Annotated in this window: 58 protein-coding genes (2 of these 58 cut by a window edge); 41 read left to right on the forward strand and 17 right to left on the reverse strand. The window is 36.0% G+C overall.

The features are described from left to right. Positions 1-650: the final stretch of a M1 family metallopeptidase gene (locus F5ESL0259_RS01005; protein ID WP_122037189.1), read on the forward strand. It extends 1,882 nt beyond the left edge of the window; 650 of the gene's 2,532 nt are visible here — the last part of the coding sequence; the start codon falls outside the window, past its left edge; it ends in the stop codon at positions 648-650. A gap of 139 nt (positions 651-789) precedes the next feature. Here the strand turns inward: F5ESL0259_RS01005 and F5ESL0259_RS01010 are convergent, their stop codons facing one another. Further along, positions 790-2,001 carry a L,D-transpeptidase family protein gene (locus tag F5ESL0259_RS01010; RefSeq protein WP_046324183.1) on the reverse strand — a complete coding sequence of 404 codons (1,212 nt, stop codon included), beginning with the start codon at positions 1,999-2,001 and terminating at the stop codon, positions 790-792. A gap of 110 nt (positions 2,002-2,111) precedes the next feature. Here F5ESL0259_RS01010 and F5ESL0259_RS01015 point away from each other — a divergent pair, with 110 nt between their 5' ends. The 5 genes from F5ESL0259_RS01015 to F5ESL0259_RS01035 all read left to right on the forward strand — a co-directional run bounded on the left by F5ESL0259_RS01015 (position 2,112) and on the right by F5ESL0259_RS01035 (position 8,257). Further along, on the forward strand, positions 2,112-2,921 hold the full coding sequence (locus tag F5ESL0259_RS01015) for a DUF4931 domain-containing protein (protein WP_046324184.1): 810 nt from the start codon (positions 2,112-2,114) through the stop codon (positions 2,919-2,921). A 109-nt stretch (positions 2,922-3,030) separates the two neighbouring features. Further along, a complete protein-coding gene (locus tag F5ESL0259_RS01020) occupies positions 3,031-3,645 on the forward strand; it encodes an ECF transporter S component (RefSeq protein WP_122037190.1) in 615 nt (204 codons plus the stop codon). A 176-nt stretch (positions 3,646-3,821) separates the two neighbouring features. Next, positions 3,822-4,571 carry an ABC transporter ATP-binding protein gene (locus tag F5ESL0259_RS01025; RefSeq protein ID WP_122037191.1) on the forward strand — a complete coding sequence of 250 codons (750 nt, stop codon included), beginning with the start codon at positions 3,822-3,824 and terminating at the stop codon, positions 4,569-4,571. A gap of 11 nt (positions 4,572-4,582) precedes the next feature. Then, positions 4,583-6,388: an FtsX-like permease family protein gene (locus F5ESL0259_RS01030; RefSeq protein ID WP_122037192.1), complete on the forward strand. Its 1,806-nt coding sequence runs from the start codon at positions 4,583-4,585 to the stop codon at positions 6,386-6,388. Between the two features lie 54 nt (positions 6,389-6,442). Further along, positions 6,443-8,257, forward strand: coding sequence for an FtsX-like permease family protein (locus F5ESL0259_RS01035; protein WP_122037193.1), 1,815 nt, complete (start codon positions 6,443-6,445; stop codon positions 8,255-8,257). A 322-nt stretch (positions 8,258-8,579) separates the two neighbouring features. Here the strand turns inward: F5ESL0259_RS01035 and F5ESL0259_RS01040 are convergent, their stop codons facing one another. Beyond that, complete coding sequence (locus F5ESL0259_RS01040; RefSeq protein WP_122037194.1) at positions 8,580-9,830, reverse strand: MFS transporter; 1,251 nt, start codon at positions 9,828-9,830, stop codon at positions 8,580-8,582. A 100-nt stretch (positions 9,831-9,930) separates the two neighbouring features. Between F5ESL0259_RS01040 and F5ESL0259_RS01045 the strand changes: the two genes are divergently transcribed. The 4 genes from F5ESL0259_RS01045 (at position 9,931) to F5ESL0259_RS01060 (ending at position 16,375) form a co-directional block, all read left to right on the forward strand. After that, positions 9,931-10,779, forward strand: a complete 849-nt coding sequence (locus F5ESL0259_RS01045) for a helix-turn-helix domain-containing protein (protein ID WP_158595982.1) — start codon at positions 9,931-9,933, stop codon at positions 10,777-10,779. A 1,035-nt stretch (positions 10,780-11,814) separates the two neighbouring features. Further along, positions 11,815-13,407 carry an ABC transporter ATP-binding protein gene (locus tag F5ESL0259_RS01050; RefSeq protein ID WP_122037196.1) on the forward strand — a complete coding sequence of 531 codons (1,593 nt, stop codon included), beginning with the start codon at positions 11,815-11,817 and terminating at the stop codon, positions 13,405-13,407. 139 nt (positions 13,408-13,546) lie between these two features. After that, on the forward strand, positions 13,547-14,395 hold the full coding sequence (locus F5ESL0259_RS01055; RefSeq protein WP_122037197.1) for a helix-turn-helix domain-containing protein: 849 nt from the start codon (positions 13,547-13,549) through the stop codon (positions 14,393-14,395). A gap of 507 nt (positions 14,396-14,902) precedes the next feature. After that, complete coding sequence (locus F5ESL0259_RS01060) at positions 14,903-16,375, forward strand: hypothetical protein (protein ID WP_147446413.1); 1,473 nt, start codon at positions 14,903-14,905, stop codon at positions 16,373-16,375. Positions 16,376-16,456: 81 nt separating this feature from the next. Here F5ESL0259_RS01060 and F5ESL0259_RS01065 read toward each other — a convergent pair whose 3' ends face one another. The 3 genes from F5ESL0259_RS01065 to pplA form a co-directional block, all read right to left on the reverse strand. Further along, a complete protein-coding gene (locus F5ESL0259_RS01065; protein WP_122037199.1) occupies positions 16,457-17,470 on the reverse strand; it encodes a UbiA family prenyltransferase in 1,014 nt (337 codons plus the stop codon). Between the two features lie 37 nt (positions 17,471-17,507). Beyond that, positions 17,508-18,599, reverse strand: a complete 1,092-nt coding sequence (locus F5ESL0259_RS01070; protein ID WP_122037200.1) for an FAD:protein FMN transferase — start codon at positions 18,597-18,599, stop codon at positions 17,508-17,510. Positions 18,600-18,668: 69 nt separating this feature from the next. Next, the gene (pplA, locus tag F5ESL0259_RS01075) at positions 18,669-19,586 is read right to left on the reverse strand and encodes an extracellular electron transfer flavoprotein PplA (RefSeq protein WP_122037201.1); all 918 of its coding nucleotides are present in this window, start codon (positions 19,584-19,586) and stop codon (positions 18,669-18,671) included. 243 nt (positions 19,587-19,829) lie between these two features. On the opposite strand from pplA, the gene F5ESL0259_RS01080 reads away from it, so the two are divergent. The 4 genes from F5ESL0259_RS01080 (at position 19,830) to F5ESL0259_RS01095 (ending at position 23,694) form a co-directional block, all read left to right on the forward strand. Continuing rightward, entirely contained in the window at positions 19,830-21,725 is a 1,896-nt protein-coding gene (locus tag F5ESL0259_RS01080) for an FAD-dependent oxidoreductase (RefSeq protein WP_110445502.1), read from the forward strand. 73 nt (positions 21,726-21,798) lie between these two features. Further along, positions 21,799-22,176 (forward strand): NusG domain II-containing protein, encoded by a 378-nt coding sequence (locus tag F5ESL0259_RS01085; protein ID WP_046324196.1) that lies wholly within the window; start codon positions 21,799-21,801, stop codon positions 22,174-22,176. 11 nt (positions 22,177-22,187) lie between these two features. Beyond that, positions 22,188-22,733: a Gx transporter family protein gene (locus tag F5ESL0259_RS01090; protein WP_046324197.1), complete on the forward strand. Its 546-nt coding sequence runs from the start codon at positions 22,188-22,190 to the stop codon at positions 22,731-22,733. Position 22,734: 1 nt separating this feature from the next. After that, entirely contained in the window at positions 22,735-23,694 is a 960-nt protein-coding gene (locus F5ESL0259_RS01095) for a polyprenyl synthetase family protein (protein ID WP_122037202.1), read from the forward strand. A 124-nt stretch (positions 23,695-23,818) separates the two neighbouring features. Here F5ESL0259_RS01095 and F5ESL0259_RS01100 read toward each other — a convergent pair whose 3' ends face one another. After that, positions 23,819-24,133 (reverse strand): hypothetical protein, encoded by a 315-nt coding sequence (locus F5ESL0259_RS01100; RefSeq protein ID WP_046324199.1) that lies wholly within the window; start codon positions 24,131-24,133, stop codon positions 23,819-23,821. A 452-nt stretch (positions 24,134-24,585) separates the two neighbouring features. Here F5ESL0259_RS01100 and F5ESL0259_RS01105 point away from each other — a divergent pair, with 452 nt between their 5' ends. From F5ESL0259_RS01105 to F5ESL0259_RS01130, 6 genes are all read left to right on the forward strand, one after another. Next, a complete protein-coding gene (locus tag F5ESL0259_RS01105; protein WP_370448791.1) occupies positions 24,586-25,791 on the forward strand; it encodes an ABC transporter substrate-binding protein in 1,206 nt (401 codons plus the stop codon). Between the two features lie 25 nt (positions 25,792-25,816). After that, positions 25,817-26,695, forward strand: coding sequence for a branched-chain amino acid ABC transporter permease (locus tag F5ESL0259_RS01110; protein ID WP_122037204.1), 879 nt, complete (start codon positions 25,817-25,819; stop codon positions 26,693-26,695). 8 nt (positions 26,696-26,703) lie between these two features. Then, entirely contained in the window at positions 26,704-27,660 is a 957-nt protein-coding gene (locus F5ESL0259_RS01115) for a branched-chain amino acid ABC transporter permease (protein WP_122037205.1), read from the forward strand. A 2-nt stretch (positions 27,661-27,662) separates the two neighbouring features. Continuing rightward, entirely contained in the window at positions 27,663-28,445 is a 783-nt protein-coding gene (locus F5ESL0259_RS01120) for an ABC transporter ATP-binding protein (RefSeq protein ID WP_110445508.1), read from the forward strand. After that, on the forward strand, positions 28,446-29,156 hold the full coding sequence (locus F5ESL0259_RS01125) for an ABC transporter ATP-binding protein (protein WP_110445509.1): 711 nt from the start codon (positions 28,446-28,448) through the stop codon (positions 29,154-29,156). Positions 29,157-29,507: 351 nt separating this feature from the next. Beyond that, on the forward strand, positions 29,508-30,710 hold the full coding sequence (locus F5ESL0259_RS01130) for an ABC transporter substrate-binding protein (protein WP_370448792.1): 1,203 nt from the start codon (positions 29,508-29,510) through the stop codon (positions 30,708-30,710). A 90-nt stretch (positions 30,711-30,800) separates the two neighbouring features. Here F5ESL0259_RS01130 and F5ESL0259_RS01135 read toward each other — a convergent pair whose 3' ends face one another. The 6 genes from F5ESL0259_RS01135 to F5ESL0259_RS01160 form a co-directional block, all read right to left on the reverse strand. Beyond that, the gene (locus F5ESL0259_RS01135; RefSeq protein ID WP_122037206.1) at positions 30,801-31,523 is read right to left on the reverse strand and encodes a GntR family transcriptional regulator; all 723 of its coding nucleotides are present in this window, start codon (positions 31,521-31,523) and stop codon (positions 30,801-30,803) included. Positions 31,524-31,615: 92 nt separating this feature from the next. After that, the gene (locus F5ESL0259_RS01140; RefSeq protein ID WP_046324205.1) at positions 31,616-33,043 is read right to left on the reverse strand and encodes a PTS sugar transporter subunit IIC; all 1,428 of its coding nucleotides are present in this window, start codon (positions 33,041-33,043) and stop codon (positions 31,616-31,618) included. Then, positions 33,043-34,425: a glycoside hydrolase family 1 protein gene (locus tag F5ESL0259_RS01145; RefSeq protein WP_122037207.1), complete on the reverse strand. Its 1,383-nt coding sequence runs from the start codon at positions 34,423-34,425 to the stop codon at positions 33,043-33,045. The genes F5ESL0259_RS01140 and F5ESL0259_RS01145 overlap by 1 nt, the downstream gene beginning before the upstream one ends. Positions 34,426-34,578: 153 nt before the next feature. Beyond that, entirely contained in the window at positions 34,579-35,433 is an 855-nt protein-coding gene (locus F5ESL0259_RS01150; protein WP_122037208.1) for a bifunctional 2-polyprenyl-6-hydroxyphenol methylase/3-demethylubiquinol 3-O-methyltransferase UbiG, read from the reverse strand. Between the two features lie 28 nt (positions 35,434-35,461). Further along, positions 35,462-36,106, reverse strand: coding sequence for a histidine phosphatase family protein (locus F5ESL0259_RS01155; protein WP_122025572.1), 645 nt, complete (start codon positions 36,104-36,106; stop codon positions 35,462-35,464). Positions 36,107-36,129: 23 nt separating this feature from the next. Then, entirely contained in the window at positions 36,130-36,768 is a 639-nt protein-coding gene (locus F5ESL0259_RS01160; RefSeq protein WP_122037209.1) for a M57 family metalloprotease, read from the reverse strand. Positions 36,769-36,977: 209 nt separating this feature from the next. Here F5ESL0259_RS01160 and helD point away from each other — a divergent pair, with 209 nt between their 5' ends. Then, the gene (gene helD, locus F5ESL0259_RS01165) at positions 36,978-39,272 is read left to right on the forward strand and encodes an RNA polymerase recycling motor HelD (RefSeq protein WP_122037210.1); all 2,295 of its coding nucleotides are present in this window, start codon (positions 36,978-36,980) and stop codon (positions 39,270-39,272) included. 8 nt (positions 39,273-39,280) lie between these two features. Beyond that, positions 39,281-39,730, forward strand: a complete 450-nt coding sequence (locus tag F5ESL0259_RS01170) for a GNAT family N-acetyltransferase (RefSeq protein WP_122037211.1) — start codon at positions 39,281-39,283, stop codon at positions 39,728-39,730. Between the two features lie 14 nt (positions 39,731-39,744). Here F5ESL0259_RS01170 and F5ESL0259_RS01175 read toward each other — a convergent pair whose 3' ends face one another. After that, entirely contained in the window at positions 39,745-40,317 is a 573-nt protein-coding gene (locus F5ESL0259_RS01175; RefSeq protein ID WP_122037212.1) for an SGNH/GDSL hydrolase family protein, read from the reverse strand. 95 nt (positions 40,318-40,412) lie between these two features. Between F5ESL0259_RS01175 and coaA the strand changes: the two genes are divergently transcribed. From coaA to efp, 3 genes are all read left to right on the forward strand, one after another. After that, the gene (gene coaA / locus F5ESL0259_RS01180; protein WP_110445519.1) at positions 40,413-41,327 is read left to right on the forward strand and encodes a type I pantothenate kinase; all 915 of its coding nucleotides are present in this window, start codon (positions 40,413-40,415) and stop codon (positions 41,325-41,327) included. Positions 41,328-41,399: 72 nt separating this feature from the next. Next, complete coding sequence (locus F5ESL0259_RS01185) at positions 41,400-42,389, forward strand: ornithine cyclodeaminase family protein (RefSeq protein WP_122037213.1); 990 nt, start codon at positions 41,400-41,402, stop codon at positions 42,387-42,389. A gap of 181 nt (positions 42,390-42,570) precedes the next feature. After that, on the forward strand, positions 42,571-43,143 hold the full coding sequence (efp, locus tag F5ESL0259_RS01190) for an elongation factor P (RefSeq protein ID WP_122037214.1): 573 nt from the start codon (positions 42,571-42,573) through the stop codon (positions 43,141-43,143). A gap of 88 nt (positions 43,144-43,231) precedes the next feature. Here the strand turns inward: efp and F5ESL0259_RS01195 are convergent, their stop codons facing one another. Then, positions 43,232-44,032 carry a MurR/RpiR family transcriptional regulator gene (locus tag F5ESL0259_RS01195; protein ID WP_122037215.1) on the reverse strand — a complete coding sequence of 267 codons (801 nt, stop codon included), beginning with the start codon at positions 44,030-44,032 and terminating at the stop codon, positions 43,232-43,234. Positions 44,033-44,198: 166 nt separating this feature from the next. Here F5ESL0259_RS01195 and F5ESL0259_RS01200 point away from each other — a divergent pair, with 166 nt between their 5' ends. From F5ESL0259_RS01200 to F5ESL0259_RS01220, 5 genes are read left to right on the forward strand one after another with little or no spacing between them, the layout of a single operon-like run. Beyond that, on the forward strand, positions 44,199-45,290 hold the full coding sequence (locus F5ESL0259_RS01200) for a tyrosine-protein phosphatase (protein WP_122037216.1): 1,092 nt from the start codon (positions 44,199-44,201) through the stop codon (positions 45,288-45,290). Beyond that, positions 45,280-45,729 (forward strand): PTS sugar transporter subunit IIA, encoded by a 450-nt coding sequence (locus tag F5ESL0259_RS01205; RefSeq protein ID WP_122037217.1) that lies wholly within the window; start codon positions 45,280-45,282, stop codon positions 45,727-45,729. The genes F5ESL0259_RS01200 and F5ESL0259_RS01205 overlap by 11 nt, the downstream gene beginning before the upstream one ends. Then, entirely contained in the window at positions 45,710-46,186 is a 477-nt protein-coding gene (locus F5ESL0259_RS01210) for a PTS sugar transporter subunit IIB (RefSeq protein WP_122037218.1), read from the forward strand. The genes F5ESL0259_RS01205 and F5ESL0259_RS01210 overlap by 20 nt, the downstream gene beginning before the upstream one ends. Beyond that, the gene (locus tag F5ESL0259_RS01215; protein WP_122037219.1) at positions 46,183-47,004 is read left to right on the forward strand and encodes a PTS sugar transporter subunit IIC; all 822 of its coding nucleotides are present in this window, start codon (positions 46,183-46,185) and stop codon (positions 47,002-47,004) included. Before F5ESL0259_RS01210 ends, F5ESL0259_RS01215 begins: the two co-directional genes overlap by 4 nt. Continuing rightward, positions 47,001-47,849 carry a PTS system mannose/fructose/sorbose family transporter subunit IID gene (locus F5ESL0259_RS01220; RefSeq protein WP_110445528.1) on the forward strand — a complete coding sequence of 283 codons (849 nt, stop codon included), beginning with the start codon at positions 47,001-47,003 and terminating at the stop codon, positions 47,847-47,849. Before F5ESL0259_RS01215 ends, F5ESL0259_RS01220 begins: the two co-directional genes overlap by 4 nt. Positions 47,850-47,972: 123 nt before the next feature. Here F5ESL0259_RS01220 and F5ESL0259_RS01225 read toward each other — a convergent pair whose 3' ends face one another. Next, positions 47,973-48,551, reverse strand: a complete 579-nt coding sequence (locus tag F5ESL0259_RS01225; protein WP_122037220.1) for a hypothetical protein — start codon at positions 48,549-48,551, stop codon at positions 47,973-47,975. Between the two features lie 15 nt (positions 48,552-48,566). Further along, positions 48,567-49,148, reverse strand: a complete 582-nt coding sequence (locus F5ESL0259_RS01230) for a hypothetical protein (RefSeq protein WP_122037221.1) — start codon at positions 49,146-49,148, stop codon at positions 48,567-48,569. A gap of 213 nt (positions 49,149-49,361) precedes the next feature. On the opposite strand from F5ESL0259_RS01230, the gene F5ESL0259_RS01235 reads away from it, so the two are divergent. After that, on the forward strand, positions 49,362-49,553 hold the full coding sequence (locus F5ESL0259_RS01235) for a hypothetical protein (protein WP_046324220.1): 192 nt from the start codon (positions 49,362-49,364) through the stop codon (positions 49,551-49,553). A 170-nt stretch (positions 49,554-49,723) separates the two neighbouring features. Here the strand turns inward: F5ESL0259_RS01235 and F5ESL0259_RS01240 are convergent, their stop codons facing one another. Then, on the reverse strand, positions 49,724-50,404 hold the full coding sequence (locus tag F5ESL0259_RS01240) for a hypothetical protein (protein ID WP_122037222.1): 681 nt from the start codon (positions 50,402-50,404) through the stop codon (positions 49,724-49,726). Between the two features lie 56 nt (positions 50,405-50,460). Between F5ESL0259_RS01240 and yaaA the strand changes: the two genes are divergently transcribed. The 10 genes from yaaA to F5ESL0259_RS01290 all read left to right on the forward strand — a co-directional run. Beyond that, positions 50,461-51,228, forward strand: coding sequence for a peroxide stress protein YaaA (gene yaaA / locus F5ESL0259_RS01245; protein ID WP_122037223.1), 768 nt, complete (start codon positions 50,461-50,463; stop codon positions 51,226-51,228). A 50-nt stretch (positions 51,229-51,278) separates the two neighbouring features. Then, the gene (locus F5ESL0259_RS01250; RefSeq protein WP_122037224.1) at positions 51,279-51,884 is read left to right on the forward strand and encodes a histidine phosphatase family protein; all 606 of its coding nucleotides are present in this window, start codon (positions 51,279-51,281) and stop codon (positions 51,882-51,884) included. Between the two features lie 138 nt (positions 51,885-52,022). Beyond that, positions 52,023-52,544, forward strand: a complete 522-nt coding sequence (locus F5ESL0259_RS01255) for a TetR/AcrR family transcriptional regulator (protein WP_122025602.1) — start codon at positions 52,023-52,025, stop codon at positions 52,542-52,544. Then, positions 52,544-53,605 carry an ABC transporter permease gene (locus tag F5ESL0259_RS01260; protein ID WP_122037225.1) on the forward strand — a complete coding sequence of 354 codons (1,062 nt, stop codon included), beginning with the start codon at positions 52,544-52,546 and terminating at the stop codon, positions 53,603-53,605. Before F5ESL0259_RS01255 ends, F5ESL0259_RS01260 begins: the two co-directional genes overlap by 1 nt. A gap of 1 nt (position 53,606) precedes the next feature. After that, positions 53,607-54,281 carry an ABC transporter ATP-binding protein gene (locus tag F5ESL0259_RS01265; protein WP_122037226.1) on the forward strand — a complete coding sequence of 225 codons (675 nt, stop codon included), beginning with the start codon at positions 53,607-53,609 and terminating at the stop codon, positions 54,279-54,281. Positions 54,282-54,735: 454 nt separating this feature from the next. After that, complete coding sequence (locus F5ESL0259_RS01270; RefSeq protein ID WP_046324227.1) at positions 54,736-54,957, forward strand: hypothetical protein; 222 nt, start codon at positions 54,736-54,738, stop codon at positions 54,955-54,957. A gap of 106 nt (positions 54,958-55,063) precedes the next feature. After that, positions 55,064-55,669 (forward strand): TetR/AcrR family transcriptional regulator, encoded by a 606-nt coding sequence (locus tag F5ESL0259_RS01275; protein ID WP_046324228.1) that lies wholly within the window; start codon positions 55,064-55,066, stop codon positions 55,667-55,669. A gap of 155 nt (positions 55,670-55,824) precedes the next feature. Next, entirely contained in the window at positions 55,825-56,364 is a 540-nt protein-coding gene (locus tag F5ESL0259_RS01280; RefSeq protein WP_046324229.1) for an NADPH-dependent FMN reductase, read from the forward strand. A gap of 11 nt (positions 56,365-56,375) precedes the next feature. Next, the gene (locus F5ESL0259_RS01285; RefSeq protein WP_046324230.1) at positions 56,376-56,924 is read left to right on the forward strand and encodes an NADPH-dependent FMN reductase; all 549 of its coding nucleotides are present in this window, start codon (positions 56,376-56,378) and stop codon (positions 56,922-56,924) included. Positions 56,925-57,007: 83 nt separating this feature from the next. Beyond that, positions 57,008-57,671: the 5' portion of a tyrosine-protein phosphatase gene (locus F5ESL0259_RS01290; protein WP_046324231.1), read on the forward strand. 128 nt of this gene lie beyond the right edge of the window; the window shows 664 of its 792 coding nt (coding positions 1-664); its start codon is at positions 57,008-57,010; the stop codon falls past the right edge of the window.

Genomic DNA, 57,671 nt, shown 5'->3' on the forward strand with positions numbered 1-57,671 from the left:
ATGATGACAAGAGAATTCGTCCATTAGAAATAGCTTTGTCATTGTATGCCGATAACTCTGCTGTGATAAAAGATGGTCACCAAATTTTTACTGAACACAAGCAAAACTTAAACGAAATTGATGCTTCAGTTCGACCATATGTTTTAATGAATGAAGTTAAGAATTATAACGAGTCAGGTTTAGTTGACCGTTTAATTAAAGAATATCAAGCTGCCATCGATCCTAACTATAAGGACGATCTTACTGATGCTATTACCAACACCAAGAATCCCGCTGAAATCAAGAAACTTATTGAGAATTTTGAGAATGCTGCAGTTGTTAAGCCTCAAGATTTGCGCTCTTGGTTTGCTAATGTCTTGGCTAATCCAAAAGGCGAACAATTTGCTTGGGACTGGTTACGGGACCAATGGTCATGGCTCGAGAAAACAGTCGGTGGTGATATGGAATTTACCACTTATATTACTGTGGCTTCAAACATTTTCCATACTGAAAAGAGATTGGAAGAATTCAAAGAATTCTTTGAACCAAAGGTTGATCAACCTGGTCTAGGTCGTGAAATCAGAATGGATATTAATAATATTGAGTCCAAGGTTGACTTGATTAATGCTGAAATGGATGCTGTCAATCAAGCTGTTAAGGAAACTTTGTAACTAAAATTGTTTAATTTTTAAATTTGCAAAATCTGTTAACTAAAGCGAGTGTGGGCTTGGCATTAAGTTAACAGATTTTTTGTATAACAAAAAAGACAAGCTTTTAAAATCTTGTCCTTTAATTTGCTTATTAAATTATTTAGTCATATACAATAACCGGCTCGTGTTTACTTACATTGTGCCAGACCTGCTTAATTTCTCTGGGCTTAATATTAACACAGCCGTGTGAGCCACCTCTTAAATAAGCTTTTTTACTCCAGTCACCGCGCCAGCCAGCATCGTGAAAACCGCAACCAGTCAAGGTAAACGGCATCCAGTAACTAACAGGTGAAGCGTATTTGGAGCCATCGTTGTTGCGTCCACGCAGTACCGCATGGCGTTGCTTATAGTGAATATACCAGACTCCTTGAGGCGTACGGTTATTCTTATTACCATCCTTTGTTCCAGTAACAACATCGTTAAGGTGAACAACCATCTTGCCTTTGCGCACAATCCACATTTCCTGCTTTTGCAGAGAAACTACAATATAGTCATCACCTATGCCATGATTATTTAAGCCGTAGCCTAAACCATAAGTGCTGTAGCCAAGACCATAAATATAATTTTTGCCGTCCAGATTTTTAGTTCCATTCAAAAATGCTTGTTCAACAGCTGCTTGTGCTCTTTTGACATGCACGCCCCAGCCATAGCTTTGGTTTTTAACACTAATTTTCTTTCCTGCAACTTTATTGCCTTTTGGAACCGCGAAACTATAGCTTTGATGAATTGTTGAAACATCCTGGTCAATTTTATTAAGCTTTGCCGTTAAGTTTTCGCTGTTAAGAAAAGTGTACTTGCCTTTTCTATAAATTGCCTGGTTAATTAATTTTTGTGCTTTGAGTTTATAAACTTTGCCTGCAACATGGTAATTAACTACGGCGTGACTCATCGTTTGCATTTTTTTGTTAGCGGCATCCAGATCAGTATTGCGGTATTCGTAGCTTTGCTTATTGGGCATAGTTGTATGTTGCTTTTTAAAATAAGCGGCAACTTCCTGCTTCTTAATAGTTTTGCTGCTAGGATCATATTCAAGTGCAACTTTACCATTTTCCAGTGAAACCATATTATTCGCTTTCCGATTGATTTTGGCAGTTGCTTTATTAATTGTTAAGTTTCCAACTTCTACGCCATAAATGTTAACATTAGGGTTAAAATGATTTGTAGCGAATGCTTTAGCCTGCTTTTGCGCTTCGACGTGATTGTTATATAACACCACGCCAAATACAACTGCTAAAATCAGAACTATTCCGATAATAATTAAAAGCAAGTTATTGCGGTTATTGTATTTTTTTAAATTTCTTTTTGATTGCATAGTTCTACCACCGTTGGAATTTTCAAAAAATAATTGCGGTTACAGTTTACCATCTATTGCGGCCCTAGTAAAATGCAAGATATAAGAATGTTTTTGGGAGGGATTGCTCAATGGAAAATGACCCATTAGTGTTTGATGTTAACATAGCTAAAGAAAAGCCTAATTCTTATCGTAAAGTAAAAAATAATTCTGGCTGTCCCTTTTGTGATGTGGCGGGTTTGACCCATATCTTAAAAAAACAGGGCGGGATGATTTGGCTTGATAATAAATACCATACGTTACATGATACAGTTCAGACTGTTTTGATTGAGTCCAATAAGCATCAAGGTGATATTACCACTTATTCGCTTGCGTATAATCGTTCTTTGATGCGTTTTTCATTATCATGCTTTAAGCAGATGAATGATTCACACAAGTACAGATCGGTTTTATGGTATAAAAATTATGGCGAAAATTCTGGTGGCTCTCTTGCACACCCCCACATGCAAATAGTGGGTCTGGAAAAGATGGATGGTTATAAGTACATTCAACCCAATAATTTTGAAGGCATAAGTCTTTTTAATAAAGATGGGGTTGAGGTTAATGTGAGCACGCATCCAATTCAGGGCTACATTGAACTTGATTTTAATCTTCTTGATGAAAACAGTATTGATGAATGGTCCGACTGGATTCAAAGCGGAGCAAAGTATATGCTAAAAGTTTTATCAAAGGGGCGTAATAACTCCTATAACTTGTTTTTCTATCCGCGCTTTGATCGGGGCATTAGTGCTAAATTAATCTTACGTTATACGGCATCACCATATTTTGTCGGTTATAAGCTATCGCAGGTAGACAACCGGGAGAAACTGCTCACTGAAGCCGAAAACTTTAAGCGCTTTTTTGAGTCTGGGTCAGTTTTAGAGAAAGGATTTAAAATATAGCTTTTACTGAATTAATTATTATTAAAACTAATACTTAGCAGAGATAATATTTGCGACAAATAATTCTAAGCAATATAATAGCAAGGTGCTTTTTTTAAGGAGGATGCAAATGCACAGAAAAGAAACAAAAAACCTGGCTATTACTGCTATATTTGTCGCAATCTTTTTATTGCAAACTCTCATACCCAATATTGGTTACATTCGCATACTACCAACTTTGCCTGCTGTAACGACTATTCCGTTAACTGTTGCCATATATTCTTTGCTTATGGGGCCAATTGCTGGGACTTTCTTTGGCATTTTCTGGGGCATTGCCCGCATGGTGCAGGCGTATACTCAGCCTGGCGATATTGTCAGCCTGATGCTTTTCCAGAACTTTGTGATTGCCGTTGTTCCCAGTGTCCTTGCCGGCTTTTTTCCAGGGATGATTGGAAAATTTACAGCTGAAAAGAAAAGTAGTGTTAAAGAAATAAGCTATACGATTGCAGGCGCAGTGACTTCTTTAACTAACACTGCTTTTGTAATCTTGTTAACCAGTTTGGTTTTCATGGGTAATTCTGCCAAGTTGTTAGGACATTTAGGCAGTTTTAGTCAAGGCACACCTTTAATTACTGCGTTAATAGTTGCTCTCGGCTTGAATGGACTTGTGGAAGCTATATTTACCGCTATTGTAACACCCATTATTGTTACTCCACTCACCAAAGTTTTACGCAGATTGGGTTAAAAATTTTAGTTTTAATAAAAAGTTAATATTTTTGAGCTAGTCACTATTATTAGGAAAATAACATTGATGTAAGTCTTTCAATTTCTGAAAGGCTTATTTTTTTATTGACATTCTTGCTTTCTTACATTAGTGTATTAGATAAATAGTACAGAAGTATTACAACGAGGACTTTGCAAATGACTGAAATTTTACGAGTAGATCAAGTTACTAAAACATACGGCAAGCGGGGCGAAAAGCAGTACCAGGCTTTAAAGGGAGTTAATTTTGCAGTTAATTCAGGCGAATTTGTAGCCATTATGGGAGCTTCGGGTTCTGGTAAAACGACTTTGCTTAATATCTTGTCGACTTTAGATAAACCAACAACAGGCAACGTTTTTATTAACCACCAAGACAACAGCACGTTAAATGCTAACCAGTTGGCGGATTTTAGAAGTAAGCAAATTGGCTTTATTTTTCAAGACTTCAATCTCTTAGAGAATTTAACTAATCGTGAAAACATTGCCTTGCCTTTAAGTTTAAGAGGGATAGCTCCCAGAAAAATTGATCCCTTAGTTGACAAAATTGCGACTAGGCTGGGAATTAAAGAGATATTGCCTAAATATCCTGCTGAAGTATCTGGTGGGCAAAAGCAGAGAGTAGCAGCTGCCAGAGCGTTGGTGCATGAACCGGCAATTTTGCTTGCGGACGAGCCAACTGGCGCTTTGGATTCAAAGAGCGCCCGCGAGTTGCTTTATACTATGGCTGATTTAAACCAAAACGATGGTATTACCACTCTGATGGTTACGCACGATCCGTTTGCTGCCAGCTTTGCCAGTCGCATTTTATTTATTAAAGACGGCCAAATTGGTGAACAAATGCTGAAAAACGGGCAGTCGAGGCAGGAATTTTATCATCTGTTAATTGATCACTTAGATACTGATGAATAAGGAGAACAAAAATGATTTGGAAGTTGTCCTTAACGGGAATTAAGAGTCGCTTTAAAGATTACGCGGTTTTGTTTTCCGGCTTGGTTGTTGCCAGCATGATTTTTTACATGTTCCTCACAATCACTATTAATCCCACCTTTATTAAAAATGATATTGCAGCACCAAGTAATTATGTCCGTTTCACCTTTGGCTTTGGTATTGTCTTGCTGGTAATCATTACTACTATTTATTTGGTTTATGCTAATTCTTTTTTATTGAGCATGCGCAAACATGATTACGGCATGTACATGATGCTCGGAGCTAAGAGTACTAAAATCGGGGCACTAATTTTTCTGGAAACTCTGATAACCGGTATTTTGGCCACAATAGTGGGTATTCTGCTGGGTTTTGGTCTAACAGCCATTGTATCGCAGCTGCTGATATCTCGTTTAGGCTTGACGGTAAAGCATTTTGCCGTTGTTTTACCCAATGCCATTATCTGGACGATTATCTTCTTCATTTTCATCTTCTTATTTGGCGCTTTGAAAAATGTCCGTAAATTAACCAAGACACCGATAATTGAATTATTGCGTGATGACCAAAAGCCGGTTGCCTACAAGCGCCAGCCGGTCTTGCACTGGATTCAAGGAATACTGGGGCTGGTGCTCTTAACTGCAGGCTACTTTATTCTGGGTCTTCCAGGCGGTGCTATTTTATTTATTATTCCAGCAGCGCTAGTGACCATAGTTGCCGGTTCATACTTCACATTTAATGCTTTTTTCAGTGCCTTAATTGGGTTCTTGCTCAACCGCAGAAGCTTTTCTTATCATGGCATTCGGATATTTACTTTGGGGCAGTTGAAGTTTCGGCTGCATGATTATACGCGGATTTTAACGGTGGTTTCACTGCTTTTTGCCCTGGCACTTGGTGCTATTACTGTGGGACTTAACTTCAGCACGCTCAGTGAGCAGCTTGAAGACAATTTTTATTACGACACTACTATTATCAGTGATTCCCCAAAAGTAGCGCAGGCTAAAAGCAAACTGACGATTACTCGTCAGCAAACTTATCATTATAAGGAACAGGGCAAGTATTTATACTTTAACCGCGGTGAATTTAACAATAACCCAGTCAAAAACGTCAAGTTTTACATGAAAAATGGTCAGCCCGCCTACAAGACGATCAACTTGCCTACTAAAAAATTAGATGTGCCAGCAACGTATGCCAATAATGCTTTTGGCGCTATGGTTCCTGATGGTATTGCTAAAATCATTCGCTTGGTTTCACCTGAAAAGTGGGCACAGAAAAAAGGGCAGAATAAATTTGTCAGTTTCGTAAATGTGAAAAATTTCGATCAAGATTACCCCACCATCTTAAAATTACAAAAACAGCAGTTAAAAGAAAATTCTGCTTATGAGTATATATATACTTCGAGCAAGGCTGGCAGTTACCAGTTAATTAAGAATTTCAGCAGCGGGTTTGAATTTATGGGTTTCTTTTTAGGTATCGCCTTTCTAACCATGCTGGCTTCGACCTTAATGTTTAAGGTGTTAAGTGGTGCTGCCAGTGACAAGGTGCGCTACCAAATGTTATTTGAAATTGGCACAAGGGTAAAGATATTGCGTCAATCTATCAGAAATGAGATTGGGGTTCTGTTTCTTCTGCCCGGTATATTAGGCGTGATCGACGTTCTCTTTGGCTTAAGATTATTTAAATTGCTCCTGCCGCACCCCTACCAGAAGTTGTGGATTCCCTTTACGATTTTTATCGTGCTTTATCTGATTTATTACTTATTAACGGTGAAATTATATGAAAAAATCGTGCTTGCACATGAATAAAATTGGGGCGGTAATTAATACAAGTTTGTTTTTAGTAAAAGAAAAGGAGCAGTAATGATTTGGAAACTGTCCGTGACGGGTATTAAGAATAGGCTGAAAGACTATCTGGTGTTGTTTTCAGGCTTGATTGTTGCCAGCATGATTTTCTACATGTTTTTGTCAATTGCTACTAACCCTGTGTTTATTAGTAAGGATGTTTATGGTAGAGAAGCATACCTGAATTATATTTTTACCTTTGGTATTATTCTGCTTGTGATCATTACCTCGGTTTATCTTGTTTATGCCAATTCATTTTTGCTGAGCATGCGTAAGCATGACTATGGCATGTATATGATGCTCGGGGCCAAAAGCACGCGGATTGGCTTACTGATTTTTTCTGAAACTCTGCTAACCGGCTTTTTAGCAGTTCTACTGGGAATAATACTGGGGCTCGGGTTGACCACAATAGTTACCAAGGTGCTGGTAGGTAAACTAGGGCTGGAAATTACTCACTATAAGGCAATATTGCCGAGTGCCATAATAGGAACATTGCTTTTCTTTGTTATTATCTTTCTCTTAGGTGCACTGGGCAATATGCGCAAGCTTACTCGTACCCCAATAATCGACCTGTTACATGAGGATCAAACTCCCATTAATCTTAATCATCATCCAGTTTTGCGGGGAATTGAAGCAATTTGCGGTGTACTTTTGCTAGCGGTCGGTTACTATGTAATGACTTTACCTGCTAACTATATTTATCTTCTTATTCCCACCGCGTTAGTAACAATTATTGTCGGTTCTTTCTTTGTCTTTAATGGCGTCTTCACGGCTATTATTAATTATTTACTTAATAAAAAATCTTTTTCATATCGTGGCATTAATGAATTTACTCTGGGCCAATTAAAATTTCGCTTGCAAAGTTACACCAAGGTATTAACTATGATTTCAATTCTGTTTGCCTTGGCTTTAGGTGCAATTACCGTGGGACTTAATTTTGGTTCCATGAAGGATGAAGCGCAAAAAGGGATTTATTATGATGCTACAATTATCAGTCAGACGCCAGCAGTTAAAAAAGCAGAAGCCAAGTTAACTATTACTAATAAGCAAACATATCATTACAAAGAAAAGGGGATGCACCTCTACTTTAACCGCGCGGAATTTGAAAAACAGCCGCTGAAAGAAATGGCAGTTTATTTTCATGACAATCAAGACAATTCCCCCACTTATAAAGTAAAAACGCTGGCTACTGCTAAACTGGATAAACCGCAAACAACGGAAAACAGTATTTTTAGCCAAATGGTGCCAAATGGTCTTCCTAAGAAGATACATCTAGTTTCACCAAAAAGGTGGCTGAGTATTGATGGTCAGGAAAAATTTGTCAGTTATATTAATGTGAAAGACTTTGTCCACGATTTTCCGGTGATCAATCAAATTCAAAAGCAGCAATTGAGGGAAAATCGTAACTACAAAGATACTTACCTTAATTCAAAGCCATACTATTATAGTAATGTGCTCGGCTTTACCAGTGCGTTTGAATTTATGGGCTTTTTCTTAGGAATAGCATTTCTGACCATGCTGGCTTCGACGTTAATGTTTAAAGTCTTAAGTGGTGCTGCCAGTGACAAGGTGCGCTACCAGATGCTACATGAAATTGGTGCTAGACCACGATTATTGCGCAGTTCAATCAGAAAAGAAATTGGTACTTTGTTCACCATGCCTGGAATTTTAGGCATAATAGATGTCCTTTGTGGCTTACAACTGTTTAAAACATTGCTGAAGGCACCTTACCATAATATTTGGATTCCATTCACAATTTTTATTGTTCTCTATTTAGGATACTATTTGTTAACAGTTACTCTATATGAAAAAATTGTACTCACAAATAAATAATCATAAAAAGACCGGATTTTGAAATAAATTTTCAAAATTAAACTAGTAACTCTTTAATTGGTGGGAATTCACGCAACATCTCATGAAAAAATAAGCAAAAGTTGCTTGGACTAATGCTTATTTTTTTCGTCTAGTCGTGTCCTTTTGGATACGATTTTTTAATTGTTCAAATTGTGCAAAATTACCCGGTAAAAAAGACTTTAATTTCACAAAATCTTAATTGGGGGACGCTTTTATCTCTAGTATGCGAAAAATTGGTATAGGTTCCATTATTTAATGTTGGATTGATCTGGATTTTTTAGGTAAAAACATCAATAAATTTTTATGCAATTTCAGCTTGTTTTGTTTTGTTGACTTTTATCATTACAGTTAAAGTAACAGTGAAGACGATTGCACTAAATCCCAAGACACCGTACAGGGCATAATTAACATTGATTGTGCCAGCTATGGTGGTAAATAATGTCGTCATTAATGGACCAGCGATTGCCAAGATTGTGTTTAAAAGCCCTGCTGAAGAAGATAATATTTTGCGATCTACGGAGACAACCAACCATTGCATTAACTTAGGACTACTTGTACCAGCTAAGAAACCAAGAGTGGTCATTAGAATAAGACAGAACACGATATTCTTATTTAGGATGACAATAGCCATAATGGCACTACTAATGGTAGATAATAAAGATAGCTGGAAAAGCGAGGTGTTTTTAAGGAGTTTGGTGCCGACTGCACTGCCAAGAGCTAAACCAATTGCGGCAGCGGCTCCTAGAAGTGCGATGGTGAAACTATAGCTGCCGATAAGCATGCTTTTGTTTCCTGCAATAACAATTGAAATTAATGGTTGGACAGAACTGAGCAAACCATTAAGCATAGCTACAACTAAAACAATCGTTAAAAGTCCGTGGGCTTGCCTTACTTCCTTGAATGATGAACCAATTGTGGCAAAGAAGTTTTGGTCATTTACCTCTTCTGTCTGTTCAGGCTGTTGCTTATGAACGCTCGTCCCAATGTTGGCATAAAGTAGGCCTGCTGCTAGGAAGGTTAGTGCGTTGACAATAGCCAGTTCTGAGTATGACATTAAGAGCAGGAATCCGGAGCCAACAAATTGTGCAACTAGCGTAATTAGTTGTGATACGCCACTTGTAAAACCCTGAGCTTCGGCCATTTCGTTTTCACCGACGAGGCCAACGATTAGCGGCGTTTGTAAACCGCCAGAGTACATGCCGGAAAGATCAGATACAAAGTTGAGTCCGATAACCATTAAGACCAGGTTCCAGCCGGCAATATTGGTGGCAAAAAGCAGACCCACCAGCATGTATAACGCAAAGCGAATAACTGCCAGCCAGACAATTACGCGATACTTATTGTGTGTCCGGTCAGCCAGGTAGCCGCTGAAACTTTGAATTAAATCAGGCAGAGACTCGGTAATTGCAATTAAAGATAATGCCAGGGAATAATTTTTTAACTTGCTAGCATAAGTCATGAGGGCCAGGTAGAACAGGATGTTGCCTGCGCCGGATAACCAGCTGGCGAGGGTGAATTTTCTGTAATTTTTATTCTTTAAAAAAATGTTCATGTTTTTACCTCTTTTCTTAACTATATATTTAGTATATTTTGGTTATAATGAAAAAGAGAGGAATGTCATATTTGACAGTTTAAAGTTAGAAGGAATAAAAATGACAATTGGGGAGTTGTTAAAAGATTATCGGATAAGTCAAAAAAAGACGCAGAAACAATGGGCAAAAGATGTGATAAGCCCTTCATTCTATGCGAAAGTAGAAAAAAATTTAAGTCGGATTTCTGCCGAAGATTTAATTGAATTACTACATTCTAATCAAATTCCAGTGATTGATTTTTTCAGTAAATTAAATCAAAAAGATAAGTCGATTAATCAACAAGAATTAGAAATAAATCGACTTATTAATGAAGCATATTACCAAAATTCTAAAAAAGAGTTGCAACAAATACGAGATGTAGTTGCTGAAAGTGAATTGCCTAATAAAAATGATGAATTACTTCTTATCGATGCCTATATTGCGGTAATTAGTAAAGACCTTACAATGCTAGATAAAGAAGTTATAGACAGAATGAAAGAAAAAGTTTTCAATACTTCTAATTTTGATGAAGATGGATTAATTATGTACTGTAATTTCATGAGCTTTTATGATTTGAATAGCAACTTATTGCTATCTAAAAGGATAATAAAACAGCTTGTTGGATCAAGCAGTGTCAGAATACAAGAAAAAATTTTGGCTATCATTATCAATATGCTGATTTTTTGCATTAGAAATAAACGATTTGAAGAAACTGAGGTATTTGTTAATTATGCGGATCAAATAAAAACAAAACCGGAGGTTTTCTTTTATAAGCTGCTGATACCGGCATTTTATAATATAGTTAAATATCAAGATAATCATGATCAAAAATATCTGGATGAAACAGAAATAATAATTGAAAGTATCAAATTAGCGGGAATGCCAGATTATGGTAAAGAGTTAGAAGAGCTTTTAGTTGCAAATAAATAAACTTAAAAAAGTCATATTTGATTTTGAAGTGACCCCCAAATTTGGGGGTATTTTTATGTCTAAATTATCTAAACAAGATAAAATTGAAATCTATCATCTTTGGCACAGCTAATTAGTTTGCTTTTGCTGATTTTTTGGTATTTCTGAAGAATATTATCCACTCATAAATACATGCAATAACCGCTATTAGATAATCATACCAATGAAAAGCTTTTGAAAAGCCTACTAGAGAGAACAAACACGGCAATCAACGCTAAACTAAAAAATATAGGTTTAGCAATCACCATATTATATTTAATAAGCTAAGTATCAATTGGCAGAAACTCTAAAGCTAAAATAATTATTATTACTAAAGTAGTATTCATGTTATAGTCACACCTTTTAAACTATTTTAAAGATAAATAAATACGATTGTTCGTGCAGTCCAGTAAGCGACTGTCTTGTCAAAGTTACATATACAAAAAGGCAATCCACTGGATTGCCTAGACGCCTAGTACGCCTCTTTTGCATGCAAAGATCGCACTTTATTTCTTCTACTGAAATTATAGCATAAGAACACATGAGAGAATAGTGAAGTACGCCTTTCGATCCTCCCCGAAAAAAGGTGATAGCATGGGAAGGATTGTACTTTTATTTCTTCTGAAGTGTTTACTACTAACCAGTCTAACGCCTGCATTGCGCAAGCTAGGACAAGATTTTGATAAATTAGCCAATTTAATCGAAAAGATGCTTCGGTTATTTAAGTAGTAATCAGAAAGAAATGGACTTTTGTCCTACCTCTTTTTGATTACTGCTTTATTTTTTATGTACCTTTTAAAATTGCTAGCTACTTGGCTTTAGCTCTATTTCAATTAATATACTATGTTAAGCTACTTTGGTATAGGTGAAAGTCGATAGGAAATAAATTCTGCTAGCTTTTGGATTTGTCATATCCACCTTATTTGCGTCAAATATGACAGTTTTATTAATAAAAATAAAAAGGCAATTATATTATTTATATAAATAACGAAGGTTTTTTGAAAGGAAAAGAAAATCATGGTTTATAAATATTATTCGCATTTTAAGTTTTTTTGTTTAAATATTTTTGGATTAATTTCCAGTATGCAGAATATTGTTACAGCATACATTGTTGGTTCGTTAATTAATTTGGCAACGGCTAAAAATTTTGCAGCTATTCCAGTCTTTTTTGGTAAAAACATTTTGTTATTGATCTTAATTTTAGTCGCCACTTTAATTTTCGATTATCTTAAAGCAGATGCTGCTAAGCAGGTCAATACTGAGTTAAGGCTTAAAGTGATGAGGGGTATGCTCTCGGATGAGCAAGAAAATGCTTCAAATTTAGGTTTTTTAACTAATGATTTTAAACTTTTGGAAACAAATCGCTATGATGCTGAAATAGGAATTTTGATTTATTCATACACTGTCGTATTTGCTATGGCATTCGCTTTGTATCTAAATTGGCAGCTTACAATAATATTCTTTATTGGTTCGGTTATACCAACAATTGTTTCCACCTTTTTCCAAAAGCCTATTCAAAATGCTGCAGAGGCTTGGACAAATGCTAATGATAAATATGTTAATCAAACTAAAAATTTGTTATCTGGTACTGCTACCTTTAATTTATATGATAAGCAGGATAATGCAGTTAAACAAAATCAGTATAAAGTTAACCAATTAGAAGAAAAATTAGCCAAGATGAATGTGCTTAATACTAATACCAGTGCTTTTCTTAATGCAATTGCAATTATGGGTACTTATTTATTGCCGTTTGCAATTGGTATTGCATTAGTAATTAAAGGTCAAACTACTTTAGGTGCTCTTTTTGCAATAACGCAATTATCTAATTCATTTGTAAATCCAATTTTACAAATTTTGCAAGAACGAAATAATTTGTCTACTACAAAGCCAATTGTGCGAAAGATAAAGCAATATATACAAAAAGCAGATAATGTGGAGCGTGAACAAACCAACAATCCTACATTTAATGAACTACAAGTGCAAGACCTAGATTTAATGCGTCAGGATAAGGTATTAGCACAACATATTAATCTTGATATTAAGTCTGGCCAAAAAGTTGCGGTCATCGGACCCTCAGGATCAGGGAAATCTACGATGTTACAGTTTCTAATGTATGGTAAGTATGGTAAATCTAAAAAAATCATACTTGATCATAAAAAAGTAGCGGCAGGATCGTTTACTAAGTTGTTTGCCTATTCCAGCCAGAGTGCAGTTATTTTTTCTGATACGCTTTGGTTTAATCTAACTCTAGGAGCCAATATAGCTAAAGAAAAAGTTCTTGAGGTATGTCAAGGACTACAGTTAGGACAATTAATTAAAGAAAAGGGATTTGATTATCAATTAGGTGACAATGCAGATCAACTATCTGGTGGCCAATTGTCCAGAATTGAGGTGGCACGGGCTATTTTAGCCAATCGACCAATTTTATTACTGGATGAAATTAATGCTTCACTTGATAAAACTTCATCAAAGGCAATTCACCAATATATTTTTGATTCAAACTTTACTTTTGTTGAAGTTATTCATCATTACGATCCAGAAGAACTGCAAAAGTATGATGTAGTTGTTGATTTTAATCAATACCAATTTAACGATAAGCGCCTGTCGTAGTCAGATAGATAATAACCCAATTTACCTCAGCATTATATAATTTTTATTTTTAATTTTATGATACTTTTATATTTTTGGATTATAATAAAATTAAAAAGTTTAATATTTGATAGTTAATCAAATAGTTGAGGAAATTAAAATGACAATTGGTGAATTACTAAAAGACTATCGCATTCAGCAAAGGAAAACACAAAAACAATGGGTTAATGATGTGGTAAGCCCGTCATTTTATGCAAAAGTTGAAAAAAATTTAAGCAGCATTTCAGCAGATAATTTAATTGAACTATTAAACGTTAACAAAATTTCATTAACTGATTTTTTTGGTAAGTTAAACCACCAGGCGAAGACCGTACATGACGAGAACCTAGAGATTGATAGAATGGTTAATGAAGCGTATTATCAAAATTCTGTGCATGATCTGCAGCAAATACGAAATTTTGTTGCGGAAAGTGATTTTCCAAATAAAGAAGATAAATTAGATATAATTGATATCTTTATTGCAATAATTAACAAAAATCTTTCCAGTATTGATAGTGGCGTTATAGATAGATTGAAAGAAAGAACGTTTGATGTTTCTCATTTTAATTCTGATAGTTTAAGACTGTACTGCAACCTTATGAGTTTTTATGATTTAGATAGTAATTTATTGATTTCAAAAAGAGTAATACGTCAGTTTATTGGCTCGAGTAGCATTGATATTCAAAAGTTAGTTTTATCTATAATTATTAATATGATGATTTTGTGTATTCGTAACAAAAGATTTGAAGAAACAGAATTTTATGTTAGTAGTGAAAAACAAATCAAAACAAAACCAGATATATTTTTTTATAAGACTATTGCTCCAGCTTTTGAAAATATAGTCAAATATCATTATGATCAAAATCCTAAGTATCTTAATAAAATACAAATAATAATTAAAAGTGTAAAAATTGCTGGTATGCCCAGTTATAGTGAAGAACTTGAAGAATTAATGATTGCTAATAAATAAAATATAAAAATGTCATATTAAGCCATTAAGAGTTAAATATGACATTTTTAATATGCTTATATAAAATCGTAATAAACTGAGAATACATAGAAAGGAGTAAGAAAATGGAAAATTTATTACGTGAATTAATTCTTATTGGGCTCAATTTAGATTAATTAGAAACATGGGAAAAATGTTTTGTAAGTTAAGCGAAGATTTAAAAATTATGTCTAAAGTAGATGATCATATTTATGAAGCATTTGTAGATGGATTATTTATAAAGTTTAGACCGGAAAAAAATTATAAAGATAAGTAAATTTTCTATAAAGAAATATGATAGGAAAAATGTTTTAAAAATGGCGATCAAGCTGGAGGAAATTGATACTAACAAAAAGCAATATTTAAAAAGCAAATATTAAAATATGTTCAAGAAACTGTTCAGGTCATTTAAAAAATGACAGCGCTAACTATAATTAAGTCAAAAGGTGGTCTGCTTGAAGGAGCTGAACAGAAAGTTTGGTGATCTTGATGCAAAAATTAAAAAATATGTGCGTTGGACTGATAGAACTTTGTGCGACACTCATTATTGGCGGTTTGATGATAATCGCTGGTATTATTTTGGGCTTGGATCTAGCGTCCTTAATTATTAAGTTGTTTAGCGGTTTGATAAAACCGGATATGCCGAATTTTAACGTCATTATTAGTTTTCTGAGGATAAATTCGGGCATGCAAGTCGTTATGTTACTGGCAGCCTTAATAATGTTGGGCGGTATTGTAATAACTTTGAGGTTAACCAGATCCACTTTAAGTAATCTAGCTGAAAAAGAAGATGCACCTGCAATTTTTCAAAAACATTCAGGGCTAAAAATAATTGAAGTAGTTTTAGGGTTGACGGCAGTAGTTGCAGGCTACTTTATGTTAAATCTACCTAGTCAAAGCCTGTTTGACACTGTATTGCCGGCATTTATCACAATTGTGTCAGGTACTTATTTGCTTTGTCACTCGTTATTAAGCTTGGTGCCAGCAAATTGGTTTGCCAAAATTAATTTAACTAAAGGAAAAACGCAGCAGGGACTTTACCATTATGCCAGCGTTTTTACTATCATTTCACTACTCTTCGCTTTGACTATGGGCGCTCTGGCTTTAAGTCATGACTTTAATGCTTTTCCTCAAGTTATTAAAAGGGGCACATATTATGATGGGGTAATTGTTAGCAACACCGCTAATATTAAAAACGATGTTGCTCAACTAAAAATTAAAAAGCAGCAAACTTACCATTATAAAGAAACAAAAGGGCACTTTTATTTTGTTCGTAATGAATTGGCAAATAATCCAATTAAGTATGTCAAAAGCACCGGTAGACGCAATTTTCAAGTCAAATCTATTAAGTTAGACCAATTGAATAAAAATTCTCTAGCAGGTAACAGTTTCCGCGAACTCGTTCCTAATAGCAGTCAAAAAGAGAAAACAATTGCACTTTGTTCAACTGCAGAATTAAATAAGGTTAAGGGTAAAACTAAATATCTGACTTTGGTGCAGCTAAACAGTTTTGATAGAGATTGGCCATTTTTACTAAAAATTGAACATAAGCAGGCTCAAAGTAATCTTGCCTATAGTCACCTCTATAGCAACTCTAAGGCGGCTACTTATCAGCTGATTTTGGGGATGAGTAAAGAAATGAAGATCTTGGGCTATTCAGTGGCATTTGTGTTTGGCGTAAGTCTGATTACTGTTTTAATGATAGTAGTAAAAGCTGCTAAAAGAGAACAGAAGTTAGCGAATGAGAGGCTGGCTCAAAGAGCATGGCAGAGCAAAACAGGACTTTTGTTCTTTGTTCCTGCAACATTTGGTGTCTTTGATGTTTTGTTTGGCTTAAAATTTTTTGATCAGGTTTTGCCAACAGCATATTATAAAGTTTGGCTACCAATAGTATTGATGTTACTAGTTTATTTTGTTATTTATCTGATAACAGTTCGGCGGCATCACAATGCTGAATTTTAGATAATTTAGACATAAAAATGACCCCCAAATTTGTCCTAAATTTGGGGGTCATATCATGAGCGTGCTTTTTATTGTGTTTATTTAATGAAAGATAATGCCCAAAATCAGCCCAAAGACTTGCATTAACTGAAACCAAAACAAGTTTTGCGGTGCTAAATCAAAAGTTGTGGGCACTCTGTGCTTGATATTATCTTCATCAACCCAGAAAGCCATATCCTTGGTCTGCTTCTGTCTGAATGCCTGCACGTTTTTGTATAACTTAGGTAAAGTTACAAAAATTAATAGTTGCCAAATTGGTAAAAGGCGAAATATGACGCTGATAGCGACTATTGCAAATGGAGCCAGGGTTAAAAAACTAAATAAGTTTAAGGAATTTTTTACTCCAATGTATGAAGGTAGGGTGTGACGGCCATTAGCCAAGTCCTGCTTCAAATCGCAGGTATTGTCCGCCAGCATCGTTGCTGCGTTAAAGAAAGCTTGCGGTAAAGCTACCCAAAAAATTAATAATAGATTGGCTAAGTTGCCTCCGACACTAAATTGCGGCCAATCAAAATTCAAATAGGCTAATTGGGTTACGGGAGAATTGATGTAAACCGCTAAGAACATAATTCCCAGCCCTTCGAATAAGCCGGCAAGAATTTCTCCTAGCGGTACTCTGGAAAAGGGAACGGGCCCGTAGGTGTAAAATACAGCGACAAAAAGTCCGGGGGCACCGATTAGTAAAATAAAGAGATTAGTTCGGACAGTTAGCCAAATGCCTAAGACCGCCGCCATTAAAAGCAGGCTAAGCATAACCGCCATTGCAGTTGCTGGTGATAAATTACGCTTACCAATTAAATTGTGTTCTTTTTGATAGTCCCGGCTTTTGGCTAAGCGATAATCTTGGACATTGTTAAAGCCTGTAACAAATAAAGCTATTGCTCCTTGAGCAATTAAATATATTAAAGAATTCTGCCAACTAAAAGTATGAAAATAAAAATAAGCAAACAGTATCCCTAATAAATAGGGCATTAAGCTGTTTAACTTGGTATTAAGCCGCACCAGTTCAAAAAAATCAGTTATAGTAAAATGACTGTACTTCTTTTTAGCCTCCATCACGTTTTCCTTTCAGAGCATTATTTTAGTATAAAAATTAATTATTAGTTTTTAATTTTGCCAGCTGATAACCATTACCTGAAAATAATTTGAATTTATTTTTCAAGCCGGAAGTAATATATACTTTTTTCTTTTTGGTGATAAATATTGCTTCTACACCAGGTTTATGTTCCACATAGTCGTAGCCTTTTTTCAAACCGCGATTAAATACAGCGGTTGAAAGCCCATCGCCAGTGGTTGAACGCTTGGCAATAATTGTGACACTTAACAAGTTGTTTTGACAAGGGTAACCTGTTTGAGGATTCATTAAGTGGCTATAAACTTTATTACCGACTTTGAGGTATCGTTCATAAATACCTGATGTTACTGCAGTTGCATTCTTTTGCGGTAAAGAGCCGATGGCATCACCACGCGCAGCGCTGGGATCCTGAATACCTACCGTCCAGTTACTGTTATTCGTAGGAGAATTGCCCATAACATAAACATTTCCGCCTAAATCAATAATCGCGCTGGTCACACCATTTTTTTGCAAAACTTTCATGACTTCATCAGAAATAAATCCTTTGGCCATGCCACCTAAATCGAGCATCATTTTCTTTTTCTTAAGAAAAACAGTTTGTTTCTGATCATTAAAAACCACATTATGATAATTAATTAATGGCAGCCGTTTTTTGATGGTGCTTGCTTTAGGCTTATGAGCATCAGGAAAGCCAATCCGCCATAAACTGGTAATTGGTCCGATTGTTAAATCAAAGGTTCCAGCGGAAATTTTACTATAATAGTAAGCATCTTTGCACATACGGTAAATAGTGGGAGTAACTTTTACCGGTTTAATTCCGGCATATTTGTTAATTTTGTCTATTTCACTGCCTTTTTGATTAACGGTAGTTTCAGTGGCTAACTGTTTAATGCGCTTAAAACCCGCTTTTAAGGCTTTTTGCTGGTGTTGATTGTAAATTTTAATGGTGCAAACTGTTCCCATTAGAAATTGAGTATCTGAAGTAGGGGTAGTGGTAACAGCGGTTTTGGCCGGCGCTGTGTCTTTACTCTGAGTTGAGCAAGCTGTCAAGTTGAAGCTTGCTAATAGTGATACGAGTATCAGCAAAAACTTGTTTGTTTGCTTCTTCATATAATTTATTTCTCCTAATAAAAAAGAGCGGCTAAATGTCACTCTTTTTGTAATTAACTAATTATCTTTTTATTCCTGGTAAACGATATTGTCAACCTTGATAGTTCCGCTTTTACCTTTTTGAGCGGCATTAATTAGTTGTTCAGCGTAAGCAATAAATGAATGAGAAGATTCTGTTGCTCCTGAAACAGCTTGTACTTTTTCAGTATTTCCTTTAGCTTTGATGAATTCCTTTTGTAATTTTGGAATGTATTCTTTAGGACCAACTTTGTTAACCTTCTTCATTTGCTTTTCATAAGCAGCATTTTTGGTCTTGGAAACGCCCTTTTTATTAACTTGGTCGTAAGTAAAGTCACTGATTTTACCTTTTTTAACTACCATAGTTAAAACTTGGCGATAACCGTGACTATAGTTCTTTTCAGCCAGTTTATACGTACCATCTTTCATCTTCTTATTGTTATTGATGTGAATGGTGGCTGTATCACCTTTTTGAGCGGCTTGAGTTAGCTGGTTAACATAGTTCTTTAAAGTATTACTGGAACTAGTTGCTCCAGTAACAACTTGAATAGCGCTCGAATTAGCACCACTTGCGGCAAATGATTTTTGTAATTTTGGAATATATTCTTTAGGGCCAATCTTTGCTTGAGAATACTTCTTCATTTGTGCTTCATATTTAGTATCCTTTGCCTTTGACTTGCCGTTCTTGTCTACATTGTCATAGCTGGTGTCTGTAACCTTGCCACCTTTAACAGTCATAGAAACCTTTACTTTATAGCCATTGAAATAGTTGTCTTCTACTAATTTGTAAACACCGTCTTGCAGTTTACCACCGGCAATTTGCTTAGGAGCTTTCTTTTTCTCAACTTTGCTTACCTTTGGCTTAGAATCGCTTGAAGAACTTTTCTTAGCTGTTGTTGAACAAGCACTTAATAAAAGTGTAGAGAGTGCCAGAATGGCAGTACTATATATTAAATTATTCTTTTTCATAATATCTCCCTCAGTAATATAAAAGATTATAACATTGTGTACGTGTTCACTTACTATAATTATAAGATAGAGCTCTACTTTGTGCAACTACAAAATATGAAAGCGGAAACTTATAATGATAGCAATTAAATCGTATAAGTAAAATATTACGAACATAGTTTGTGAAAGTGACCACTTTACCATAGTCCAAAACACTAGTATAATATAATATAACTAGTATATTCGCATTAAGGAGTGTTAAAAGTGGCTGAAACAAATATTGTAGTTATTGGCGGCGGCTATGGTGGTCTGTATACTACTAAGCACCTTGCCAAGAAATTAAAAAAGCGGCATGATATCAAAATCACGCTGATTGATAAAAATCCTTATATGACTATGATGACTTCACTTCATGAAGTTGCGGCTAACAGGGTAGAAGCCAAAAGTTTGAAATATGATCTGCAACGTTTATTCTCGCGGAGAAAAAATGTTGATGTTGTAACTGACAATGTTACCAAAATTGATCAATCTGCCAAAAAAGTTATTGGCGATAACGGCAGTTATCCCTACGACTATGTCATATTAGCTATTGGTTCGCAGCCTAATGACTTTAATACTCCTGGTGTTAAAGAAAACGGCTTTGTTTTAGGCAATCTGGACGATGCAGAGCAATTACGTGACCACATTGATATGATGGTTCATTTAGGTTCTAAAGAACGCGATCCCGAAAAGCGGGCACAGTATCTTAACTTTGTCGTTGTTGGTACCGGGTTTACTGGCACTGAAATGGCCGGAGAATTAAATTCTTGGCGTGGTGATTTAGCTAAAAAATATAACCTGCAAAAAGATGATATCAAGATAACCATGATGGAAATGGCACCAACGGTTATGAATATGCTTGATCGCTCTGATGCTGATAAGGCAGAAAAATATCTCTTAAAACAAGGTGTAGAAATTAAAGTCAATACTGGCGTTGTTGGAGTTCATGAAAATTATATTGATCTTAAAGATGGTTCAACATATCCAACCAGAACTTTAATTTGGACTGCGGGTGTTAAAGCTGTTGATACTGCTAAAAACTTTGGTTTTGAGACTGGCAGAGCTGGCAGAATTATAGTTAATGAATATTCCCAAATTCCAACTGATCCCCATGTTTACGTCATAGGAGACGTTGCTCTTTATGATGCTAACGGTAGCGGCCGCGGTGAACCACAAGTGGTTCAAGGGGCTGAATCTGCTGGTAAGTGTGCTTTAAGAAATATTTTGAGTCAGATTAACGGCGGTGAACCCGTTAAGTTTAAAGGCACCTATTCAGGATTTATGGTTTCTTTAGGGCCTGCTTGGGGTGTGGCCTCTCTTGTTAACACTTTCCATCTGAGCGGCTTTTTCGCAATCTTAATGAAAGACATAGTGGACATGATTTACTTTATGGAAATCTATTCTGGTCACTATCTCTTCCATTATATTATGGATGAATGGTTCAGAATTAAGCGCCCAACTTTATGGCGCGGTAATCTTAATCGGTATGGCAATGTCTTATGGACTGTACCTTTGAGAATTTACTTAGGCTTAATGTGGTTAGTAGACTGCTGGTATAAAGTTCAAGGCAGTGGTTCTTGGTTTACCAACAAATTGCAACTGCATTTTCCATGGCTTGTGCAAGCTGCAACCAGTGGCGCTTCACAAAAAGCTGCCGCTACTACAGCAGCAAGTGGCAAGGCAGCGACTTCTGCTGCTCCTGCACTATTTTCCCTAAACTATGATTATGGTCACTCACCAATGGCTGTTTTTGATAAAATGCCAAACTGGGTACAATCAATGACTAAAGTCATGATTCCTAACAAGGATGCGGCATTAGTTGCTCAAAAGACAATGACGTGTTTGGAAATTGCATTAGGAATTATGCTGGTTTTAGGATTATGCACGTGGTTTGCCGGTGGCATGAGTGCAATTTTTGTAGCTATTTTCTGCTTATCAGGAATGAACTATTGGGTAAATGTTTGGATGATATTTGCGGCAATAGCAGTTATGAATGGTTCTGGTAGAGCATTTGGTCTGGACATGTGGTTTGTTCCGTGGCTAGAAAAGAAGCTTACTAAGCTGAGATATGGTATCTTGAAACCAATTTATCATGTCGATAAAAACGGGGTAAAGAACTAACAATGCTAACTCTAAAAAGTCCTATGGTTTTATCTGTAAGACTTTTTTAGTTTTATTGTTAGTGAGGTAATACATGAAAATTTTAAAGAAGCTTAAACTTGGTGATTTTTTAATAATAGTAGTTTTATTAATCATTAGTTTTACTCCTTTTTATATGTTGCACAATCAGGAAAAAGCTGACGATCAAATTATAGGAATCGTCAAAATTAATAATCGTGAAGTGAAAAGACTTTCTTTGGCTAAAGATCAGAAATGGCGTTATCAAAAAAATGGTAGAATTAATATTGTACAAATAAAAAAGCACAAGATTCGGGTAATTGATGCCAATTGTAAGGATCAAGTATGTGTTAAAGAAGGCTGGAAAAGCGAAAGCGGGGATACAATAGTCTGTCTGCCACATAAATTTTTAATTGAGCTAAAAAATAAAAATCAAATTGACGATAATAAATAGATTTAAATATTATGACTGAAACAAATAATTATTTACGCACATATGTGTTTACAGGAATTCTATGCTCACAAGGAATTATTCTTAGTGTTGTTGAGCAAATGTTTCCTTCGCCCTTTTTCTTTGCACCTGGTGCCAGGCTTGGTTTAACTAATATTATAACGATGATCGCATTAATGATTTTACCTTTTAATAATTGTATTTTACTGACATTTTTGCGCCTGGTGCTAACTGCTCTGATGACAGGAGGTACTGGTACCTTTTTATTTGCTGCAGCAGGGTCATTTTTAAGTCTGTTTTTAATGAAATTATTTTTACCGCTGGTTCCCAGATTTATCAGCATAATGGGGGTATCAATTCTTGGCGGCGTATGTCATAATTTTGGTCAATTATTAATTGCAGCGCTGCTAGCACATAGTAAATATGTTTTATTGTATCTGCCTTTATTGACAGTATTCGGAATTCTTTCTGGAACAATAGTTGGTCTTGTCAGCAGCTACTTATTGCATTATGTTGATGCATTGAGTTTTATCAAAGGAATAATTAATAAAGGTAATTAACATGTCAAGGCTAGAAAAAGAGTTACAGCAAGTCCAAAATACAATTCAAAAAAATATCCGGACGCCAAAAGGTAAACTGGGAGAAGCAGTCAGATATGCGTTTTCTAAGCCTGGCAAGCAATTACGTCCTAGTTTCGTTCTATTATTTGGAGAAATGGGTGAAAGCAATAGGGAACAAAAATTAATTAATATTGCCGGTTCGATTGAAATACTGCACAATGCCACTCTAATTCATGACGATATCATTGATAATTCAAATGTTAGAAGAGGCAGGGCATCGGTTCAGGCTAAATATGGTAAAACTATAGCATTATATGCCGGAGACTTCTTATTTGCTTTGTCATTACAACTGCTAAGTGAAAACACTTCAAAGATAACGAACTTGCGTGCAAACGGCAGCACTATGCAAAAAATACTTGCAGGTGAAACCACTCAGTTTGGTAATGAATATGATATTACAATTACGGAAGAAGAATATCTTGAACAGATTCGGGGCAAAACTGCTAGTTTATTTGGTTATGCCTGCTATATTGGTGCTCTTGAAGGTGGACTTAGTAAAAGACTGGCCAGAAGTGCTCAAGAAGTAGGTCTGCTATTTGGTCAAGCATTTCAATTGCGAGATGATATATTAGATTACACCGCTTCTACTGCTGAATTAAAAAAACCGGTATTATCAGATGTAGTTAACGGTGTTTATACTGGGCCGCTAATTTTTGCACTGAAAAAAGATTCTTCTGGTAAATTGAAAGATTTAGTGAAGAAGGGTAAGAAACTCAATTCTGCTCAGCTAGAGCAAATTGACCTTCTGGTGAGTGAATTAGGTGGAATTAGGCATGCACAAAATTTAGCAAATGACTTTACAAATAGCGCATTGGCGCTACTTGAGAAAAATTTTGCTAAATATTCGGGATATGAAAAGGTCGCTGATATTGTCCGTAAAATGCTTACCAGAAATTGTTAATTATAAAAAAAGAGGTTGACTTAATGTTTGCTATGACCTCCAAATTAGGAGTCAAAACAGTTCAACCTCTTTTATTTTGATGAAAATATTTAAAAGTTAGCTAAATTAATTGTTAATTTTAGATCTATGCCTTTTTAGGTTTACGAGTGAAACCAAATATGACTTGTAAAATCACCAGAACGCAGTAAGCCAGCAGCATGTAAACCAAAAGACTAATGTCTGCTCTAGTGGAAGCAAACCAGTACCACTGATTCCCTTCAGTACTATAGATTAAATCAGCCAGACCTATTAAAGCTAAAATCAAAACATTAATAATTGCAAAAATCCATAAGTTGCCATTTTCATGTTTAGCAACATATATAATCGACCAGGCTGCTGACCATATTCCCCAAAGACCGGTAGCAGCAATTATAATCCAGTAAAAAACCGTAGCAAACATATTTATGCCTCCTCAATAATTCTATTTTACCATAAAGCTCACAAAATCACATGTTTATTTGGCACTATTTATGATGGTGATTAATCAACAATTTTTTCTAAGAATAAATTTAATAGAAAAGTCTTAAAGCTTTGCTAAAAATAATTGTAAATTTATCTTGACATGTTAATGTTCTTTTTTTATAATTCTAAGTATTAAATTAAATTTTGGGAGGTGATTTTAATGAAAGCTAAATATTTAAATATGCGAAGTAATGCTGAAAATATTATTGCCCAAAATTTAATTGCCTTGTTGTTGTCGCGTAGGACTTAGCTTGAATAGATTACTTCTAGTAATTTTACATGTTGAGCCCTTGTTTGCGTCTAATGAATGGGGCTTGACTAATAACTAATTTAAGCCTCATTCATTAAGTGAATGAGGTTTTTGGTTACCAAGCTATTTATAAGGAGAAAATGATGAATAAATTTTCAAAGAGAATGTTGCGTGTCCTGACGTTGGGAATGGCTGGCTTAGCGTTAGCAGGCTGTTCAGTAGCAAAAAGCGGGGGAGGCAAGGGTACACACCAAGATAAAGATACAGTCAAAGTCGGGATTAATATTGAGTTGTCTGGTACTGCTGCCGGCTACGGCAGTGCTGAAAAACAAGGTATAGTTCTAGCCGCTTCTGAAATTAATAAGGCTGGTGGAATTAACGTCAATGGGCATAAGAAGAAGCTTAAGTTGCTTATCCGTGATAACAAGTCCTCAATTGCTACTTCGGCTTCAGTCGCTGCACAATTGGTAACCAAGGATAAAGTGGCTGCAGTTGTAGGGCCAGCTACTACTAACTGCGGTACGGCAGAAATTCCTAATGTTACCAAGGCTTCTGTTCCCTGCGTTAGTCCATCCGCAACTGATCCAAACTACACTAAACAGAAGGACGGCAAAGTGCAACCTTATGCCTTCAGAGCCTGCTTCCAAGATACATTCCAAGGAAAGAGCGCAGCTAAGTTCGTCGACAATAAGCTGAAAGCCAAACGGGTAGCTGTCTATGCTGATAACTCCAGTGATTATGGTACAGGTTTAGCTAAAGCCTTCAAGGAAACTTATAAAGGCAAGATTGTTGACAGTCAAACATATTCTGCCGGTGATAAAGACTTCAACGCTGTTTTAACTTCATTTAAATCTAAGAAGATCGATGCTATTTATGTACCCGGCTATTACACAGAGCTGGGTTTGATCATAAAGCAAGCACGTCAGATGGGTCTAAAAGCTCCAATCGTTGGTGGTGACGGCATGTGTGATCCTAAACTAGTTCAAATAGCAGGTGCTAAAAATGCAACTAATATTTATTACACTACACCATTTTCAACTAATGTAGCTGCTAAAAACCCAGATTCAAAAGCTGCTAAGTTTATCAAAGCATACAGAGCTCGTTACCATTCAGAAGCGCCAACGTTTTCAGCTTTAGCTTATGATGCAGTTTATTTAGTAAAAGCGGCGATTGAGCAACAAAAATCCGATGATTCCGTTAAAGTTGCTGCAGGTCTGGCTAAGATAAAAGACTTTGATGGTGTTACTGGTAGGATTACTATGGATAAGTTCCATAATCCTGAAATGCCAATCGCTATTGAAAAATTGACTAATGGTAAAGTAAGCGACTCATTTCGTGTTGAGTAAATAAAAATAAAAGGAGTGCTTAAATTTGCAAACAGTTTTACAGCAAATCATTAATGCCTTGTCACTGGGATCAATTTATGCCTTGCTGGCATTAGGCTACAGCATGGTTTATGGCATTATTAACTTAATTAACTTTGCTCATGGCGATATTTATATGTTAGGTGCATTCTTTGCCTACTATGTGATTAATGCTTGGCATTTTAACTTTATTACAGCACTGCTTTCTGCAATGATTATTGGTGCAGTTTCCGGTGTAGTGATTGAATATTTTGCTTATCGACCACTACGTAAATCACCTCGAATAGCAGTATTGATTACGGCTATTGGCGTTTCGTTCTTACTGGAAAATGGTATGTCATATTTTGTAGGTTCAAATGCTCGTAGTTTTCCGCAAGTAATTGAACAGGTTAATTACAATATTGGTGGGGTACAGATTTCAAACGTTCAAATTTTGATTTTGGCTACTGCCTTGATTTTAATGGTTTCATTACAATTGATTATTCAAAAAACTAAGATGGGGCGGGCGATGCGTGCAGTTTCTGTCGATCCTGCTGCAGCTGAATTAGTTGGTGTTAATGTTAATCATACAATATCATTTACCTTTGCTTTGGGTTCTGCCTTAGCTGGGGCTGCAGGTATTTTAATTGGAATGTATTATAACCAAATTGATCCTTTAATGGGAATGACACCTGGTATTAAGGCGTTTGTGGCTGCCGTTTTAGGTGGAATTGGTTCAGTACCAGGAGCTTCTCTTGGTGGCTTCTTAATCGGAATTTTAGAGACATTTTTCCAGTCAATTGGCTTGTCGGCATATAAAGATGCAGTCGTTTATCTGATATTAATAGTTATTTTGCTTTTCTTACCTGCTGGCATTTTTGGCAAAAATACTAAAGAGAAGGTGTAGGTGGCAAAATGAAATCGAATTGGAAATACATTTTGTCGTGGCTGTTATTAATGGTAGGCGGATTTTACCTAATCAATGCTTTGATAATGGTTGGCGTCATAGATGATTTTATTGAAAACATGCTGGTCACGATTGGAATAAATATTATCTTAGCAACTGGCTTGAACCTGATTATCGGCTTCAGTGGTCAATTTTCTCTTGGTCATGCAGGTTTTATGGCAATAGGAGCATACGCTACTGCAATTATTACTCAACGTATGAGTAGTGAAGCTGGCTTCTTAGTTTCAATGCTCGTAGGCGTACTTGTGGCTATTGTGATTGCAGCAATTATTGGGACGGCTACCTTCATTCGCTTAAAGGGTGATTATTTAGCAATTGCTACTTTAGGAGCAGCTGAGATTATTCGGAATGTCATTAATAATTTGAAAATTACTGGTGGAGCAGCCGGATTGTACAATATTCCGCAATTATGTTCATGGCCTACTGTTTATATTTTAGTTTGTGTAACTACAATTATCTTGACGAATTTTATTCGTTCGAAAAATGGTCGAGCAATTAAGGCTGTGCGGGAAGACGAAATAGCTGCTGAAGCAATGGGTATTAATACTACCAAATGGAAATTAGCTGCTTTTGTCTTAGGAGGAGCAACAGCTGCAATTGCCGGCAGTCTCCATGCTTCATTCTTACAAACAATCTCACCTTCAAACTTTGGCATTATGGAATCAATCTCTGTATTAGTTATTGTTGTTTTGGGTGGTGTTGGCAGTATGACTGGCACATTTGTAGCAGCAATCGTTTTAGGAGTTTTAGACACCGTTTTACAAAGCTTTGGTGCATTAAGAATGGTGATCTATGCTATAGTTTTAATATTAATCATGATTTTCAAGCCATCGGGACTTTTAGGTAACTGGGAATTCTCCCTTAAAAATTTAACCCGCCACTTCGGTAAAAAGGAAAGGAGCTAGATATGCCACACTTATTAGATGTTGACCACGTAGTGCGAAAATTTGGTGGGTTGACTGCCGTTAATGATGTTTCACTTCATCTGGACAAGCACGAACTAGTTGCCTTGATTGGACCTAATGGTGCTGGTAAAACCACACTGTTCAACTTGCTAACCGGCATGGTGCAAGTTACTAGCGGAAAGATTAATTTACAAGTTGATGATAAAAATTATGATTTAACCCATAAAAGCGCTGTGCAAATTGCAGATTTAGGCTTGTCCCGGACATTTCAAAATATTCGCTTATTTAAAGACTTAACAGTAATGGATAATGTTTTAACTGCAATGACAAATGAATATAAGGAAAACTTTTTAACAACTGTTTTTCGCTTACCGAGTTTCTATAAAACCGAAAAAGAAATGAGGGCAGCCGCACAAAAATTACTGGCAATTTTTGATTTGACAGAAAATGAACAAACTCTAGCTAAGAACTTGCCCTACGGGACGCAAAGACGTCTAGAGATAGTTCGGGCATTAGCAACACATCCGCAGATTCTTTTCTTGGATGAACCGGCGGCGGGGATGAACCCTGAAGAAACGGCAGATTTAACTAACCTTATTAAGTATATTCAAAAAGAATTTCAAATCACGGTTTTGCTAATTGAACACGATATGTCTTTGGTCATGAACCTGGCGGAAAGGATCTACGTACTTGATCAAGGTGAAATACTGGCTACCGGATCACCTGAAGAAATCAAAGCAAATCCTAAAGTTATAGAAGCATATCTAGGAGAGGGTGATGACTAGATGGCAATGTTAGAAGTTCGTGACCTGTCTGTAAATTATGGTGTTATTCAGGCTGTCAAGAATGTCAGCTTTGAAATTAACCAGGGTGAAATTGTAACCCTGATTGGTGCAAATGGTGCCGGTAAATCAACTATTGTTAAAACCATTTCTGGGTTACTTAAACCTAAAAGCGGTCAAATTTTTTACCTTGGAAAAGAAATAGATCATAAAAGTGCACCACAAATTGTGAGTGCAGGCATTTCACAAGTAGCTGAGGGTCGTCATATCTTTGCTGGCATGACTGTAATGGAAAACCTGCAAATGGGTGCATTCTTACAAAAAAATCATGACGAAGTTTCTAAAACGTATAAAGAGATTTTTGAGCGTTTCCCAATTTTGCAAAAAAGACGAAGTCAGGATGCTGCCACTTTATCTGGTGGTGAACAGCAAATGTTGGCAATGGGGCGTGCCTTAATGGCTAAGCCTAAATTGTTACTACTTGATGAGCCTTCAATGGGTTTATCACCCTTATATATTCAAGAAATTTTTAAAATTATTAAAGAACTAAACGAAAAAGGTACGACTATTTTGTTAATTGAACAAAATGCTAAACAAGCATTGTCAATTGCAGATCGGGGCTATGTGTTGGCTACCGGTGTAGTGCAATTAAGTGGTACCGGTCAAGAACTATTAGCTAACCCAGAGGTGCAGAAAGTATACTTTGGTGGCTAGTACATAATAAAACTGTTGTAATGACTGTGAGAGTAATTCATTATTAAGTCACACGTTCAAACGCAAAAAGGTTACTTAAAATTCTGAGGAGGTAATTTTGATGACAACGAAATATTTAAACAAACAAAACAATATTAATATCTTTCAAATTCAGAATTTAGTTGCCTTGTTGTTGGAGCGCAGGACTTAACGTGTATGAATTACATTATGTAATTTAAAAGCAGTTAAGCCCTAGTTTGCGTGTCAATGATTGGGGTTTAACTAATTAATAATTTGAGCCTCATTCATTGAATTGAATGAGGCTTTTTGGTTGGCATTTTAATTAATTTTAGAGAGTAAAGGAACTAAAAGATGGATAATATTAGTGGTATTAAAAAAGTAATGAGTGTTGTTGTTACTGGTGTGGCGGCTTTCATGCTGGCAGGCTGTACTGTAGCAAAAAGTAGTGGCAGTACTGGTACTAAACAGGATAATAAAACTGTCAAGGTTGGCGTTAACATGGAATTGTCTGGAGCTGCTGCTGGTTATGGCAATGCTCAAAAGCAGGGAATTGAACTAGCCGTTAGTGAAATTAATAAAAAAGGCGGCATTGACGTTAACGGTCAAAAGAAGAAAATTAAGCTCATTGTGCGTGATAATAAAACAGCAATTGCTACGTCTGCTTCTGTTGCAGCCCAACTAACTAATAAAGATAAAGTTGCGGCAATCGTGGGACCGGCCACTACCAATGCGGGTACAGCCGAAATACCTAATATTACTAAAGCAAAAGTGCCAAGTGTCAGTCCTTCAGCGACGGATCCGAATTACACTTTACAAAAGAATGGCAAAGTACAGCCATTTGTTTTTAGAGCATGCTACCAAAATAACTTTCAAGGTAGCAGTGCTGCCAAGTTTGTAATGAATAACGTTAAGGCAAAAAGAGTAGCCGTTTACAGTGATAACTCAAGTGATTACGGCAATGGTCTGGCTAAAGCATTTAAGAAAGCATATAAAGGTAAAATTGTTGATAGTCAAACTTTTTCAGAAGGTGACAAGGACTTTAACGCTGTTTTAACTTCATTTAAAGCAAAGAAGGTTGATGCTATTTATGTTCCTGGTTATTACACTGAAGTGGGTTTAATCATTAAACAAGCACGTCAAATCGGAATTAAAGTGCCAATTATTGGCAGCGATGGCATGGCTGATCCGAAACTGGCTCAGATAGCTGGAGCTAAAAACGCAAGCGGAATCTACTACACAACACCATTTTCAACTCAAGTAGCTGCTAAAGATCCGACAGCTTCTAAATTTATGCAGAATTTTAAGAAGCGTTACCATGAAGAAGCACCAACCTTTTCAGCTTTAGCTTATGATGCTGTATATATGATCAAGGAAGCAATCGAAAATGAAAAATCTGATGATTCAGCCAAAATTGCTAAAGGGTTAAGCAATATTCAAAACTTCATTGGCGTAACTGGCAAAATTAATGTTGATAAAAATCATAATCCTGAAAAGCCACTAGCAGTAGAGGAATTAATCAACGGTAAAGTAGGAAAAACTTTTAAAACTGAATAATTTTGTTAAAAAATAATAAAAGGCCCACATTTGTGATGTGAGCCTTTTTGTTTTCAAAATATTAACCCTATGGAAATTAGTAATTCAAACTTAAAACCTGGTATTTTCAATAATCGTATAATCTCGTTGATCGTATCGGTTGCGACTAATCGAATATTCAATAGGTTTGCCATTAGTTAACCAGACAATTTGTTCCAGTTCAAGCATAGGGTCATCTTTTTTGGCGGCCAGATATTTCTGATCATATTCATCAGACTTAGTAGCTTTGATTTTGCGATACGCATGACCAAATTTTAGCTTTAATTTTTGGTGGATGTAGTTATATATGGATGAATGCAAAATATCAGTATTTAAGTTGGGAACTAAATTGACTGGCATATAAGTATGCTCAATGACAAGAGGATTATCATCTACAAGTCTTAGGCGAATGATATTATAAACCGGTTCAGAGCTAGTTAAATTAAGGTTTTTTTGAATTTGTTTATTAGGAAAACCAACAGAGAACTTAATAATTTTACTTTTAATATTATCTGCTTTCATCAATTCCATTAAGCCGGTAAACACATTGGCCGGAGAATCAATTTTACTGCGAATAGGGATAGCACTCGATACAAAAGTGCCTAAACCAGACTGCTTATAAATTATCCCTTTTCTCTCCAAGCCGTCTAAAGCTTTTTTGACGGTTAATCGACTAACTCCTAGTTCATTAGCCAAAGCTTGTTGATTAGGTAATAAATCCCCAGCTTGATAGGTACCAGCTTTAATTCTACTAACAATAGTTTGAACAACAGCTAAATATTTTGCCTTTGCCATCCTTTAGTCACCACTATTCTTAAAATTTTTTGATTTTTATCATAAAAAAGATGTCACATTTAATTTTAGCATTATTTGTGACATCTTTTTACTTATTTATTTGTTACTTGTTCTTGTTCTTGCATTAATAACATTTTATCGTACTTCTTTGCAAACGGCCAATAGACGGCTGTCGAAATTAGTAATGTGCAGGCCTGCCAAATTGCCATTTTCCACCCGCCTATTAAGAATCCGGAAATAACTGCCGGTGTTGTCCACGGTGCCGCTACTCCGTTAAGAGGAGGTACAATTCCCAATTTGATTACGAAATATGTTGAAGCTGCCACTATTACTGGCGTTAAGAAAAATGGCACAGCCAGCATAGGATTCATCACGATTGGTATACCAAACAAAAATGGTTCATTAATATTAAAAATACCAGGAACTAGTTCCAGTTTACCAATTGATTTTAGTTGTTCAGATCTTGCTGCTACTAAACAAAATACGATCAAGCCAATTGTTATTCCTGAACCGGTCAGGTTAATGAAATTGTTATAAAACTCATTGGTAACAATGTGGGCACCATTGGCAAATGTCAATTTTCCTGCCGCAAATAGTCGAGCATTGTCAGCAGTATTGGCTTGTAGCATTGGTGCAACTAAAGAACCCATGATTAAGCCACCATGAACTCCAAAGAACCAGAAGAACGGAACTAAAAATCCGATTGCCAGCGCTCCACCAAATGAGTCTGATATTCCTTGCAGTGGGATTTGTAATGTGTTGTAAATCCAGTTCAAAAAGTCGGTGTGTGCAAATGAACTAAAGCCAGCAAAAATTAACATTGCTCCAATGAGAATAATCCCAGCTGGAATCATTGCAGTAAACTGATTGGATACTGCGGGTGGGACAGATTCGGGCATCTTGATAGTCCAGCCGGCTTTCATAATTTTGCTGTAAATCCAGCCAACAAGTAATCCGATAATGATAGCGGCAATCATCCCGTCGCCACCGAGCCATTTGGTATTAATAACGCCAGTAACCGGTGACTGCAAAAATGCTTGTAAAGCATGTGGTAATTTGTCAATGTTTTCAGTAACGGCCTTACCAGTCATGATTGTAGTATTACCATTAGTAATTCCGCCAGCCAAAGCAGCTTTGAGGGGATTATCTATACTTAAATTCTGTAACATGATAAATACAGCTGCAGAAGTTAAGGCCGGTGCTAAAGGTTCAAACTTTTCGTTTTTAACGTAGACATAAGCTATACCAATAGCTGCCCATAAACCCATCAACTGGAAAGTAGTGTTATTTGCCTGGGCAAAGAAAGCACCCCAGCCTGACGCATTAATTGCATTAGCAACTGCAGGAATTGGAATATTGCCGAGAATTAAAAATATCGACCCAATAATGATAAACGGTAGTGAATAGACCATACCATTTTGTAAGGCAACTATTGCTTTAGTGTTAACGAATTTCATTATTGGAGGCAATATCTTTTTGTTAATAAAGGCACTGAAACCTGATTTTTCTTGATTAGCCATTATAATTCATCTCCATTATTTTTAAATGTTTTTTGAAACCAATAAAATGATTTTTTGGGTATTCTTTTTAAATCTTTTATATCATGATTTGATCTATTGACGTAAACCGCCCCGTAACGCTTTTCCATATCGCCCTGAGAGCTGGGAATATCTATTAACCCCCAGCCTAAATACCCTAAAACTTGAGCACCATCTAAAAAAATTGCATCTTTCATAGCTTTGATGTGCTCTTTGTGATAGTCAATACGCTGATCATCCTGAATCATGTGTTGCCCATCCCACTTTTCTCTCTGGCCAATGCCATTTTCTATAGGAAAAATCGGGATATGGTAGTGATTGTACATAGTAGTGATCGCATTTCTAAAACCAAGGGGGTCGATTGTCCAGCCCCATTCATTCGTCTTAACGTATTTTGCCGGTACACCACCTTGTAATAAGTAGCGGTTAGGTGCTTCGCCTTTTGGAAGATGATCACTTGACAACACCCATGAAGAATAATAAGAAAAAGCGAGAAAATCAGCTTGTGCCTTTTTCATATCAGCTATGTCTTCTTCAGTTATGTCCATATTAATGTCATTATTTTTAGCATATTGTAGGACTTCTGGGGAGTACCCCCGACCCGTATCAGCATCATAAATATTAAAATTTAAAAATTCTTGCACTTGTTTAGCTGCCCAAACATCTTCGGGCTTGCTGGTCTGCGGGTAAATTTGTTGGTAGGCTAACATACCGCCAATCTTGACATCAGTAAAGTTTTCATGAATGTAGTTGGATAATTTTATGTGACACATCATTGTATGATGAAAAATGGTATACATGTCAGATAAGCTTTTATCGCCATTTTGGTATCCAGAAATATTGAAGGCTTGGTCTTGGAAATATAAGTTATGTTCATTGAATACAATCCAATATTTAACGCGATCAGAGAAATGATCAATCATTTTTTTGCCAAATCTGATAAAAGCATTAACAACGTGTTTTGAAATAAAACCATTGTATGCTTGAGCTAATTTAAGCGGCATATCAAAATGATAGAGACAGACCATTGGCTCAATTCCGCGCTCAAGCATAGCGTCAATTAAATGATCATAAAATTCTATGCCTTTCTCATTAAATGGACCATCTCCGTTTGGACAAACCCGTGACCATGAAATTTGAATACGATACATATTCATATTCATTTCTTTCATGATATCGAGGTCTTCTTTATATCTATGGTATTCATCGATTGCTACATGCCAGTCTGACGTGTTGGCAGAAGGCTGGCGAATATCATAGACTGATAAACCTTTTCCATCTTCGTTCCAAGCACCTTCAGTTTGCATACTTGAAACAGAATTTCCCCAAAAAAAGCTTTTTGGCAACTTTCTTTGTTCTTTCATTCAGTCGCACTCCTTTTATGCAAGTGTTTACAAATTACACATAAAGTATATATTTTTAAAATAATAAAATCAATATTTTATTTATAAAAATATATACTTAAAAGTAAAATAAAAAATACTTCGAAAAAATTTCGAAGTATTAAATAGAAGTTATTAAAGCTTTTGTGCTACTACTGAAAAAATTAATGGCACTTGTGGTAAATTTGTTGGCTGTATCCAGCCTTCTTGGTCTTTATCATAGATTAATGAAGGTAAAGACTGCCAATCACTAACCTGATGTTCTCCGACATTTTTAATAGTCAAACCGGCATTAATTAATGTATTAATAATTTCTGCAAAATCATGCGCCCAATTATGATTAGTTTGATGTTTAATTTTTCCAGTAGAATTTGGGGTATATGAAGCATCTGATTCATAGGTATTTTCAGTGCCACTAAAGTAATTAAACTTAATTTCCAGTCCAGCATTATCCAGTGCAAACAGTAGTGGATGATTATCGCGAATCATAAAAATACCACCGGGCGCTAACAATTGCGCAATTGATTGTGCCCAAGACTTTAGTTCCGGTAGCCAGGTAATCGTACCGGCACTGGTTACGATTATATCAAATTTACCTGTTTTTTCTGGTAAAGCTTTTGTGGCATAACGGGCGTCACCTTCTACATAGGTGATTGGAGTATTAGCCTCATTAGCTAGCTTGCGAGCATATTTTAAAGCTACAGGTGAAAAGTCAAGGCCATATACATCTTTAGCACCTAGACGTGCCCAGCTAAGAGTATCATCACCAATGTGGCATTGCAGATGAAGTAGTCGTTTGTTTTTAACCGTATTATGAGATAAGTATGGCTTGAGTACGGCGAAGTCACGCTTAACAGTTGTAGTAACAGCACTTTTATCTTTAACAAACTGAGTGAGATCGCCATAGCCACCATTTGCATGTACAACAGCACGGTCATTCCAGTTGTTTAAATTGTCAGTGATTTCCGAGTGCTCATTTTCTAATTGCATAAATTTTCTCCTATAATTAAAGAAAATACTACAGTTTCAGTTTGTCATATGAAACAATTTTCATTTCTTTATCCGTCATATTCATTATGGTAATTGAAGCGTTACGAGGCCGCTTTTTAATTTCAAAATCTCCGTAGCGATCAGCAATGCTGTGGATGGTAAAGCCATGAGTAACAAGTAAGATGTTTTCTGCGCCATCTAACTGGCTGATTAATTTAAACCCCTTATCTAGTCTTTGCCAATACTCATGGGCATTCTCAGCGTCATGAAACGGATCGGCTTCTTTAATCCAATCTTTAACAGTGTCTAGTGATTCGTTTTTAAGCATTTCTGTGTGGCTCGTGTAGCCATGAGGGCCACTAATCATTTGCCAGGCAGCATCCGAATCCATACCTTCAAAATAGCCGTAAAAATGCTCACGGAAAAATGGGGTGGCAATGTGCTGAATTTCATCATGATTAATGTTGTGCTTAATAATAATATCGCAAGTATCACTTGCTCTCTTAAGATCACTTGACAAGGCAATATCAAAAGGAATGTCTTTCAAAACTTTTCCCACTTGTTCTGCGCCTGCTATTCCTTTTTCTGTTAGTGGTGTGTCACACCAGCCCTGCATTTTGTTATAGCGATTAATATAGGTTTCACCGTGACGCACAATATATATTCTTTTCATTTTACTCCTCGCAAATTTTTAACTTATTTCCCGTATAATTTTTCAACCTTGGCAACATCAACGGGTTCAATTGAGTAGAGCGAACCAGTTGGATACATTACCGAAACGCCGTTATTATGTTTAAGACCTATTGCATGTCCCAATTCATGTTCAACGGTATTAAGAATGCGTTGATACGTATAATTATATGGTGAGAAATTTTGTAAATAATAAATATTTAGCCTGGTTAAAGCAGAGTACATAATCCCGGTTTTAACGTAATAATGAAAGGTAGTATAACCGGCATAGTTCGTGTTGGGACTGTAAATCTGCTCTATCACAATCTTAGCATTTTTCTTGCTTTTAGCTTGGGTAAAAGTAAAGGCTTTAGTATCATTCCATGCTTTAATCGCGTCATTAGTAGCGGAAATCAGTTCTTGATTATCATTAAGATCAATGTAGACCGAAGCTGTGGGCTTTTTCCAGCGCCAAGAAGTTGCAACAGCGTCATGCTTCTTTTTGCTTTTTTTGCTTTTTTTCTTTTTGGCCTTTTTGGCATAAACAGTCTGCGAAGACCAGTTAGTTAAAGGGTTATCAGCAACGGGAGTTATTGCACTTCCAATTGTCAGAATTGCAACTAGTGCACACGCTAATTTAGAGAAAAAATGACGAAAATTTTTCATACTTTAATCACTCCATTATCTTACATTATATAAGAAAAATGGTGAAAGTATCATATTTTACTAACTTTAGCATATTAAATTATAGTCATAAACTGCCTAAATTATCTTAATTGCCCCTATTTTACTGGTTAAAAAATAAGTGCAGGATTTTAATATAAACCGATTTCATGGTAAAATAGAAGGCAAGTTTTGAAAAAATAGGTGAGTTTATGACAAAAGCGATGGATGATAAAGAATTTGAGCAAAAACATCTCGACCGGATTTTGAAAATGATTAGAGCTAAAAAGTCCGAGTTGTCTTCGTCAATTAAGTCCGCTGAAGGTGAGGCCCAAGATCTTAATTCACACTTTTTTGATGATGTAAAACTAGATTATGACGGTTATTCAACGTCAATGGAAACTGCATTGTCTATTCACCAACAGCAGCAACTGCTTGATGAACGTCAAAATGCCTGGCAGCATGCCGCAAAGCAACTGAGTACAGTGCAAAAGTTAGAACAAAGGCCATATTTTGCCAGAGTAGATTTTAAAGAGAACAAGGAGAAGCCAGAGACTATTTATATTGGTTTGGGCTCCTTTGCTGATAAAAATAACCATTTTCTGATTTATGATTGGCGGGCACCAATTTCTTCAATTTATTATGATGGGAAAATTGGGAAAGTTTCTTATATGTCACCTGAAGGTGAAATTACCGTTGATATGACTAAAAAGCGGCAGTTCATGATTAAGGATGGCAAGATCGTTAATATGTTTGATACCAATGAATCCATTGGCGATCAAATGTTGCTGGAAGTTTTGGGTGAAAAATCCGGCACCCAGATGAAATCAATTGTCACGACTATTCAGCGTGAGCAGAATAAGATCATTAGAAATACCAGTGCCGACTTGCTTTTTGTTCAAGGTGCAGCTGGTTCTGGTAAAACTTCTGCCATCTTGCAAAGAATAGCTTACCTGCTTTATCGCTATCGGGGCAACCTCACTAGTAGTGATGTCATTATGTTCAGTCCAAACCAATTGTTTAACGATTACATCAAGAATGTTTTACCTGAAATGGGTGAACAAAACATGGTGCAAATGACCTATTGGCAGTTTGTGGCGAGGAGACTGCCAGGAATGACAGTCGAAAACTTGTTTGATCAATTTGAAGATAGCGCAGCTGATTCTGCTATCAGCCAGTTTAAGGACTCTACCAACTTCTTTAATTTATTACATCATTATGCTAAGCACCTTAATAATCGGGGGGTAATTTTTAAAAATATTTACTTCCGCAATAAAAAGAAGCCATTTTTTACGAAAGAAAAAATCAGTGAACTCTACTATTCATTTAATTCCAACTATAATTTAAGCAACAGAATTGACGCTACACGTGAGGAATTAATTAAGTCACTTAATCGTAAAATTAATGGTGAAACTAAAAAGGCGTGGGTATCGGATGCAATTCAAAACCTCAGCCAGGAACAATTGAATGCTTTGTATGATCGACCGGACCAAGAATTTGAATCTGAAGAAAAAGAAGAAAAATTCCTCAGCCGTAAAATCGTGGTCAAAGCACTGGAAAAAGTTTTCCAGCAAATAAGACGCAATAATTTTATTAACATGCGTGCCCAATATCTGAGCTTTTTACGTGCAGTTCCTAAAATGATTGATTTAGCTAAATGGCAAATTAGCGAAAAAGACTGGGAAAAACATGTTGAAGATGTCAAGCAAAGCTTTATGAAACATTATATTCACATGAATGATGTTTCAGCGTATTTGTATCTTTATGATCTAATTACGGGTCGTCACGTGGATTATGAAATGCGCTATGCTTTTATTGATGAAATTCAAGATTATACCCCGTTTCAACTTTGTTATCTCAAGTATAATTTTCCCCGCGCCAAATTTACGATGCTGGGTGACTTAAATCAGGCTATTTTTACTAAAGACGAAAGCAGGAGCCTGCTTAAGCAGATTAGTGGTCTGTTTGATCCTGAAAAAACTGATGTGGTGCAATTAACCAAATCATATCGCTCAACCAAGCAACTGACAGAATTTACCAAACAAATTTTGCGGCAAGGCGAAAAAATTGAATCATTTAACCGTCAAGGACCTAAACCAGTTCTGTGGGGGCGGTCCAATAATACTGCTGCTATGCAGGTACTAGAACAAATTTTAAGTGAAAATGATCAAACCAAATTGACAACGGCGATCATCACCAAAGATTTAGTCAGCGCGAAAATTGTAGCGCAGCAACTAAAAGAGGATAGGGTGAAGGCAACGCTAATTGCTACTGCCAATCAACGTTTGGTAGATGGTACTCTTGTCATCCCGTCATATTTGGCTAAGGGTCTGGAATTTGACGCAGTCATTATGTGGGCTGCTTCGAAAGAAAATTATCATCGCATTGATGAAACACAACTTGTCTACACAATTACTTCTCGTGCAATGTACAAGCTTGATATTATTTATGCAAACGAAAAGAGTCCACTTCTTGAAGTAGACCCGGAAACGTATATAGAAAAATAGGTGATTCTATGACTGAAAGTGAAAAATTTACGTTTAAAACAGTTGCGCAAATGACAGGGCGGGAAATGTTTTGCGTTGCTCGTTTGCGGATAGATACATTTGTAACGGAACAGGAAATTACTGTACCCGAGCTGGATGACGAAGATTTGGACGCTATTCAAGTCTATTTACTGAATGATCAAAAAACAAACGCTCTGGCTGTTTGCCGCATTTTTGAAGAAAAAGACAAGTGGCTGGTAGGCAGAGTAGCAGTTGCTACAGCAGCCCGCGGGCAAAAACTGGGTGCCAAAATGATGACTCAGGTTCACGAATACTTGCGTAAACAAGGGGTTAATCGCCTTTATTGTCATGCACAATGGCAGGCTAAACCCTTCTACGACTTTTTAGGCTACCATACTAAAGGTGAGCCTTTTACAGAAGCTGACATTAAGCATGTAATGATGTATAAGGATTTATAAGATGAAAACTTGCACTATAATTGTGCAAGTTTTTGTTTAATTGCCGCTACTACCAGGTTAATTAAGATTTGATTTCCTGCAGCTGTAAGATGCTGTCCATCTTCTTGGTAATATGAAGATAAATTTTTTAACTGACAAAAATTAGCGATCAAGTTAATGAAAGGAATGTTATATTTGCGGGCACAATCTATAGCGATTTGATTATAAATTGTCATATTTTGGTGATTGTAGTATTGCATAATATACTTATTATTAGGATCCTCATAAGCAGGACCTACAATAATCATTTTCGAAGCACCAATACTTTTAACCATGTCGTTAAGATTGGCGGCATACTCAGCACTACTGATTCCCCAACCAGTAGACATGTCGTTTGTACCATATTCAAGGACCACTATGTCAGAATCTGTTGGAATTAAGTTTAAACGCTGCTTGCCTTGAGCTGTTGTAGCACCACTTAAGGATAAGTTGCTAATTTGAGCTTGACCAACAAATTCTTTTTGCACTCCAGTAGTTACTATTTTAGTATCATGACCAGCACGATAACCATTAAACAGGGAGTCACCAAATAAGATTATTTTTTTCATAGTTTTGCCTTTCTGTATGATTAAGGAAATTAATTAAAGAACTTTATGTTTTTATTTTACTATATTATAAGAATTAAAATTCAAGGATATCTAGGATGAAAAATTATTTACAGTTTAATAGAGAAGAATGGCAGTCATTGTCTGCCACTGAACCGGTTAAAATAACTCAAGATGAATTGGCTAAGATTAAATCTTTAGGAGATATTATCAATTTAACTGATGTGCAAGAGGTATACGGCAGTTTAATCAAATATCTTTATTTAGTCTATCAAGAAAAGCGGGCTTTGCAGCAAAAGCAAGGCAATTTTTTACACCAAAAAGTTGCAAGCGCCCCCTTTATTATTGGTATTTCAGGTTCTGTAGCAGTGGGGAAATCAACTACTGCACGGCTTTTGCAAATATTACTTAGTCGTTCATATCCAGGTTTAAAAGTGCACTTAATGACTACAGATGGTTTTATTTATTCCAATCAAGAATTAACCAGGCGCAATTTAACCGACCGCAAAGGTTTTCCCGAAAGTTATAATATGAACTTGCTGATTAATTTTTTACAAGATGTCTTAAGTGGCAAGAAAGACATTGTTTACCCACTATATTCTCAGGAGTTAAGTGATATTGTTCCCGGAAAATATGGACACGTATGTGAGCCTGATATTTTAATTATTGAGGGAATTAACACGTTGCAACTGCCTACCAATGGTCAAATTGTAACCAGCGACTTTTTCGATTTTTCGATTTATATTGATGCACCAGAAGACCTGATTGAAAAATGGTTCATGCAGCGTTTTGTCAGACTGATGGAGCTCAATAAAAATAATCCACATAACTTTTATTATGAAATGGCTAATGGGCCACGGGATGAAGCTCTTAGGTTTGCACAAGAAACTTGGCAAATGGTAAATTTGGTTAATTTGCGGGAATATATTGCCCCTACCAAGCCGCGTGCCAGTTTGATTTTGCATAAAACTGCTGGCCATGTTATTGACAAAATTTATCTCAAACAAATCTAACATGTAGCGGGGATAACTTTAACTTATAGTAGGCTTTAGAATTATGATATTGAGAGATAACAGGAGGAATAGATGTTACTGTTAAACCGAAATGATATTGAAAAATGTTATTCATTAAAAGATTGTATTGCTGCGGTCAGTGACGCTTTTCGTTACTTCTCTGCCGGTAAAGTGGATGTACCATTAAGAACTCAAATTCTTAAGCAAAATGGTAAGGATACTTTCTTATGTATGCCCGCTTTTTGTGAAGATTACGAAGCTGCTTGCGTGAAGGTATTGAATATGTTTCCTGAAAATATTAGTCAGGGATTACCATCTATTAATGCCCAAGTCTTAAATATTGATGCCCAAACCGGTGTAGTTAATGCTATATTAGACGGTAATTATGTAACCCAATTACGCACCGGCTCTGCTGCAGGAGTTGCACTCAAGTACTTGGCGAAAAAGAATTGCAGGAAGGGTGCCTTAATTGGAACAGGCGGACAGGCTGCAACTCAGCTTGAGGCTATGCTGATTGTGCGTCACTTAGATGAGGTGGCCGTGAGTGACCTTGATTTTGAACGTGCTCAAAAGTTTGCTGTGAAAATGCAAAAGGACTTGGCGCAATACCACACCAAAATCACGGCGGTTGAGACTGGGAATGAAGCAGTACAGGATGCAGATGTGGTCATATCTGTCACGTCGTCAACTAAACCAGTTTATGATGCTCACTTTATTAAGCAAGGTGCTACTATTTGCGGTGTAGGTGCCTATCAACCACAAATGGAAGAAACACCAGCAGAACTGGTTGCTAAAGCGGATAAAATTTACTTTGATTCTAAAGACGCTGTTTTGGCAGAGTCAGGTGACATAATTATTCCGTTAAATAAAGGCTTAGTTTCTGACTCTGACTTTACTGGCGAGATTGGCCAAGTCGTTAGCGGTGAAGTAACTGGACGCGAAAATGACAATGAGATAATTTTCTTTGAAACGGTTGGTATTGCGGCTCAAGACTTGCTGGCCGCAAAATCCATTTATGATAACGCTGTAAAGCAAAACGTTGGAACTCAAGTTAACATGTAAGTCTCAACTTTTTAGTTTATTTAAAATGATTGATTTTATGGTGTTGATAAAGTCCAAATTTTGCTATACTAATCATTATGAATGAGATTTATTTATTATTGATAAAAAAGTTTGCTTTACCTCCGGCGTGGTTTCCTGAAGTCAATAATTAATTTAATAAATGGATTTAAAGGAGTAAAAAATGGTACAAGCAATAAACTTAAAAAAAGGTATGGTTTTTAGTCAAGACGGCAAACTAATTCGGGTTTTGAAAGCTAACCACCATAAGCCGGGAAAGGGCAACACCGTTATGCAAATGGATTTGCGCAACGTTGAAAGTGGTGCTGTGGTTCATAAAACTATGCGCCCGACTGAGAAAGTAGATTTAGTTGATATCACTAAGAAGAACGCACAATATCTTTATAATGAGGGTGATATTTACACTTTCATGGATACAGAAACATACGAACAATATGAAGTTTCAAGTGAACAATTAGATGATGACAAACTCTATTTGATGCCTAATATTGAAGTTCAGTTGGAATTTGCCAATAACAGTAAATTGCTGGGTGTGGAATTACCGTCAACTGTAACGATGAAAGTAACTCATACTGAACCAGGCATTAAAGGTGCTACTGTTACCGGTTCTGGTAAACCTGCCACAATGGAAACTGGATTAGTAGTTCAAGTTCCCGACTTTATTAAAGAAGGGGAGGAGCTGGTTATTAATACAGCTGAAGGTTCCTATAAGTCGAGAGCTGAAGGAAGTAAATAATTACATATTTACTATTAGAATAATAAAAAGACGTAAATAAAATGTACTAAGCCCCAAAAGTTGTCTAACTTTTGGGGCCTTTTTATTACTAAATATCACCTACAGCTTTTCTGGTAGTAAGCATTGACTTTTGTAAATCAGCTTCTTCTTGCAAGCATGAAGTCAAAATATCAATTAGGTACATATTCGAAAACTGGGAATTAATAAATTTCTCGTTATTAGCAAAGCGCGGATTATATACGTGAAAAATCAGATCACTAAGTTGGGCAACAGGATTTTCTAGATAACTGGTAATCGAAACGATTTTTGCCTGATGTTTCTGCGCTAAGGTCAGTGTTTTAACGATGCAATCTGTTGTACCGCTATTTGATACAGCTAAAAAAAGATCATTACTGTTGGCAATACTAGCACGCATCTCCATCCAATTAGGATCGCTGAAACTCTGAGCATCGAAACCCATTCGCATAAGTCTCAGACCAAATGTAGCAGCAGAAACACCGGAACTACTGGAACCAATTACAATAATATGTTTTTGCTTTTTTAACAACGCAATAAACTGCTTGATTAGACTTTGATCTATCATTTGCTGAGTATTTTTAATAACTGTTTGATAAAAAGTAAAAACTTCACTTAAAATGTCATCTTTTTGTTTAGGAACAGTATTAATTAAATGATGACCAATGCTAACCTTCATGTCGGAATAACTTTGACAGCCGATTTTCTTGACGAACCTGGTAATGGTTGAAATAGAGGTTGAAGTGTGACTTGCCAGTTCAGTAATTTTCATATTATTTATTTGAGGACTGTTTTGCAAAATATAATTGGCAATAACTTTTTCATTTTTAGAAAAATTCAAATAATTTTTTTGGATTGCTATAAGTGGATTCAAAATAATTTCCTCCCAAGAAAGCCTTAAAGTTTATTGTAAGCGGATAGATTTGCTTTTTTTCATTGTACTACATTTTATTAAAAATGAAAATAATTTTCTTAAAAAATAAATTGCGAAAAATATTTTCTTGTAGTATTATCATTAATGAAAGGGGTATCAAAAGTTAATGAAAAAGCAACCATACATTTTACCGAACATTTCTATGAAACGTGATGGCGAGCAACTGATAATTAAATTGCAGAATGAAAACAATGGCCCTTATCAGCTTTTAATAGGTGATGTACCAGAACTTGAAAAAATACAAAAGGTTATAGCGGAAAGCTCTAGCGGTGATTTTACAGTTAAAATTCCACGCAAGAATTTGCCAAAATACTATATTATCAAAAACACCGCTTCTCATTTTGTGACGAATATCTTTGCTGAACGAGTTATTCCACTTGAAAATGCAATCAATATCCGAGATATGGGAGGCTACTCAGCTAAAGATGGGCGCTTTTTAAAATGGGGCATCTTGTTTCGCGGAGACCAATTATCAAAGCTTAATGACAGCGATCAACAAATATTAACGAATTATCATTTGCAGACAATTGTTGATTATCGTTCACCACATGAAAGACAATTTCATCCCAATAAATATTTACCCACAGTTTTAGAAATTCTCAATTGTGATCCACAGTCGAGTTTTTCTGAGGCTGCAGCTAATGTAGTTGATTTAAAAGGTGAAAATGAAAAATTGGTTCAGTCTCTGGAAAATGGAGAAGTTCCAGAAAAGTATATTAATGATCGGGGCGAAAACGTCATTGAAAGTTATGAAGACTTGGTAACCTCTCCGATTGCGCAAAAGTCTTACGGCAGAATGCTAAAAGCTGTTGTGCGTAGAGAAGCTTTGCCATTACTTCACCACTGCCGTGGTGGCAAAGATAGAACCGGTTTTGGCTCAATGCTGATATTGCTGCTGTTGAACATCAAAGAAGAAGATATCGTGCGCGATTACATGCTGACTAAGATTATTCGCAAAGAAAGAAACCAGTTAAAGTATGACTTGTATCATAAACTGGTTCAGAAAAAATCATATCTTGATTATTTAATGGCTATGATTGATACGCGCGAAAGTTACATTAAAGCGGCAATCAATAAAATATACGAGCTTTTTGGTACTCCTGAAAATTACTTTCAGCAACATTTTAAATTAACTATGGCAGAAATTAACAAAGCCAGAGATTTTTACTTGGAAAAGGGGAACGAAAATGGCAGATAAAAATTCCGCAGTTGCAGTGATTTTAGCTAGTCATGGCTACATGGCAAAAGAAGCACTGCGTAGCGCAGAAATGATTGTAGGTAAGCAAGATAATTGTGCTTATTTGGCTGTGACTGAAGACCTGAACTTGGATCAGGCAAAAGAAAAAATGAATCAAATGTATGATGAACTTGACACCAGTAATGGCACCATCATTATATGCGACATTTTAGGTGGCACCCCGTCAAATGTCAGTGGCACCTTTTGCTTAGAAAAAGACAACATCTTGGTGTTAAGCGGGTTGAACTTGCCAATGCTGCTAGATTTATTCACCAATCGCAATCGCAGTTTGGCTGAACTAGCAGAATCACTAGAGAAGTCCTATAACATGGGCTTTCAGAATATTTCAGATAGATTTAAAGAAGAGGAGCAAGACGAAGATGGCAGTGGAATTTTGTAGAATTGATGATCGTTTAATTCACGGACAAGTGGTAACGACTTGGCTTAATGTTAAGCAGATTGAGCAAGTGATCATTGTTGATGATAAGGTTGCCAAGGATAAAATTCAATCGAATGTTCTAAAAATGAGTGTTCCGCGCAATGTTAAATTACATATCTTTTCAACTGAGAAATTTTTAAAAATTGTCCCTCACAACCCAGTTACAAGAAGAACCATGCTTTTATTTGCCTCTCCATTTACGGTGGAAAAGATTGTTGACAGTGGTTATCAGATACCAAAATTAAATATTGGTGGCATTCGTGGCAATGATGAACGTAAACAATATACCAAAGCTGTTTTCTTAACTGATGAGGAAAAGAAATCACTGGAGAAATTGCTGGATTTAGGAGTAGATATAGAGATTCAAATGGTTCCAACAGATGGAGCAGTTAAATTAAGTGAGGTTTTACAAAAATGAAAGTCTTTATCTTAACGGCTTTGGCCTTTCTCTTAGGAATTGATAATGTCAGTACAAAGATGTTCAGGCGGCCTTTGTTAATTGCACCAATTGTGGGTATTATTCTAGGCAATTTGCAAGCTGGACTTATTATTGGCGCAACACTTGAAGTTATGTGGATGGGTATTGGTGATGTTGGTGCCTATATGGCTCCAGACATCATTACCGGTACGATGATTAGTACTTCTCTTGCAATAATGGGTAACACCAGTGGCAATATTTCAACAATGGTGGCAACTGCCATTACACTGGCTGTTCCAACTTCAATTTTGGCGCAACAACTACTTGTTTTAATCGAAACAATTAACTGTTCTCTTAACGGCTGGGCCAAACGACTAGCTGATAATGCTGATGTTAAAGGTACATTTTGGCTAACATGGCCACCTGCATTTTTATACGGTTTTGCTTGTGCATTCCCTACTTTTTTGGCCCTGCAATTTGGTGCAGGAGCAATTCAACAAGCAATAAATGACCTGCCAAAATTTATCATTAATGGCTTAAGCACGGCAGGTTCCATCATTCCTTCAGTGGGTATTGCATTATTAATGATGACAATGCTTAAAAAAGGCGAATTGTGGATGTTTATTATTTTAGGTTTCGTCTTATCTTCCTATTTAAAATTAGATATCTTACCAATTACGTTGATCGCTTTGGTGTTTGCTTTCTTATACGAAAGAGCAACTCGTGAGCCTAGTGCTAAAGCTCAAGTTTCACCAAGCACGCAATTAAATAATTCAAGCAGCGATGAAGAAGACGATGAGGAGGACTATGACCTATGAGTGAAGAAAAGTTAACTGCGCCTGAACACAAATTGAACAATAGAGATATTTGGCGCATGTTTATGCGACTCAATACTATGCGCATTACCTTAAATTATGAAACGCTGCAAGGTGTAGGATTTATGCGGGCAATCGCACCGGCTCTGGCAAAAATCTATCCTGATAAAAAAGACTTATCAGAAGCTATGAAGCGGCATTTGGTTTTCTATAATTCTCACGTTAATTTTGATGCTGTAATTTTAGGATTATCAGCCGCAATGGAGGAAACAACATCTCCTGATGAAAAAGATGGGATCAATCCATTAAAAACCGGGTTAATGGGACCTTTGGCCGGTTTAGGCGACAGTCTGATTAAATTTACATGGTTGCCAATCGTTGGTAGTATTGGTGCCTCAATTGCTTTTGGTGGCAGCATCTTTGGCCCAATTTTGATGTTTATTCTCTATAACATAATTAATATGGGAGCAAGATACTATGCTGTTTCATTTGGTTATAAAAAGGGAATTGCTTTTTTAAATAATAACGAACAAAGCGACGTCATCCAGCGTATTTCCACAATGGCTAATGTAGTTGGATTAATGGTTGTTGGTGCTCTGATTTCAACAGTTATTAAAGTCAAAACACCATTAAAAATTGTTGTTCACTCTAATGTATCTAACAAAGTTGGTGGCAATGTCATTAGCTTGCAATCGATGTTTGATAAAATTATGCCGGGTCTGTTAAGTCTACTGGTAACTGTTTTGGTTTACTACATCTTAAAGAAGACTAATGGTAAACATGCAGCAATGTTAATTATTGCAATGATGGTGGTAGTAGTTGGCTTAACCTATTTCAAGATTTTGTAATGAATAATTAGTTAAAAACTACAATATTATATAAAGAGACTGCTAAATCAACGTTTTGTTAACGCAATTTAGCAGCCTTTTAGGTTATAACCAACTGCAATACCTTACTTATTAAATTTTTTTCTAGGGCTTTTTATTGAGTTCAGAAACATTATTTTTAACTTCTTTGGGGTTAATTGGCTCTCCAAATGACAGTGTCGCAATTTTTAGTATAGCCCAAATAATTAAAGGATAGATACCTATTTTCAGTTGTCCGAATACTGAAAGGACTGTTCCTAGCCATAAGAAGCAGGAACGGACAATTTTTAGATAGTATAACTCACGATTAGTTTTGACATCTTTTTGGCTTTTGATTTTAAAATATCTAATTTGTGCTTTTGGGTTACCTGTGTTTGACTGAAGATTATTTTTATTACTTTTCATGCTTGCTTCAGTTTGATAATTCATTTTATATTGCTTATTAATAGTGCCAGAAGATGACTGGCTTTTATTAGAACTATTATTAATAAATAATTTACGAGTATCAAAAGTAGTCTTATTATAAATTGAATTATATATCTTTCTTTTAGGATGGGCCCAACCCATACCACGCTTACCATAGTTGGGAATGATAGCTCTTTTTATAGCCCTTGTCGCTCTCCCCTTTGTTCTGGCAGAGATAGATCTTTTTAAACTAGGCTTTCTAAAACCGATTTTAACCATTCTTTATTCTTCTCCCTAATCTTCCCATTTGCATAAGGTGTAGCCTTCATTAATGGCTTCTTTTAATGGCATTTGAGTAATGTTCCCATTTGCTGGTCGCAGTCCACGGCAATTAGGGTCAAAATGGTATCGTCTCCCTGAAGTTGGAGCTACGTAAACTGTCCGACTATTACGGTCATTAGCGGCAGCCGGCTTTGCTTGTGCCCTTTTTTGCGCAAGTAACTGCTTTTTTTGCTTTTGCTGTAAAGCCAATTGCCGTTTTTGCGCGCGTCTTCTTTTTTGGGCTAGTTGCCTGGCGCGTTTTTTCCGCCGTTTTTGCGCTAACTGCTTTTTCCTTAATTTTTCTTTTTTAGCTGCCAGCTTTTTGGCTTGGGCTTTTTTTCTTTCAGCGGCTAGTTTTCGCGCTTTTTCTTCTTTTCTTTTTTCTGCTGCTGCCTTTTGCTTACGGCTTTTTTCTACTTTTGCTGAGCGAGCCTCAGTGGAATGGTGTGTACTTTGTGTTTCATTGTTGCCAGGTCCGAAATTAGTAAAAACAGTGATTACTGCAATAACAAGCCAAAACCACCATTTTTTATAAAAAGGTCTTTTATACTGCATATCTTACCTCCTCAATAACACAATCAGCTATTTAATATAATCATACCTCATATAGAAATAAAATGTGTAATTTTTTATATAAATGAATACAATACGCATTATATTTGTTGTTATGAGTATTTATTCAGTAAAAAATATCGTTTTGCTTTTAACCAATACTTGTATAATAATTGTGGAGGCGAGACTATTAGTATAGGACCTTTGTCAGAATGAGTGACAGCATTTGCCGAAATTGCAGCTGTTTGTATTGCACTATTTTTGCCGGTTTATGACAAAAAGCAGGAAAAACGTAAAAAGACTCGTAATATGAAGGCTATTTTTAGGTTTTTAATTAAAAAGGCTTTAGAAGAGAAAGATACTTCAAACTTGGAATCATACTTTAAAATAAGTTATCTTAATTATTGACAGTAATGATGATAAACAAATTTATTCATTGCTGCAGCATGCAATTGAAATTCTAAATAATCAGAATATGCCGGAGGATAAAAAAAGAAAATATTGGGCAAGTATTAGAATATCTTAAATGAAAAAGCAGGGTTGAAGAGTAACAAAATCTTCAACCCTGCTTTTAACTTTTAAAACTTTGTTTCTTTAATATCATCTTCTGGCCGATGCCCTTGAATCCTGATCACTTGCCAGGTAAAATCACTTTTAGGTGCATTTTTTAAGTTGATAGTCAATTGGTTATCAGCAAAAGTGAAATCAAGTTCAGTTCTTTGGGCAACCATTTCAATGCGGTTAGGTTTATTGGTCAAGCCTTGAATTTTTATTATTTCAGGCAAGGGGGCCTTGATGAAGATATACTTCTGAAAGTGCATGTGTCTATTTTGCAACACAAAGCCATTATCTTCATTAACATTGCTGATAGTGAGATGACACGGCTCGCCTTCATTGAAGGCATGACCAAACAGATGCATCCAGTTATTGATTTGCGTAAGCAGTGCTTTAGTTTCTGCCAGTAAATTGCCGTCATCTGTGATAGGAATATCAATTACTGCTTGTTGTCCTGCTTTGCGCTGCAAAATTAGTTGCTCTACCACATTCGTGGCAGATAATTCATAGTTAGCTTGAATGGGTTCAGTAGTGACTAAAGCAATAGTATACTTTTTGCAGGCTTTTGCAAAGTCAGTTTTAAATGCATCAGCAGCAACGGCGCGAGCACCAATATTGCGTGCAGTTTTTACTAAAAAATCAGCGTCTACACCTTTAGCATTTTTTAGTTTAAAATTTAATACGATGGCAAAATCAGGATTCATTAATTTTTCTCCTCTAGTAAATATCAGTAATAAGTTTAACCCAAAAGGTGGTAAAGATGAAAATTATTATTTCACCAGCGATGAAGATGATAGTCGACCGCGAATCTTTTCCTGCTAAGTCGCAGCCGCAGTTTTTAGCCCAAGCTCAAGCATTAGCTGCTTTTCTAAAAAATTGTAGTTTTAACGAATTGCAAAAAATCTGGCAATCAAGTGAACGCACGACAAAGGAAGGCCAAAAACAAATTAAGGAACTTAATTTAAATCAAAAGGATAATCTAACTCCAGCCGTTATTTCGTATTCTGGTATTCAATATCAATACATGGCTGCTGACCTGTTTACTGCTCCTGCTCTATCTTATTTACAAGATAATGTACGGATATTATCGGGACTGTATGGTGTTTTACGACCTTTTGACGGTGTATGGCCCTACCGCTTAGAAATGAAAAATAAAGTTTGGGGGTTTAGTCAGCCCAACTTGTACCAATTTTGGGGTTCAACAATCGCTGATAATCTTTTTAATGAAGATCAAGTGTTAATTAATTTAGCTTCAAAAGAATATTCGCGCAATATTACGCCCTTTGTAGCAAATAACAGACAAATGATTAGCATTTATTTTCAAGAAAAGAAAAATGGTCAGTGGAAGACAATTGGTGTACATGCCAAAATGGCGCGTGGAGAAATGGTGCGTTATATTGCGGAAAAGCAATTGAGTAAGCCGCAGCAATTGCAGGACTTTCATGATTTTGGCTTTAATTTTGTACCAAATATTAGCACCGACAATACTTACATATTTCGGACAGAGTATGATTTTAGGCGGCGCTGAAGAATTTAGAGTAAAAGAATATATTTACGACATGGAAATGTGAGGTTATTATGGAAATTGTTTTTGTTCGTCATGGTCAAACTGATTTAAATAAAACTGGCCGAATTCAAGGCTCAGTCTATGATCATGATTTGGATGAGGTTGGCCGTGCAAGTGCTGAAAGAGCCGCTGCTAATTTTGATCCTTCTGGTTTTGACGTGGTCTTTTCAAGTCCCTTAAAGAGATCTTTGACTACCGCTAAAATTTTCACCAAGGGACAAAAAGAAATTAAAATTGATCAGAGGTTAACAGAAATTAATTTTGGCGAGTGGGATGGTAAATTTCTTTCCGAATTAGGACAAAAATATCCTGACGCAATTGATCCTTGGGGTAAGGCCGCTGCTGCTTACATCAAATACGCACCTAGTGGTGAATCATTTGCGTCATTAGATGAAAGATGCGGCAGCTTTTTAGCTGATATGAAAAATAACTATTTAACTAAAAAAGTTTTGGTATTTTGTCATGGCACCCTTATCAGAATGATGTTTGCTCATTATTTTACGCAAGGTGATATGAACTTCTTTGAAACTATGGACAATTGTGCGTTAGCAAAAGTTTCTTATCGTAGTGGCATTCCGCGGGTAAACTATTATAATCGTATTTTGACACTAGAATAAAAAGCAATAGACCTCAATAAGAGGTCTTTTTTGATGGCGGCAATTAATTGAGCATTATAATTGACGATTAATCATAAATGAATTATTCTTTTTAAGTGACACGGTGTCACTAAGAGGAAACAGGAGGTGAACTGAAATATGGCTAAGTCAACTTTTATTAACTTGCCACTAGATAAAAAGCAAAAAATTGAAAGTGCATTACTGAAAGAATTCAGTCAATATCCTTTGGCAAAAGCGCAGGTAGCGCGAATAGTTAAGGAGACTGGGATTGCGCGTGGCGCTTTTTATAAGTATTTTACGGATTTGAATGATGCTTATCACTATATGTATGATTTAGCTCTGAAAACTGTTCATTCACCAGTGAAAATATTGCCGCAATTTCAAGCCCAGCAGTATTACGATAATGTAACTCATTTCTTAGATAAAACAAAAGAAAGTACATATGCAGGATTAATTAAAATGCATATTTTGTATAACGAGAATACATTTGATCATCATTTTCCGTCAAAAATACTGCTCGCATTGGATCCCCAAAATTGGAGTGCCATGGTACTTAGTCATGCAGCTATTAGAATGGTTCTCGAGAATCCGAAACAAAAAGAAGCTATTATGACTCGCTTGAAGGCAAGTTTGGAACTGTTAAACAAAGGAAAAAATTAATGTTTTTAGCAATTAAAGAAATAAAAAGAGAAAAACTTCGTTATGGCTTAATTATTTTAATGATTTTTTTGATTAGTTATCTGATATTTATTTTGTCAGCACTGGCAACAGGGTTGGCCAGCGAAAATACACAGGCACTAGAATCTTGGAATGCACAGAAAGTAGTTTTAAACAAAAATGCCAATGTCAGTATGAGTCAGTCGATTTTAACAAAAAATGACTTAAAAAAAGACGCATTGACTAAAGATGAAGCTCTAGTAGGACAAATTCCGGTAGTAGTCAAAAACTCAAAGCGACCACAAATTTCAGCACAGTTCATCGGAATTAAAAGGGAGCAGTTTATTTATCATGATCAGGAACTGATTGCAGGTAGAAGAGCAAAAAAGAATTATGAAGTAACTGTTGATCAGGCGTTTAAAACCAAGGGTTACCGGTTAGGTGATAAATTAGCGCTAAACGGTTCTACTAAAAAGTACCGCATTGTTGGCTTTGTTAAAAATGCTAAAATCAATATTGCTCCAATTATTTATGGCACGCTGCAGTCTTGGAAAAAATTACGTCAGGGAATGCCAACCTTGCGTGCTTCGGCAATAGTGTCTCGTAATCCGGATTATAAATATAATTATCAAAACTGTAAGACCTATCCCATTGACCAGTTTATTAAAAAACTTCCGGGGTACACTGCCCAAAATATGACTTTTGAATTAATGATTGGTTTTTTATATGTTATTTCGTTAATTATAATTGCAGTTTTCCTCTATATTTTAACGATGCAGAAATTGCATAACTATGCGGTTATGCGTGCACAGGGGATTCCCAGCAGTACATTAGTTAAAGCAACTATTAGTCAAGCATTGATATTAGTACTTGCAGGTTTAATTATCGGATTGATAGCCACAATGATAACAGTCAAGGTTTTACCGCCCGCTGTTCCGATTAGTTTTACACCCCAAATTATTTTGACCGGAACAATCGGCTTATTGGTAACTGCAATTATCGGCAGCTTAATTCCAGTCAGATCAATATTAAAAGTAAATCCAGCACAGGCGATAGGTGAATAACATGGCAATTATTGAATTAAAGAATGTTCAAAAAGTTTATGGTACAGGGGCTGCACAAGTCGTTGCGTTAAAAAACATTAATTTTAAGGCAAACCTAGGTGAAGTGGTATTAATTATGGGCCCGTCAGGAGCTGGTAAAAGCACTTTTTTAACAATTGCCGGCTCTTTGCAAAAACCGACTGCGGGCAAAGTTATTGTTGGTGGTCAGGACATTGCGCATATTTCTACTAGAGAAAGTGACCGTTTACGACTAACGCAACTTGGCTTTGTACTGCAGGCTTATAACTTAGTACCGTTTCTAAAAATTAAAGAGCAATTTGAATTAGTTAATAAGGTAAAAAAAGAGGGCAATATCAGTGCTGCAAAATTGCAAGAATTACTCAAGCAGCTGAAAATTAGTTCTTTAATTAATAAGTATCCTAATGAACTATCGGGTGGGCAACAGCAGCGCGCAGCTATTGCTCGTGCTCTTTATGCTAACCCGCAAATTTTGCTGGCCGATGAGCCTACCGCTTCTCTTGACAGTGAGAATGTGGCTGAAGTAGGGCAATTGTTCAAAAAATTAGCCAAAGATTATCACAAAGCCGTCTTGCTGGTCACACATGATCCGCGGCTAGAACAATACGCAGATCATATTTATGAAATGATGGATGGAAAAATCAGGCAAAAGAGTTAATTGTTAATTTTTAAGAATAAAATAACTATTAGCAATGTTTTTTAAAAAAATGTCAAAGCAACTAAACTGTTTTATCAATAGTAATTTTTTGTTTGTAATTTTTTTAACTAGTTCTAATTATTGTTATTAATTGAAACCGCTTATTAAAAGTTAGAAAAATCCTTTATTCTTTTGTGTTAGGAAAAAGTACTTTGTCCTTGACAAAGTACTTTTAAATTTACTATTCTTAATAATAGTAAAAAAGATGTTATTTTTAAGCAAAATAACATAAGTAATTAAAAATAAAATTATTAATTTTTAAGCTGTTTGAAGAATTGATTGAGAGATGGATTCTACGTTAAACTGACTAAAATATTTTATTTCATGTTTTTATTTGGCAGGCTTTTTGTTTTATAGTTTATTAGTGTAATACTAAATTTTTGCTAAATAAAGCTTTTTATCTAGAGGTATAATGATGAACGATATTCCTGAAGACAAATCTATTGAATTAACAACCGACTACCAGAACCATAGCATTAATATGGCCTTTTCGGATAATCTAACAGATGATTCTGAGCGTGGCTATATTCTATCAGCTGCTTTCTTTTCATTTTGTGCAGCTCAAGGCTTAAGTAAAGAAGAATTAAGTGATATGGTTTCAACTTATTATGATGAATTTTTGAATAATGAGGATTAACTGCTCATCACATTTGTGTGCTTAAATATATTTCACCTGTGGCAATACCAGTTCTAGAAGCTGGTCTAAAAAATACGTTTAAAGTTAATCAAGGAAAAAATCAAAAATGGCTAGAAAAAAAGAAATAGGAAAAAGTAAGATCTTAAATATTGCTTATAAAATGGTTGTTAAGGATGGAGTTGAAAGCTTAACGGCCCGCAGCATTGCTAAGGCTGGCCATTTCTCTACTCAGCCTTTATATCTTGAATTTGATAGTATGGAAGATTTGCGCCAAGAGGTTTTGCGTAAAATTGCGGACAACTTAAAGAATAAAATTTTACAGAAAAGCTATATTGCTGAACCATTGATTGATATGGATTTATCGTATATTGATTTTGCCCAAGAACAAGAGAATCTCTTCAAAGCAATGTTTGTTGAAGGTAAGTGTGGCAATGAAATAATCGCTGATACTTTAATAGATTTTGGAACTGAGAAATTTAAAGATCAATTTCCGGATAGTAAGTATTCTGCAGAAAAAATCAGAAGTATTATTATTGCTAACTGGATAACTACTTGTGGAATTGCTTCATTAATAGTTAATAAAATTGCGACTTTTTCCCAAACACAAATTATCAACGTTTTAAAGGCACAAATTAATGATGCAATTTTAAACGACTGGCTCAGCAAGAAAAGTAATGTTTCTCTGTTTAAGACAGAAGAAAAATACAATTAAAGCCCCGAAATAGTTTTTACTACTTACATAGTGTAAGCAGGATAAGCTATACGAAAGTATTAAATTATTAAAGCTATCTGAAATCAGGAACATGTTAAAAAGATACGGATATGCTATAATTAACAGTGAAATTAGTTTCCTGAAAGGTGGTTTTTATGAAAATCCTTGCATTATCTGGCTCAAATGCCAAAAATTCATTTAATGAGGCATTGCTTAAATTTATTTCTAAGCGTTTTGCCGATAGGTATGATTTTAAGCTGACAACAGTTAAAGGGTTGCCAATGTTTAAAGAAGGTGAAGATGCCCCAGAAGCAGTCCAAGCCTTGAGTAAAGAAATTGAAGATGCCGACTTGGTATTAATTGGTTCTCCTGAACAACAACACTCTGTTACCAGTGCTTTGAGTAGCGCGCTTGAGTGGTTATCTTGTGTAACTCACCCATTTAAGGGTAAGCCAGTTGCTATTGTTTCAACTTCACCAATGCCACAAGGTGCGTCTCGTTCACAAAGTCGTTTGAAGAGTCTGTTTTTAGCACCTGGTTTTGGCGCTAAGGTCTTCAATGGTGATGAATTCATGATGGGTGTTGCACCAACTCAATTTGACGATAATGGTGACTTGAAAGATGAAGAAACCGTTAAATTCTTAGATCACTTTTTCGATGAAGTTGATAGTTGGTACGCACAAGTAACTAAATAGGAGGGCTGAGAATGAAAATATTAGCAATTGTTGGTACAAATGCACCTTTTTCATATAATCGCTTTTTAGCACAATTTATTGCCAAGCATTATAGTGATAAAGCAGATATTGAAGTTAAAGAAGTCGACAAATTGACACCTTTCTGCAGAACAGAAATGGCTGATGATACTATCAAGGCTTGGATCGAAGACGTTAAGAGTGCTGATGGTATTGTAATTACTACTCCAGAATATGATCATACAATTCCGGCTGCTTTAAAGAGCAGTCTTGAATGGTTAGGCTCACACGCTGGCCCTAACGTTATGAAAATGAAGCCCGTTGCTATTGCTGGTGCATCATATGGTTCACAAGGTACTGGTCGTGCCCAAGAAGATATGCGTGAAATTTTACTTTCACCTGATATGAGTGCAAATGTTTTACCAGGTAATGAAGTTTTAATTGGTCAAGCTCCAGATAAATTCAACAAAGAAACTGGTGAATTGACTGATGAAGCAACTATCAAGCAATTAGATGGTATGATGGACAACTTCTTTAAGTTTGTTGAGCAAGCACATAAATAAACTTTTGCTAGATTAACTGGCAGAGAGTAAAATAACCGGATAGGGGGTATCCTATCCGGTTATTTTTTTGAAAGGAAGTTGGCATGACTGAACCTGTCATTTTACCTGTAAAATCTGTTCGTAATCCGCGTGATTTGGGTGGCTATATTGGCTTTAACGGACATCAGATTAAGTTTCATCGCTTACTACGCACTGGTAACATAAGTAAAATAACGCCAGAAGATGAACAGTTTTTACTTAATTATGGTCTGACTAAAATTATTGATTTGCGCTCTCCGGCAGAATGCAAAGCTAATTCTGATAAAAGCATTCAGGGCGTTGCTCATTATGAATTCCCCTTATCGGCTGATGATAATACCGGTGGTAAGGGTTTGGATATGAGCAGGGAATTTGAGCAATACCGCAAGGATCAATATGCCGGCTTTTATATGATGTGTCAAAGATATCATGATCATATCAGTAATCAATTTTCTCAGAATAATATTCATCAAATTGTTAGTTTAGTTGCTGCTACGACTGATGGTGCAGTTTTATATCATTGTTCAGAAGGTAAGGATAGAACGGGATTAGTCACAGTAATACTGCTTTATATTTTAGGCGTGGATTTAGAAACAATTCGCCAGGATTACCTTTATTCCAATATAATGCTCAACGATTACCGTAAAGTTCGCGATGCCCGATTTAAAAAGGCCGGTGAAAATGATAAATTTCGGGCCAACATGCGTATTTTAGGTTCAGTTGCCAACG

The organism is Lactobacillus sp. ESL0259 (genome assembly GCF_003693045.1).
Taxonomy (GTDB): domain Bacteria; phylum Bacillota; class Bacilli; order Lactobacillales; family Lactobacillaceae; genus Lactobacillus; species Lactobacillus melliventris.

Excerpts from the sequence above, each read along its gene's own strand:
- F5ESL0259_RS01100 (WP_046324199.1), bottom strand. The coding sequence starts at position 24,133 with ATGTTTGCTACGGTTTTTTACTGGATTATAATTGCTGCTACCGGTCTT.
- F5ESL0259_RS01155 (WP_122025572.1), bottom strand. The coding sequence starts at position 36,106 with ATGAAAAGAATATATATTGTGCGTCACGGTGAAACCTATATTAATCGC.
- F5ESL0259_RS01095 (WP_122037202.1), top strand. The coding sequence starts at position 22,735 with ATGTCAAGGCTAGAAAAAGAGTTACAGCAAGTCCAAAATACAATTCAA.
- F5ESL0259_RS01240 (WP_122037222.1), bottom strand. The coding sequence starts at position 50,404 with ATGAATCCTGATTTTGCCATCGTATTAAATTTTAAACTAAAAAATGCT.
- F5ESL0259_RS01055 (WP_122037197.1), top strand. The coding sequence starts at position 13,547 with ATGACAATTGGTGAATTACTAAAAGACTATCGCATTCAGCAAAGGAAA.
- F5ESL0259_RS01255 (WP_122025602.1), top strand. The coding sequence starts at position 52,023 with ATGGCTAAGTCAACTTTTATTAACTTGCCACTAGATAAAAAGCAAAAA.
- efp (WP_122037214.1), top strand. The coding sequence starts at position 42,571 with ATGGTACAAGCAATAAACTTAAAAAAAGGTATGGTTTTTAGTCAAGAC.
- F5ESL0259_RS01040 (WP_122037194.1), bottom strand. The coding sequence starts at position 9,830 with ATGAACATTTTTTTAAAGAATAAAAATTACAGAAAATTCACCCTCGCC.
- F5ESL0259_RS01115 (WP_122037205.1), top strand. The coding sequence starts at position 26,704 with ATGAAATCGAATTGGAAATACATTTTGTCGTGGCTGTTATTAATGGTA.
- F5ESL0259_RS01150 (WP_122037208.1), bottom strand. The coding sequence starts at position 35,433 with ATGCAATTAGAAAATGAGCACTCGGAAATCACTGACAATTTAAACAAC.
- yaaA (WP_122037223.1), top strand. The coding sequence starts at position 50,461 with ATGAAAATTATTATTTCACCAGCGATGAAGATGATAGTCGACCGCGAA.
- F5ESL0259_RS01085 (WP_046324196.1), top strand. The coding sequence starts at position 21,799 with ATGAAAATTTTAAAGAAGCTTAAACTTGGTGATTTTTTAATAATAGTA.
- F5ESL0259_RS01200 (WP_122037216.1), top strand. The coding sequence starts at position 44,199 with ATGAAAAAGCAACCATACATTTTACCGAACATTTCTATGAAACGTGAT.
- F5ESL0259_RS01060 (WP_147446413.1), top strand. The coding sequence starts at position 14,903 with ATGCAAAAATTAAAAAATATGTGCGTTGGACTGATAGAACTTTGTGCG.
- F5ESL0259_RS01120 (WP_110445508.1), top strand. The coding sequence starts at position 27,663 with ATGCCACACTTATTAGATGTTGACCACGTAGTGCGAAAATTTGGTGGG.
- F5ESL0259_RS01270 (WP_046324227.1), top strand. The coding sequence starts at position 54,736 with ATGAACGATATTCCTGAAGACAAATCTATTGAATTAACAACCGACTAC.
- F5ESL0259_RS01160 (WP_122037209.1), bottom strand. The coding sequence starts at position 36,768 with ATGAAAAATTTTCGTCATTTTTTCTCTAAATTAGCGTGTGCACTAGTT.
- F5ESL0259_RS01205 (WP_122037217.1), top strand. The coding sequence starts at position 45,280 with ATGGCAGATAAAAATTCCGCAGTTGCAGTGATTTTAGCTAGTCATGGC.
- F5ESL0259_RS01065 (WP_122037199.1), bottom strand. The coding sequence starts at position 17,470 with ATGGAGGCTAAAAAGAAGTACAGTCATTTTACTATAACTGATTTTTTT.
- F5ESL0259_RS01025 (WP_122037191.1), top strand. The coding sequence starts at position 3,822 with ATGACTGAAATTTTACGAGTAGATCAAGTTACTAAAACATACGGCAAG.
- F5ESL0259_RS01015 (WP_046324184.1), top strand. The coding sequence starts at position 2,112 with ATGGAAAATGACCCATTAGTGTTTGATGTTAACATAGCTAAAGAAAAG.
- F5ESL0259_RS01265 (WP_122037226.1), top strand. The coding sequence starts at position 53,607 with ATGGCAATTATTGAATTAAAGAATGTTCAAAAAGTTTATGGTACAGGG.
- F5ESL0259_RS01170 (WP_122037211.1), top strand. The coding sequence starts at position 39,281 with ATGACTGAAAGTGAAAAATTTACGTTTAAAACAGTTGCGCAAATGACA.
- F5ESL0259_RS01215 (WP_122037219.1), top strand. The coding sequence starts at position 46,183 with ATGAAAGTCTTTATCTTAACGGCTTTGGCCTTTCTCTTAGGAATTGAT.
- F5ESL0259_RS01030 (WP_122037192.1), top strand. The coding sequence starts at position 4,583 with ATGATTTGGAAGTTGTCCTTAACGGGAATTAAGAGTCGCTTTAAAGAT.
- F5ESL0259_RS01280 (WP_046324229.1), top strand. The coding sequence starts at position 55,825 with ATGAAAATCCTTGCATTATCTGGCTCAAATGCCAAAAATTCATTTAAT.
- F5ESL0259_RS01125 (WP_110445509.1), top strand. The coding sequence starts at position 28,446 with ATGGCAATGTTAGAAGTTCGTGACCTGTCTGTAAATTATGGTGTTATT.
- coaA (WP_110445519.1), top strand. The coding sequence starts at position 40,413 with ATGAAAAATTATTTACAGTTTAATAGAGAAGAATGGCAGTCATTGTCT.
- pplA (WP_122037201.1), bottom strand. The coding sequence starts at position 19,586 with ATGAAAAAGAATAATTTAATATATAGTACTGCCATTCTGGCACTCTCT.
- F5ESL0259_RS01185 (WP_122037213.1), top strand. The coding sequence starts at position 41,400 with ATGTTACTGTTAAACCGAAATGATATTGAAAAATGTTATTCATTAAAA.
- F5ESL0259_RS01285 (WP_046324230.1), top strand. The coding sequence starts at position 56,376 with ATGAAAATATTAGCAATTGTTGGTACAAATGCACCTTTTTCATATAAT.
- F5ESL0259_RS01020 (WP_122037190.1), top strand. The coding sequence starts at position 3,031 with ATGCACAGAAAAGAAACAAAAAACCTGGCTATTACTGCTATATTTGTC.
- F5ESL0259_RS01130 (WP_370448792.1), top strand. The coding sequence starts at position 29,508 with ATGGATAATATTAGTGGTATTAAAAAAGTAATGAGTGTTGTTGTTACT.
- F5ESL0259_RS01210 (WP_122037218.1), top strand. The coding sequence starts at position 45,710 with ATGGCAGTGGAATTTTGTAGAATTGATGATCGTTTAATTCACGGACAA.
- F5ESL0259_RS01250 (WP_122037224.1), top strand. The coding sequence starts at position 51,279 with ATGGAAATTGTTTTTGTTCGTCATGGTCAAACTGATTTAAATAAAACT.
- F5ESL0259_RS01135 (WP_122037206.1), bottom strand. The coding sequence starts at position 31,523 with ATGGCAAAGGCAAAATATTTAGCTGTTGTTCAAACTATTGTTAGTAGA.
- F5ESL0259_RS01050 (WP_122037196.1), top strand. The coding sequence starts at position 11,815 with ATGGTTTATAAATATTATTCGCATTTTAAGTTTTTTTGTTTAAATATT.
- F5ESL0259_RS01220 (WP_110445528.1), top strand. The coding sequence starts at position 47,001 with ATGAGTGAAGAAAAGTTAACTGCGCCTGAACACAAATTGAACAATAGA.
- F5ESL0259_RS01105 (WP_370448791.1), top strand. The coding sequence starts at position 24,586 with ATGATGAATAAATTTTCAAAGAGAATGTTGCGTGTCCTGACGTTGGGA.
- F5ESL0259_RS01230 (WP_122037221.1), bottom strand. The coding sequence starts at position 49,148 with ATGCAGTATAAAAGACCTTTTTATAAAAAATGGTGGTTTTGGCTTGTT.
- F5ESL0259_RS01035 (WP_122037193.1), top strand. The coding sequence starts at position 6,443 with ATGATTTGGAAACTGTCCGTGACGGGTATTAAGAATAGGCTGAAAGAC.
- F5ESL0259_RS01145 (WP_122037207.1), bottom strand. The coding sequence starts at position 34,425 with ATGAAAGAACAAAGAAAGTTGCCAAAAAGCTTTTTTTGGGGAAATTCT.
- F5ESL0259_RS01070 (WP_122037200.1), bottom strand. The coding sequence starts at position 18,599 with ATGAAGAAGCAAACAAACAAGTTTTTGCTGATACTCGTATCACTATTA.
- F5ESL0259_RS01275 (WP_046324228.1), top strand. The coding sequence starts at position 55,064 with ATGGCTAGAAAAAAAGAAATAGGAAAAAGTAAGATCTTAAATATTGCT.
- helD (WP_122037210.1), top strand. The coding sequence starts at position 36,978 with ATGACAAAAGCGATGGATGATAAAGAATTTGAGCAAAAACATCTCGAC.
- F5ESL0259_RS01090 (WP_046324197.1), top strand. The coding sequence starts at position 22,188 with ATGACTGAAACAAATAATTATTTACGCACATATGTGTTTACAGGAATT.
- F5ESL0259_RS01140 (WP_046324205.1), bottom strand. The coding sequence starts at position 33,043 with ATGGCTAATCAAGAAAAATCAGGTTTCAGTGCCTTTATTAACAAAAAG.
- F5ESL0259_RS01260 (WP_122037225.1), top strand. The coding sequence starts at position 52,544 with ATGTTTTTAGCAATTAAAGAAATAAAAAGAGAAAAACTTCGTTATGGC.
- F5ESL0259_RS01045 (WP_158595982.1), top strand. The coding sequence starts at position 9,931 with ATGACAATTGGGGAGTTGTTAAAAGATTATCGGATAAGTCAAAAAAAG.
- F5ESL0259_RS01175 (WP_122037212.1), bottom strand. The coding sequence starts at position 40,317 with ATGAAAAAAATAATCTTATTTGGTGACTCCCTGTTTAATGGTTATCGT.
- F5ESL0259_RS01010 (WP_046324183.1), bottom strand. The coding sequence starts at position 2,001 with ATGCAATCAAAAAGAAATTTAAAAAAATACAATAACCGCAATAACTTG.
- F5ESL0259_RS01225 (WP_122037220.1), bottom strand. The coding sequence starts at position 48,551 with ATGGTTAAAATCGGTTTTAGAAAGCCTAGTTTAAAAAGATCTATCTCT.